55 protein-coding genes and 1 riboswitch (2 of these 56 running past the window's edge) are annotated in these 56643 nt (G+C 73.7%); of the genes, 28 read left to right on the forward strand and 27 right to left on the reverse strand.

Annotation, left to right across the window (positions count from 1 at the left end):
* The 5 genes from ribA to O7604_RS21780 form a co-directional block, all read left to right on the forward strand.
* Positions 1-313 carry the 3' portion of a GTP cyclohydrolase II gene (gene ribA / locus O7604_RS21760; RefSeq protein ID WP_269705600.1) on the forward strand. 317 nt of this gene lie to the left of the window's left edge, so only the last 313 of its 630 coding nucleotides appear in the window; the start codon falls outside the window, past its left edge; its stop codon occupies positions 311-313.
* On the forward strand, positions 310-999 hold the full coding sequence (locus O7604_RS21765; RefSeq protein WP_269705601.1) for a RibD family protein: 690 nt from the start codon (positions 310-312) through the stop codon (positions 997-999). The genes ribA and O7604_RS21765 overlap by 4 nt, the downstream gene beginning before the upstream one ends.
* A gap of 104 nt (positions 1000-1103) precedes the next feature.
* Positions 1104-2783, forward strand: coding sequence for an extracellular solute-binding protein (locus O7604_RS21770; RefSeq protein WP_269705602.1), 1680 nt, complete (start codon positions 1104-1106; stop codon positions 2781-2783).
* Complete coding sequence (locus tag O7604_RS21775; RefSeq protein WP_269705603.1) at positions 2780-3805, forward strand: ABC transporter permease subunit; 1026 nt, start codon at positions 2780-2782, stop codon at positions 3803-3805. Before O7604_RS21770 ends, O7604_RS21775 begins: the two co-directional genes overlap by 4 nt.
* On the forward strand, positions 3802-4722 hold the full coding sequence (locus O7604_RS21780; RefSeq protein WP_281577581.1) for a carbohydrate ABC transporter permease: 921 nt from the start codon (positions 3802-3804) through the stop codon (positions 4720-4722). The genes O7604_RS21775 and O7604_RS21780 overlap by 4 nt, the downstream gene beginning before the upstream one ends.
* Positions 4723-4735: 13 nt before the next feature.
* On the opposite strand, the gene O7604_RS21785 is transcribed toward O7604_RS21780, so the two are convergent.
* The 4 genes from O7604_RS21785 to O7604_RS21800 all read right to left on the reverse strand — a co-directional run bounded on the left by O7604_RS21785 (position 4736) and on the right by O7604_RS21800 (position 7376).
* Entirely contained in the window at positions 4736-5476 is a 741-nt protein-coding gene (locus O7604_RS21785; RefSeq protein WP_281577582.1) for an amino acid ABC transporter ATP-binding protein, read from the reverse strand.
* The gene (locus tag O7604_RS21790) at positions 5473-6249 is read right to left on the reverse strand and encodes an amino acid ABC transporter permease (protein ID WP_281577583.1); all 777 of its coding nucleotides are present in this window, start codon (positions 6247-6249) and stop codon (positions 5473-5475) included. Before O7604_RS21790 ends, O7604_RS21785 begins: the two co-directional genes overlap by 4 nt.
* Positions 6250-6287: 38 nt before the next feature.
* A complete protein-coding gene (locus tag O7604_RS21795) occupies positions 6288-7142 on the reverse strand; it encodes an ABC transporter substrate-binding protein (RefSeq protein WP_281577584.1) in 855 nt (284 codons plus the stop codon).
* 108 nt (positions 7143-7250) lie between these two features.
* Positions 7251-7376: a hypothetical protein gene (locus tag O7604_RS21800; RefSeq protein WP_013286752.1), complete on the reverse strand. Its 126-nt coding sequence runs from the start codon at positions 7374-7376 to the stop codon at positions 7251-7253.
* A gap of 33 nt (positions 7377-7409) precedes the next feature.
* A riboswitch (SAM riboswitch) is annotated at positions 7410-7520 on the reverse strand.
* Between the two features lie 128 nt (positions 7521-7648).
* Between O7604_RS21800 and O7604_RS21805 the strand changes: the two genes are divergently transcribed.
* Positions 7649-8101: a hypothetical protein gene (locus O7604_RS21805; protein WP_281577585.1), complete on the forward strand. Its 453-nt coding sequence runs from the start codon at positions 7649-7651 to the stop codon at positions 8099-8101.
* A 1-nt stretch (position 8102) separates the two neighbouring features.
* Here O7604_RS21805 and O7604_RS21810 read toward each other — a convergent pair whose 3' ends face one another.
* On the reverse strand, positions 8103-10628 hold the full coding sequence (locus O7604_RS21810) for a DUF6493 family protein (RefSeq protein ID WP_281577586.1): 2526 nt from the start codon (positions 10626-10628) through the stop codon (positions 8103-8105).
* On the reverse strand, positions 10625-11959 hold the full coding sequence (locus O7604_RS21815) for an SWIM zinc finger family protein (RefSeq protein WP_281577587.1): 1335 nt from the start codon (positions 11957-11959) through the stop codon (positions 10625-10627). The genes O7604_RS21810 and O7604_RS21815 overlap by 4 nt, the downstream gene beginning before the upstream one ends.
* Positions 11960-12018: 59 nt before the next feature.
* On the opposite strand from O7604_RS21815, the gene O7604_RS21820 reads away from it, so the two are divergent.
* Entirely contained in the window at positions 12019-12561 is a 543-nt protein-coding gene (locus O7604_RS21820) for a GNAT family protein (RefSeq protein ID WP_269705615.1), read from the forward strand.
* Positions 12562-12599: 38 nt separating this feature from the next.
* Complete coding sequence (locus tag O7604_RS21825) at positions 12600-13010, forward strand: type II toxin-antitoxin system Phd/YefM family antitoxin (RefSeq protein ID WP_269705616.1); 411 nt, start codon at positions 12600-12602, stop codon at positions 13008-13010.
* A gap of 45 nt (positions 13011-13055) precedes the next feature.
* On the opposite strand, the gene pgi is transcribed toward O7604_RS21825, so the two are convergent.
* Positions 13056-14690, reverse strand: a complete 1635-nt coding sequence (gene pgi, locus O7604_RS21830) for a glucose-6-phosphate isomerase (protein ID WP_281577588.1) — start codon at positions 14688-14690, stop codon at positions 13056-13058.
* A 244-nt stretch (positions 14691-14934) separates the two neighbouring features.
* Between pgi and O7604_RS21835 the strand changes: the two genes are divergently transcribed.
* The 3 genes from O7604_RS21835 (at position 14935) to O7604_RS21845 (ending at position 18814) form a co-directional block, all read left to right on the forward strand.
* Positions 14935-16902, forward strand: a complete 1968-nt coding sequence (locus O7604_RS21835) for an ABC transporter ATP-binding protein (protein ID WP_281577589.1) — start codon at positions 14935-14937, stop codon at positions 16900-16902.
* Between the two features lie 77 nt (positions 16903-16979).
* Positions 16980-18029, forward strand: a complete 1050-nt coding sequence (locus O7604_RS21840; protein WP_281577590.1) for an aldo/keto reductase — start codon at positions 16980-16982, stop codon at positions 18027-18029.
* Positions 18030-18271: 242 nt separating this feature from the next.
* Complete coding sequence (locus O7604_RS21845; RefSeq protein WP_281577591.1) at positions 18272-18814, forward strand: RNA 2'-phosphotransferase; 543 nt, start codon at positions 18272-18274, stop codon at positions 18812-18814.
* A 7-nt stretch (positions 18815-18821) separates the two neighbouring features.
* On the opposite strand, the gene O7604_RS21850 is transcribed toward O7604_RS21845, so the two are convergent.
* The 6 genes from O7604_RS21850 to O7604_RS21875 all read right to left on the reverse strand — a co-directional run bounded on the left by O7604_RS21850 (position 18822) and on the right by O7604_RS21875 (position 24747).
* The gene (locus O7604_RS21850; RefSeq protein ID WP_269705621.1) at positions 18822-20105 is read right to left on the reverse strand and encodes a sulfite oxidase; all 1284 of its coding nucleotides are present in this window, start codon (positions 20103-20105) and stop codon (positions 18822-18824) included.
* Positions 20106-20189: 84 nt separating this feature from the next.
* Positions 20190-20828, reverse strand: coding sequence for a hypothetical protein (locus O7604_RS21855; RefSeq protein WP_269705622.1), 639 nt, complete (start codon positions 20826-20828; stop codon positions 20190-20192).
* The gene (locus O7604_RS21860; protein WP_281577592.1) at positions 20825-22231 is read right to left on the reverse strand and encodes a selenium-binding protein SBP56-related protein; all 1407 of its coding nucleotides are present in this window, start codon (positions 22229-22231) and stop codon (positions 20825-20827) included. Before O7604_RS21860 ends, O7604_RS21855 begins: the two co-directional genes overlap by 4 nt.
* Before the next feature lie 16 nt (positions 22232-22247).
* Positions 22248-22973, reverse strand: coding sequence for an ABC transporter ATP-binding protein (locus O7604_RS21865; protein ID WP_281577593.1), 726 nt, complete (start codon positions 22971-22973; stop codon positions 22248-22250).
* A complete protein-coding gene (locus tag O7604_RS21870) occupies positions 22946-23782 on the reverse strand; it encodes an ABC transporter permease (RefSeq protein ID WP_281577594.1) in 837 nt (278 codons plus the stop codon). Before O7604_RS21870 ends, O7604_RS21865 begins: the two co-directional genes overlap by 28 nt.
* Entirely contained in the window at positions 23779-24747 is a 969-nt protein-coding gene (locus tag O7604_RS21875) for a sulfonate ABC transporter substrate-binding protein (protein WP_281577595.1), read from the reverse strand. Before O7604_RS21875 ends, O7604_RS21870 begins: the two co-directional genes overlap by 4 nt.
* Positions 24748-24890: 143 nt before the next feature.
* Here O7604_RS21875 and O7604_RS21880 point away from each other — a divergent pair, with 143 nt between their 5' ends.
* The gene (locus O7604_RS21880; protein WP_281577596.1) at positions 24891-26057 is read left to right on the forward strand and encodes an LLM class flavin-dependent oxidoreductase; all 1167 of its coding nucleotides are present in this window, start codon (positions 24891-24893) and stop codon (positions 26055-26057) included.
* Positions 26058-26183: 126 nt separating this feature from the next.
* On the opposite strand, the gene O7604_RS21885 is transcribed toward O7604_RS21880, so the two are convergent.
* The 7 genes from O7604_RS21885 to O7604_RS21915 all read right to left on the reverse strand — a co-directional run bounded on the left by O7604_RS21885 (position 26184) and on the right by O7604_RS21915 (position 31776).
* The gene (locus tag O7604_RS21885) at positions 26184-26693 is read right to left on the reverse strand and encodes an NUDIX domain-containing protein (RefSeq protein ID WP_269705629.1); all 510 of its coding nucleotides are present in this window, start codon (positions 26691-26693) and stop codon (positions 26184-26186) included.
* Positions 26694-26733: 40 nt separating this feature from the next.
* Positions 26734-27294: an NADAR family protein gene (locus tag O7604_RS21890; RefSeq protein ID WP_281577597.1), complete on the reverse strand. Its 561-nt coding sequence runs from the start codon at positions 27292-27294 to the stop codon at positions 26734-26736.
* A 409-nt stretch (positions 27295-27703) separates the two neighbouring features.
* Positions 27704-28345: an SRPBCC family protein gene (locus tag O7604_RS21895; RefSeq protein ID WP_281577598.1), complete on the reverse strand. Its 642-nt coding sequence runs from the start codon at positions 28343-28345 to the stop codon at positions 27704-27706.
* Positions 28342-28707, reverse strand: coding sequence for a metalloregulator ArsR/SmtB family transcription factor (locus tag O7604_RS21900; RefSeq protein ID WP_269705632.1), 366 nt, complete (start codon positions 28705-28707; stop codon positions 28342-28344). The genes O7604_RS21895 and O7604_RS21900 overlap by 4 nt, the downstream gene beginning before the upstream one ends.
* A gap of 91 nt (positions 28708-28798) precedes the next feature.
* Positions 28799-29446 (reverse strand): peptidoglycan recognition family protein, encoded by a 648-nt coding sequence (locus tag O7604_RS21905; RefSeq protein WP_281577599.1) that lies wholly within the window; start codon positions 29444-29446, stop codon positions 28799-28801.
* A 98-nt stretch (positions 29447-29544) separates the two neighbouring features.
* The gene (locus O7604_RS21910) at positions 29545-30291 is read right to left on the reverse strand and encodes a lysozyme (RefSeq protein ID WP_269705634.1); all 747 of its coding nucleotides are present in this window, start codon (positions 30289-30291) and stop codon (positions 29545-29547) included.
* A gap of 126 nt (positions 30292-30417) precedes the next feature.
* Entirely contained in the window at positions 30418-31776 is a 1359-nt protein-coding gene (locus tag O7604_RS21915) for an NAD(P)/FAD-dependent oxidoreductase (protein ID WP_281577600.1), read from the reverse strand.
* A gap of 90 nt (positions 31777-31866) precedes the next feature.
* Between O7604_RS21915 and O7604_RS21920 the strand changes: the two genes are divergently transcribed.
* From O7604_RS21920 to O7604_RS21955, 8 genes are all read left to right on the forward strand, one after another.
* A complete protein-coding gene (locus O7604_RS21920) occupies positions 31867-32217 on the forward strand; it encodes a YciI family protein (protein ID WP_013286726.1) in 351 nt (116 codons plus the stop codon).
* Positions 32214-33419: an RNA polymerase sigma factor gene (locus tag O7604_RS21925; protein ID WP_281577601.1), complete on the forward strand. Its 1206-nt coding sequence runs from the start codon at positions 32214-32216 to the stop codon at positions 33417-33419. The genes O7604_RS21920 and O7604_RS21925 overlap by 4 nt, the downstream gene beginning before the upstream one ends.
* Positions 33420-33560: 141 nt before the next feature.
* The gene (locus tag O7604_RS21930) at positions 33561-34388 is read left to right on the forward strand and encodes an ABC transporter ATP-binding protein (protein WP_269705637.1); all 828 of its coding nucleotides are present in this window, start codon (positions 33561-33563) and stop codon (positions 34386-34388) included.
* Positions 34385-35101, forward strand: a complete 717-nt coding sequence (locus O7604_RS21935; RefSeq protein ID WP_281577602.1) for an ABC transporter ATP-binding protein — start codon at positions 34385-34387, stop codon at positions 35099-35101. The genes O7604_RS21930 and O7604_RS21935 overlap by 4 nt, the downstream gene beginning before the upstream one ends.
* A gap of 13 nt (positions 35102-35114) precedes the next feature.
* The gene (locus O7604_RS21940) at positions 35115-35993 is read left to right on the forward strand and encodes a branched-chain amino acid ABC transporter permease (RefSeq protein WP_269705639.1); all 879 of its coding nucleotides are present in this window, start codon (positions 35115-35117) and stop codon (positions 35991-35993) included.
* Positions 35990-37135 carry a branched-chain amino acid ABC transporter permease gene (locus O7604_RS21945; protein WP_281577603.1) on the forward strand — a complete coding sequence of 382 codons (1146 nt, stop codon included), beginning with the start codon at positions 35990-35992 and terminating at the stop codon, positions 37133-37135. The genes O7604_RS21940 and O7604_RS21945 overlap by 4 nt, the downstream gene beginning before the upstream one ends.
* A gap of 52 nt (positions 37136-37187) precedes the next feature.
* Entirely contained in the window at positions 37188-38459 is a 1272-nt protein-coding gene (locus O7604_RS21950; protein ID WP_281577604.1) for an ABC transporter substrate-binding protein, read from the forward strand.
* 95 nt (positions 38460-38554) lie between these two features.
* A complete protein-coding gene (locus tag O7604_RS21955) occupies positions 38555-39181 on the forward strand; it encodes a TetR/AcrR family transcriptional regulator (protein ID WP_281577605.1) in 627 nt (208 codons plus the stop codon).
* Between the two features lie 38 nt (positions 39182-39219).
* On the opposite strand, the gene O7604_RS21960 is transcribed toward O7604_RS21955, so the two are convergent.
* The 4 genes from O7604_RS21960 to O7604_RS21975 form a co-directional block, all read right to left on the reverse strand.
* Positions 39220-39807 carry a cysteine hydrolase gene (locus O7604_RS21960; protein ID WP_281577606.1) on the reverse strand — a complete coding sequence of 196 codons (588 nt, stop codon included), beginning with the start codon at positions 39805-39807 and terminating at the stop codon, positions 39220-39222.
* 10 nt (positions 39808-39817) lie between these two features.
* Positions 39818-41905 carry a glycogen debranching N-terminal domain-containing protein gene (locus O7604_RS21965; RefSeq protein ID WP_281577607.1) on the reverse strand — a complete coding sequence of 696 codons (2088 nt, stop codon included), beginning with the start codon at positions 41903-41905 and terminating at the stop codon, positions 39818-39820.
* Positions 41898-42266 carry an SCP2 sterol-binding domain-containing protein gene (locus O7604_RS21970; protein WP_269705645.1) on the reverse strand — a complete coding sequence of 123 codons (369 nt, stop codon included), beginning with the start codon at positions 42264-42266 and terminating at the stop codon, positions 41898-41900. Before O7604_RS21970 ends, O7604_RS21965 begins: the two co-directional genes overlap by 8 nt.
* A gap of 89 nt (positions 42267-42355) precedes the next feature.
* Positions 42356-42772 carry a MarR family transcriptional regulator gene (locus tag O7604_RS21975; protein WP_269705646.1) on the reverse strand — a complete coding sequence of 139 codons (417 nt, stop codon included), beginning with the start codon at positions 42770-42772 and terminating at the stop codon, positions 42356-42358.
* An 87-nt stretch (positions 42773-42859) separates the two neighbouring features.
* Here O7604_RS21975 and O7604_RS21980 point away from each other — a divergent pair, with 87 nt between their 5' ends.
* Entirely contained in the window at positions 42860-44650 is a 1791-nt protein-coding gene (locus tag O7604_RS21980; RefSeq protein WP_281577608.1) for an ABC transporter ATP-binding protein, read from the forward strand.
* Here the strand turns inward: O7604_RS21980 and O7604_RS21985 are convergent.
* Complete coding sequence (locus O7604_RS21985; protein WP_281577609.1) at positions 44629-47478, reverse strand: AAA domain-containing protein; 2850 nt, start codon at positions 47476-47478, stop codon at positions 44629-44631. The two genes, O7604_RS21980 and O7604_RS21985, sit on opposite strands and share 22 nt — an antisense overlap.
* 170 nt (positions 47479-47648) lie before the next feature.
* Between O7604_RS21985 and O7604_RS21990 the strand changes: the two genes are divergently transcribed.
* Together O7604_RS21990 and O7604_RS21995 are read left to right on the forward strand one after the other, a co-directional pair.
* Entirely contained in the window at positions 47649-48206 is a 558-nt protein-coding gene (locus O7604_RS21990; protein ID WP_281577610.1) for a M23 family metallopeptidase, read from the forward strand.
* A gap of 78 nt (positions 48207-48284) precedes the next feature.
* Entirely contained in the window at positions 48285-48914 is a 630-nt protein-coding gene (locus O7604_RS21995) for a VOC family protein (RefSeq protein WP_281577611.1), read from the forward strand.
* Positions 48915-48924: 10 nt separating this feature from the next.
* Here the strand turns inward: O7604_RS21995 and O7604_RS22000 are convergent, their stop codons facing one another.
* On the reverse strand, positions 48925-49803 hold the full coding sequence (locus O7604_RS22000) for a hypothetical protein (protein WP_281577612.1): 879 nt from the start codon (positions 49801-49803) through the stop codon (positions 48925-48927).
* A 332-nt stretch (positions 49804-50135) separates the two neighbouring features.
* Between O7604_RS22000 and O7604_RS22005 the strand changes: the two genes are divergently transcribed.
* From O7604_RS22005 to O7604_RS22025, 5 genes are all read left to right on the forward strand, one after another.
* A complete protein-coding gene (locus tag O7604_RS22005) occupies positions 50136-50681 on the forward strand; it encodes a hypothetical protein (protein ID WP_281577613.1) in 546 nt (181 codons plus the stop codon).
* A gap of 216 nt (positions 50682-50897) precedes the next feature.
* Positions 50898-51515, forward strand: coding sequence for a hypothetical protein (locus O7604_RS22010; RefSeq protein WP_281577614.1), 618 nt, complete (start codon positions 50898-50900; stop codon positions 51513-51515).
* 226 nt (positions 51516-51741) lie between these two features.
* Positions 51742-54651, forward strand: coding sequence for a M36 family metallopeptidase (locus O7604_RS22015; protein ID WP_281577615.1), 2910 nt, complete (start codon positions 51742-51744; stop codon positions 54649-54651).
* A gap of 183 nt (positions 54652-54834) precedes the next feature.
* On the forward strand, positions 54835-55275 hold the full coding sequence (locus O7604_RS22020) for a ribonuclease domain-containing protein (RefSeq protein ID WP_269705656.1): 441 nt from the start codon (positions 54835-54837) through the stop codon (positions 55273-55275).
* Between the two features lie 58 nt (positions 55276-55333).
* Positions 55334-55822: a barstar family protein gene (locus O7604_RS22025; RefSeq protein ID WP_281577616.1), complete on the forward strand. Its 489-nt coding sequence runs from the start codon at positions 55334-55336 to the stop codon at positions 55820-55822.
* A gap of 247 nt (positions 55823-56069) precedes the next feature.
* Here the strand turns inward: O7604_RS22025 and O7604_RS22030 are convergent, their stop codons facing one another.
* On the reverse strand, positions 56070-56643 hold the 3' portion of the coding sequence (locus tag O7604_RS22030) for an HD domain-containing protein (RefSeq protein WP_269705658.1). The gene runs 152 nt beyond the window's last position; only the last 574 of its 726 coding nucleotides appear in the window; the start codon falls outside the window, past its right edge — the gene reads right to left on this strand; the stop codon is at positions 56070-56072.

The raw sequence follows: 56643 nt of genomic DNA on the forward strand, positions 1-56643 counted from the left end.
CCTGTACGCCAAGCTCGACGCGTACGCCCTGCAGGACGGCGGCCTCGACACGTACGAGGCGAACCTGGCGCTCGGGCGCGGCGCGGACGAGCGCGACTACACGGTGGCCGCGCAGATGCTCGGCGCGCTGGGCGTGGACGAGGTGGCCCTGCTCAGCAACAACCCGGACAAGGCGGCCCAGCTCGAACGGCTGGGCGTGACGGTGGCCGACCGGGTGTCCACCGGCGTGCACCTGTCGCCGGCGAACGCCGGCTACCTGGCGGCCAAGGTGACCCGCGCCGACCACGCCCTCGACCTGCCGTTCGTGCCGTGACCACCCGTCCGTACGTGCTGCTCAGCTGCGCGATGTCGATCGACGGCTACATCGACGACGCGACCACCGATCGGCTGCTGCTGTCGAACGACGACGACCTGGACCGGGTGGACGCGATCCGGGCCGGGTGCGACGCGATCATGGTGGGCGCGGCCACTGTGCGCCGCGACGACCCCCGCCTGCTGGTGCGCAGCGAGCGCCGCCGCGCCGAGCGGGTGGCGCGCGGCCTGCCCCCGTCGCCGGTGAAGGTGACTGTCACCGGCAGCGGCGACCTCGATCCGGAGGCCCGGTTCTTCACCATGGGTGACGGGCTCAAGCTGGTGTACTGCCCGAGCGGGGTGGTGGACAAGGCCCGTGAGCAGGTCGGCGCCGTGTCGACTGTGGTCGACGCGGGGGATCCGGCCACCCCGGAGGCGGTGGTGGCCGACCTGGCCGGGCGCGGGGTGACGCGCCTGATGGTGGAGGGCGGCGGCTCGATGCACCGCCAGTTCCTCACGGCCGGCCTGGCCGACGAGTTGCACCTGGTGGTCGCGCCGTTCTTCGTGGGGGACGGGCGGGCGCCGCGCTTCGTCGGGGACGGCCGCTTCCCGTGGCACCCGGGCCGTCGGGCCCGGGTGGTCGAGGTACGCCAGATCGGCGACGTGGTCCTCACCCGCTACGCGCTGTCCGACCGCTGCCCGGCCTGACCCGTCCCGCCCGGTCCGCTCTTGTGCAAGCTCACGCTCGTGATTAGTTTGTTGACCATCCATACGAACTAATCCACTGCGCTTCCCTTCCCGAAGGGGGACCGATGACCGCGCACCACCCCGACCCGGGCTCCTCCCGCCGCCGCTTCCTCGGGCTGGTCGGCCTCGGCGTGGCCGCCACCACCACCGGCCCGCTGCTCGCCGGCTGCTCGGAAAAACCGGCCGGCTCCGGCGCCGCCCAGAACCTCGACGCCGTCTCCGGCCTGCTGCCCACCCGCAAGGACCTGCCCGGCGGCATCACGCCCGACATCACGGGTACGCGCCCGGTGCCCGACGGCTACACCCGCTACCCGGCGAATCTGATCGACGCCGTCACCGACAAGCCCGGCACCAGTGGTAAGCAGGTCACCGCCATGACCCCCGCCTGGGGCCCGGCGCCGCCCGGCGCCGCGCAGAGCGCCTACCTCCAGGCCGTGAACGCCGAGCTGGGCACGCCCGTCAACTTCACCATCCAGGACGGCAACACCTACGCCGACAAGCTCAACGCGATGCTCGGCGCGCGGGACGTACCGGACCTGCTGTGCGTACCGGGGTGGGAGGTGGAGAAGATCCCGCGCTTCGCCGAGGCGATCAAGGTGCTCTTCGAGGACCTGACCGACCACCTGAAGGGCGACGCCGCAGCCGCGTACCCGATGCTGGCGAGCTTCCCCACCGGGGCCTGGCGGCGGGCGGTGTGGAACGAGCGGATCATGTCCGTGCCCAACCCCACGGACGGGCCGTTCCCGTGGGCGCTGTTCACCCGCAAGGACGTGCTCGACGCCCGCGGCCTGGGCGTGCCGGCGAACCTGGACGACCTGCTCGCCGCGGCCAAGCAGGTCACCGACCCGGCGCGCAAGGTGTGGGCGTTCAACGACGTGTTCGCCATGATCCAGATGTTCCACAAGGTGCCGGGCCACAAGGGCGGATGGCGGGTCACGTCCGACGGCACGCCCGAGTTCAAGTACGAGACCCCGGAGTTCCGCCGCGCGCTTGAGGTCATGGCCAAGATCTACGCGGACGGCCTGGTCCACCCGGACATCGTGGCCAGCAAGGGCGCGGACGCCAAGCAGCTGTTCGCCAAGAACGGCGCGATCGTGTTCCTCCAGGACGGCGTCGGTTTCTGGCAGGGCGCCCAGGCCGAGCACCAGAAGACCAACCCCAAGCTGAACATCCAGCCGGTGCCGGTCTTCTCCGCCACCGGCGGCGACCCGCTGGTCTGGGGCGACGACGAGCCGATCTCCTACACGTTCGTCAAGAAGGGCCTCGGCAAGGACCGGGTCCAGGAGCTGCTGCGGATCATCAACTGGTGCTCCGCGCCGCTGGGCAGCCAGGAGGCGCAGCTGCGGGACTTCGGCGTCGCGGGCAAGCACCACACCCCGTCGCCGAACGGGCCGGTCAAGACCGACCTGGCGTTCAAGGAGATCGCCAACCAGTACTTCTTCATCAGCGGCCGCAACCCCACCATCGGGCCGTTCCCCGACACCCCGCGCTTCGTGCCGGACGTGCTCGCGTACTCCAACGAGATGGTCAAGCACATGGAGCCCAACCCGTGGGCCGGGGTGAAGCTGGAGATGCCCGCCGCCTACAAGGCCAACCAGGTGCCCACCGAGGACAAGTTCACCGACGTGCTGCGCGGCCGCCGACCGCTGAGCGACGTGGACGCCATCGTCAAGGAGTGGAAGGCCGCCGGCGGCGAGGAGGCCCGGAAGCTGCTCGCCGACGCGCTGCCCAAGGCGGGCCGATGAGCGAGCCGGCCGTCCTGGCCGGGCCCGAACAGGCCCGGCCGGACGCGCCGGCCCCACCGGGCCGCCCGCCCCGCCGTCGCCCGTCCCGCCGCCGGGTGCCGCTGCGCACCCGGCTGTGCCGGGACTGGCAACTGCTCGCCATGGTGGCGCCCGGCTTCGGAATCCTGCTGATCTTCAGCTACCTGCCGATCGCCGGCAACGTGATCGCGTTCCAGGACTACAACCCCTACCTCGGCGACAACCCCTGGCAGGCGTTCCTGCACAGCGACTGGATCGGCTTCGGGCAGTTCCAGCTGCTGTTCTCCGACCCGGCGTTCTGGGACGCGTTCCGCAACACGCTGGCGATCACCGCGTTCCAGCTCGTGTTCTTCTTCCCGCTGCCGATCCTGCTGGCCATCGCGCTGCACAACCTGCTGTCCAGCCGGCTGCGCGGACTGATCCAGACGATCGTCTACCTGCCGCACTTCTTCAGCTGGGTGCTGGTGGTGACGTTCTTCGTCGCGATGCTCGGCGGCGCCGGGCTGCTCGCCCAGAGCATGCGCGAGGCCGGGATGCAGCCGTGGAACGTGATGACCAACCCGGACACGTTCATCGTCCTGGTCACCGTCGAGGCGGTGTGGAAGGACGTCGGCTGGGGCACCATCGTCTTCCTGGCCGCGCTGTCCACCATCGACCAGAACCTCTACGAGGCCGCCGCCGCCGACGGCGCCGGCCGATGGCGGCGACTGTGGCACATCACGCTGCCCGGCCTGCGCCCGGTGATCGTGCTGCTGCTCATCCTGCGGCTGGGCGACGCGCTCTCGGTCGGCTTCGAGCAGTTCCTGCTGCAACGCGACGCCGTCGGCCGGCAGGCCGCCGAGGTGCTCGACACCTTCGTCTACCACTTCTCCATCGCCACCGGGAACTACGGCTACGGCGCGGCGGCCGGACTGTTCAAGGCCGTCATCGGGCTGGTTCTCATCCTGGCCGCCAACCGGGTGGCGCACATGCTCGGCGAACGAGGGATCTACTCGAAGTCATGACCACGCTCATCCGCCGGGCCGCCGGCGACCGATCCCGCCGGCCGGTGTGGCAGGAACCGCCCACCCCGCTCGGGCAGGGGCTCAAGGCCGTGATGCTCACCGTGCTGGTCGCGGGCGTGCTGTTCCCGCTCTGGGTGATCCTGGTGACCAGCCTCTCCTCCCGGGAGACCATCGCCCGGGCCGGCGGGCTGGTGGTCGTGCCCCGGGGCATCGACACGTCCGCCTACGAGACGATCTTCGCCGGTGGCGCTGTCACCCGGGCGCTGTGGATCAGCACGCTGGTCACCGTCTTCGGCACCGCCATCGCGCTCACGGTCACCGTGCTCGCCGCGTACGGGCTGTCCCGCCCCGGTTCGCTGGGACACCGCTGGCTGCTCGCGTACTTCCTGATCCCGTTCCTGGTCTACCCGCCGCTGGTGCCGCGCTACCTGGTGGTCACCGGGCTGGGGCTGAAGGACACCATCTGGGCGCTGGTCCTGCCACCGGCGATCAGCGTGTTCAACCTGGTCGTGGTGCGCGGGTTCTTCCAGGGCATCCCGTCGGAACTGCTGGACAGCGCCCGCATCGACGGCGCGAGCGACTTCCGTACGCTCGCGCGCATCGTGCTGCCGCTGTCCCGCGCGGTCATCGCCGTGGTCGGCCTGTTCTACGCGGTCAGCTACTGGAACGTCTGGTTCGACGCGTTGCTGTTCATCGACCGCAACGACATGTACCCGATCCAGCGGGTGCTGCAGAGCTACCTGCTGGCCGGGCAGGCCCCGCACACCTCCGGCGGCAGCAGCGGGGTGACCATGCCGCCGACCGAGGCGGTCAAGATGGCGGTGGTGGTGCTGACCGTCGCGCCGATCGTCGCCATCTATCCCTTCATCCAGCGGCACTTCGTCAAGGGCGTGCTGATCGGTGCGGTGAAGGGCTGAGGCCGCGGGTCTGTCAGAGCACCTGGGACAGGAAGCGCCGCAGCCGTGGGTGCTCGGGCGCCTCGAACACCGCCTCCGGTGGCCCGGCCTCCAGCACCACGCCCGCGTCCATGAACGCCACCGTGTCGGCGACGCTGCGCGCGAACCCCATCTCGTGGGTCACCACGACCATCGTCATGCCGGCGGCGGCCAGGTCCGCCATCACCGCGAGCACGCCCTTGACCAGTTCCGGGTCCAGCGCGCTGGTCGCCTCGTCGAACAGCATCACCTGCGGGCGCAGCGCGAGCGCCCGCGCGATGGCGACGCGCTGCTGCTGGCCGCCGGAGAGCTGCGCCGGCCGCGCGTCCGCCTTGCCGGCCAGGCCCACCAGGTCGAGCTGGGCGCGGGCCAGCGCCACCGCCTCGTCCTCGCTCAGCTTCTTGAGCTTGCGCAGCGCCAGCGTGATGTTGCGCAGCACGCTCAGGTGCGGGAACAGGTTGAACTGCTGGAACACCATGCCGATGCGCTGACGCAGGGCGTCCGGGTCGTCGCGCAGCACGCTGCGCCCGTCCAGCAGCACGTCACCCCGGTCCGGCTCGATCAGCCGGTTGATGGTGCGCAGCAGCGTCGACTTGCCGGAGCCGGACGGGCCGATGACGCAGGCCGCCCGGCCCCGGGCCACGTCCAGGTCCGCGCCGCGCAGCACCCGGTGCGCGCCGAAGGCCAGGTGCACGTCGCGGACGGCCAGGCTGACCGAGGTCGTGGTGGTGGTCATCGCGGGTCCTTTCCGGACGGCGTGAGGTCGATCGGCTCGGCATCCGGCTCCGGCTCGGGCGGCGCGGCCGGGCGGCCCTGCCGCAGGCGCCGGTCCAGCCAGTTCACCGCGTGGGTCAGCGGCACGGTCAGCACCAGGTAGAACAACCCGGCCAGCAGCAGCGCGGACTGGTTACCGGTGTTGGCCGCGTAGTCCTGCCCGATCCGGAACAGCTCCCGCTGGCTGGCCAGCAGGCCGAGGAAGTAGACCAGGCTGGAGTCCTTGATCAGCGCGATGAGCTGGTTGACCCACGCGGGCAGCACCCGGCGTACGCCCTGCGGGATGATCACAAGGCGCATCGCCTCGCCCCAGGAGAAGCCGAGCGCCCGCGCGCCCTCCAGCTGGGCGGCCTCCACGCTCAGGATGCCGGCCCGGAAGATCTCACCGAGGTAGGCGGCGGCGATCAGCGACAGCGCCAGCACGCCCAGCGGGTACGGGTTCGGGCCCCACACCTGCATGCCGAGCGGTGCCAGGCCCACGCCGATCAGGAGGATGGTCGCCGCGGCCGGCAGGCCGCGGAACACGTCGGTGTAGACCCGCGCCGGCCACCGCAACCATCGGGTACGCGAGATGCCGGCGACGGCCAGCAGCATGCCCAGCACCGAGCCGAGCAGGGCGGCGGAGACCGCCAGGGTGAGCGTGTTGGGCAGCCCGACGGTGAGCATCTCGGGCAGCGCCTCGCGCATCGAGTCCCAGTCGAAGAACGTCTCCCACAGCGTGCTCAGTGGATCCATGTCCGCTCCGTCCGCCCCGCTCGTGCTCGGTTACCGGTTCAGGAAGCCGCCGACGGCGACGGCACGGCCACCGAGCCGCTGCCCGGCTTGAAGTCGGCCGGGATCGGCCGCCCCGGGTAGTACTCGGCCTGCAGACGGCTCCACGTGCCGTCGGCGATCACCTCGTCCAGGCCCTTGTTCAGCGCCTCGCGCAGCTTGTCGTCGCCCTTCGCCACCGCGTACGCGGTCGGGGTGGGGCTGAGCTGCTTCGCCGCGACCTTGATCTTGCCGTTGCTGTCGGCGGCGGACTTGTCGCCGATCTCGGCCGGGGCGATCCAGGCGTCGGCGGTGCCGGCCTTGAGCTGGTTGATCGCGCTGTTGTAGTCCGGCACCCGCACCGGGTCGAGGTTCTGCTTGGTGGCGTAGTCGTCCTGCACGGTGCCCTGGACGACCACCACCCGCTTGCCGGCGAGCTGGTCGAAACCGGTGAGCGTGGAGCCGGCGGGCACGTCCAGGCCGAAGTAGCCGAAGTCGTAGCCGTTGCCGAAGTCGACAGTCTTCTTCCGCGCCTCGGTGATCGTGATCGAGGAGCTGCCCACGTCGAACTTGCCGCTGTTGACCTGGGCGAGCAGGCCGGAGAAGTCGGTGCCGACGAACTCCACCTTCAGGCCGATCTTGTCGGCCACGGCACGCAGCAGCTCGTTGTCGAAGCCGGTGAACTTGCCGTCCTTCAGGAAGACGTTCGGCGGCGCGTCGGTGAGCGTGCCGGCGCGGATCACGCCGGGCTGGAGCAGGCCGTACGGGTTGTCGGCCGCGTCGGTGTCGTCGCTGCCGCAGGCGGTGAGCGCGGTGGCGGCGAGCAGGGCGGCCGCGCCGACGGCGGCGGCACGGGTCAGAACGGTACGGAAACGCACGATGTCTCTCCAGAGTGGATGGACGCGCGGAGGTGCGCGTCGACGCCGGCCCGCCGGGCAGACGGCCGGGCCGGAGAAGGGTGGATCGGAAAAGGAGGTGGCGTTCGCTCAGCGCGCGAGGCGACAGGCGTCGCTGCACACCCGCATCAGGTCGACGTGGCGGCGCTTGACCAGCGCGAAGCGGGCCGGGTACGCGGCGACGTCGCCGGAGGGGGTGGAGGGTGGTGCGGACATCGGTCTCCCTGGTCTGTTGCTGACCTGGGTGCCAGGCCACGCTTGCACCGGCGGCTGCCGGTGCCTGGTCTTCACCCGGGGCACCCCACCGCGGAGGAGGGTTGCCGGCCAGCGAGCCGGGGCTTCGCGCTGGCGCTCATGACCTGCCCAGAAGGCTAGCAGCACCGCCGTGGCGGCCGTCCAGTCGTTATGACCACCCTCACGTGGCACCCGCACCGGCGGGCCGGGACGCCTGCCGCGCGGGTGCGGCCGGTGAGCCGCAGAATGGGCGGATGACCGACCGGCGGGTGACAGTCGACGACCTCGGCGCCTGGTTGATCAAGGGCAACGCGGACGCGGTGGACCTGGCGGCCCGTTTCGCCGCCGACCCGCGCGTCACCGGCTGGTGCGTCCGCCCCGGCTACCGGGTACGCCTGATGCGCACCGGTCAGCCGGTCGTGTTCTGGGCCAGCGGCAGCAGGGGCCGGGCGCCGTACGGCGTCTGGGGCGTCGGCCGGATCGCCGCTGCTCCCGAGCCCGGGGCACCGGGGGAGGCGTGGACCGCACCGCTGGACCTGACGATCCTGGACGAGCCGCTGCGGGTACGCCGCGAGGTGCTGCGCGCCGACCCGCGGCTGGCCGGCGCGGAGGTGCTCCGGCAGCCGCAGGCGGCGAACCCGTCCTACCTGACCGTGGCGCAGTTCGAGGCGCTGCGCGGCTACCTGCCCCGCGACGGCGGCGGCTGACTCAGGTGGCCAGGACGGCGGCGAGCCGCCGGGCCTCGGCGACGAGTCGGCTGCCCCCGCCCCGCGCCACCACGTCGGCCAGTCCGGGCACGTCGATCCGGACGCCGGTCGCGGTCGCCGCCTCCGCCGCCACCGCCAGCAGGTCCGGCGTGCCCCGGGACGGCGTCGGCGCGGTCAGCAACGGCGGCAACGCCGCGGCGAGCAGCCGCCACACGCTCAGCCGGGCACCCGCCGCCAGCGCGTCGCGCAGCGGCGTGACGGCCCGGGTGAGGATCACCTGTCCCTGCGCCCCCATGTCGCCCAGATGCCCGCCGACCCCTGGTGCGTCCAGGTCACCGGCGGACGCCAGGAGCAGCAGCGCGTCGAGCGCGGCGACCCGGTCCGCCTCGTGCCGGGCGCACAGCCCGTACGCCACGGCCAGGTCCAGCGCGGGCCCGCCCGCACCTGTGCACTCGGCGAGCGCCAGCAGGACCGGCCCACGCCCGGCGTAATCCTCCTGTGCGGCCATCGCCAGCTCGGGGAGGACATGGGCGGCGACCACGCCCCGGTGCCCGGGCAGGACGGCCGGCCACAGGTCGTCGGTGCCGAAGGTGCGGGTGCCGATCGCCGGGGGCGTCAGGGTGATCAGGCCGAACCGGTCGTCCACGTCGGCCGACGGGGTGAGCGCGACCAGCCGGCGCCGTTCCGGCAGCGAGTCGTAGCTCCAGTCGTACGCGCGGGACCGTTCCCGCCGGCCCACCGTCACCACCTCCTGCGCCGGCACCGGCACGATCTCGCCGCGCAGCCAGGCCGCCAGCTCGATCCCGACGGTCGTGCCGAGCGCCTCCGCGCGCGCCGCCAGCGGCTCGTCGACGTCCGCCGGCAGCCGCAGGAACGCCTGTGCGCAGTCCCACTGCCAGTACGGCCGGTCGCCGAGCGCGGCCAGCCGCTCGTAGAGCACCACCGGTTCGATCGCTCCGGTGGCCGAGGTGGGCGCGGACAACAGCCCGGGATCGTCGTGACCGTCCAGCCGTTGCCCGGCCTCGGCCAGGCGCAACCGGTAGAGCCATCTCGGCGCGGGACGCCCCGACGCCGCCTGGGCGGACCGGGACGTCGCCAGCACCGAGGCCCAGTGGTCCCGGCGGCGGGTGGCGTCACCGACCCCGGCGGCGGCCAGCAGCAGCCCGTTCATCTGCGCCGCCGGGAGGAACCGGGTCCAGGTTTCGTGGTACTCGGTCACCTGCCCCCGGCGCAGCACCGGCCCCAGCGCTGCCGCGACCCGGTCGCGCTCGCGGGTGCCCAGCCGCACCAGGCCGTCCATGACCCGTTCGAGAACGGCTGGTGGCCACTGCCCGCGCAGGGCCGCGGCGACCTCCTCCACCAGCTCGTCCACGTCGTCGATCGGCGGCGGCGCGGCCGCGGCCGGCAGGGGCGGTGGCAGGTCGTCGCGGGCCTCGACCACAGTGGCCACGGCCGCCGGCCGGTGACCGTGCCGCGCGGCCAGCGTCAGCGCGCGCTCGCGCAGGGCGGCGTCCGGGTGGTCGGCCGCCACGGCGAGCACGGCGCCGATCTCCGGGGCCAGGTCCGGGTGCTGCCGGGCCAGCCGGTCGAGCCAGGACACCTGCGCCCGGACCAGCGCCTTCTCCGGCCGGGCCAGGACCGTCCGGGCGGCCTCGCACAGCGCCTCCGGCTCGGCGGCGTCGCCTGCCTCCTGCAGCGCCCGCTGGGCGGTGCGGGCCACCGGCCCGGGACCGTCGGTGAGCAGCCGCAGATAGGCGTTCGACCGCACCGCCACCTCGTCCGGGGTCGGCGCGAGCAGATCGTGCAGGGCCAGGAACGGCCGCAGTGCGCCCGGCCGGTCGCCGCGAAGCAGCCGGCCGAGCACGCCGTTGAGCAGGGCCGCGCGGTCGAGCCGGCCCTCCGCCGCCAACGCCACCAGCGCCCGGGGCACCGCATTCGAGTCCGTGCCCGCGCCGTCGCCGCGGGCAAGTTCGGTGCCCACACCGTCCACCTCGAACAGGCGCGGCAGCAGCGCGTCGAGGAACGGGTCCGCGCGGAGCCGGTCCACGGTCGGCAGGCGCGTCCCGCGCGGGACCGGCCAGCCCTGCGCGGCGGCCCAGCCGCGTACGAAGTCGTCACCGGTCGGCGGCGGCGCCTTCTCCGCCAGCAGGAGACCGGCGACGAACCGCCAGCCCGCGAGCATCCGGTCCCGGGGAAGCCGGTCGGCCAGCTGGTACGCCACGTCCGCCAGCCAGGTCACCCCGCGTTCCCGGGCGACGTCGACCACCGGCGCGGCGTCGACGCCGCTCAGCCAGACCGAGCGGCGGCCGAGCAGCGCGGCCACCTTCGTCTGCGTGCTCAGCGTCCCCACCGCTGCGACCGCCAGCGTCGCCGCCTCGCCCTGCCACCACCAGGCGTCCCGCCGGCGGCGCACCTCGGCGACCAACTCGTCGCCGAGCACCCGCCGGGCCGGCTCGTCCAACCCGGCCAGAGCCGACCGGACCTCCGACATCCTGCCGCTCACCACCGCTTCGACGAAGCCGCTCACGACAGCGCCTCCACCGGCGCCGCGACCATAGACACGGCCAGCGCGTGCCGGCACGGCCCCCGCTGCCCGCGGTGCCGGGCCCACCAGCGGCACGTGCAGGAGTACGCGCCGTCCGGGTGGCGGCGTACCCGGTAGACCTCGGCGTCGGTGCGTACCGTCGCGTCCTCGCCGTCCCGCTCGACCGCGCCGCGCTCGACCAGCGCCCGCGCGCCGACCAGCCGCGGGTTGTCCCGCTCCGCGCGGCCCGCGTCGTAGGGCATCACCCGGTGGAAGTACGCCCCGTCCGCCACGTCGTACCCGACCCGCCCGGCGGTCCCCAACTGGGCGAGCGCGGCACGGACCCGCTCGTCGGGCAGCGCCGCGGCGTCGGCCAGCGCGGCCACGTCGATCGTCGGATCCCAGTTGAGCAGCGCGCCGACCAGCTCCGCGTCGTCGACCACGTCGTCGCCCGCGAGCGCCGCCAGGGCCGCGCCTTCGCCCGAGAACCCCCGGTACGGCTCGGGGGAGAGCGTCAGCGACACCCGCAGCGCCCCGGTTTCCAGCTCCCACGTGCTCGGCACGGCGGGCGAACCGGCGCGCACCGCCGGGCCGTACACCCGCAGGGAGCGCGCGTGGCGCAGCACGCCGCGCAGCGCCGCGAGCCGGCCCGCGCCGGCCAGGCAGACCGCGCCCGGCACCGGGCGGGAGGTCAGCCGCAGCGTACGCCCGGCGGGCACCGCCCACAGCACGCTCCGGTCGTTCGCGGCGGGCAGCCGGCGCAGGAACGCCGCCGCCTCCGCCGCCGTGATCTCGGCGCGCGGCTCGAAGCCGGCGGTGAGCACGTGCACCTCGGCGAAGCCGCGCAGCCAGCGGCCGGGCAGCGGCACCTTCCGCTCGACCACCGAGCCGTCCATGGTGGAGACCGTCAGGTCGTCCGGGCCGACCGCCACGTGCAGCGGCTCGATGCCGCCCACCCGGGCCAGCGCCTCCCGCAGCGGCGGGTTCACGTCCACGTTCGTGGTGCCGTGGCCGCTGATCTCCCCGTCCAGCCCGGCGGGCAGGACGTCCATCCGCGCGTACACCCCGCAGCAGCCGGAGAACGACTCGAACCGCAGGCGGCCGCGACTGCCGGTCACCACCGGGTCCAGGCTGGCCGGGTTGACCGGCTGGTGGTAGCGGGTGCGGGCCACCTCGGCGACGGCGAGCAGCCCGGCCGCCGCGGCGGCCGGGGCGGTGAGGAACCCGGCGAAGAAGCGCGGGTTGGCCGCCGGGCCGCCGCAGGTCTGCAGATCGAGACCGGTGGCGCGCAGCGCGGACGGCTGAAGGTATCGGTACGTCTGGACGGCGTTCACGGCGCAGACCGTAGAGCGACCGACCGACAAAACCGCGACGGCCCTGCTAGCGTCCTCGGATGTTCGCCCACGCCCTCACCGACGACGCGGAGCTGCGTCCACTGTCGCCCTGGCACGCCGACGAGTTCCTGGCCAACCTCGACCGCTGCCGCGACCACATCGCACCCTGGGTCGGCGCGTCCTTCGTCGCCACCGACGCCGCGTCGGCCCGCAAGGTCCTCCAGGCGTACGCCGACAGGTGGGCCCGCGACGACGGCGGCATCTGGGGCATCTGGCAGCGCGGCACGCTCGTCGGCGGCGTGCTGTTCGTGTCGCTGAGCACCGATCGCGGCGTGTGCGAGGCCGGTTGCTGGCTGGAACCGGGTGCCGAGGGGCAGGGGCTGGTCACCCGCGCGGCCCGTTACGTCATCGACTGGGCGGTGCGGGAGCGCGGCATCCACCGCGTCGAGTGGATCACGAAGGCGGGTAACGAGCGCAGTGTCGCCGTCGCACGGCGGCTCGGCATGCGCCGCGACGGCGTCATGCGCGGGGCCGCGCCGACGCCCGACGGCCGCGCCGACCTGGAGGTCTGGTCCGTTCTGGCGCCGGAGTGGACGGCCTGACCGCCGAAATTGTCGTACCCGGACGTGAACATGTGTCCATGGCTGTCCCCGCACTGGCCGACCGGTCCCCCCAGCCGCGCGCCCTGCCGCTGCGCGAGGTCCGCACCCGGCTCACCCAGCTCGTCTCCCTGGCCGAGCTGACCGACACCGTCACGCTCGTCACCCGCGACGGCGATCCGCGGCCGGTCGCCGCGATCGTGCCCGCGTCCGCCGCCCGCACCGGCGCCCAGGCCCGCGCCGACGCCGAACGCGTCGCCGCGATCAGCGCCGGATGGGCCCGCCGCCTGGAGGAGTTGCACCGCCAGTCCAGCCGGCGGCACGCCGCCGAGCTGCGGGCGCTGGCCGACGCGCTCGCCGAGGCGTGGGCCGAACTGGACCGCCGCGCCCCGGCCGGCGACGCCTCGCTGACCCGGCTGCGCGCGGCGCACGCCGATCTGCTGCGCCGCTGACCCGTGGCGTCCCGCCGGTCCGCGCGGGACGCCACGGGCAGGCGGTCAGCCGCGGCCGCGCTCGGCCCGGTAGCGGCGGATCAGCTCGGCGGTCGACGTGTCCACGTCGGCCAGGTCCGGGTCCGGCCCGGTGAGTTTCGGCGCGAGCTGGTTCGCCATGACCTTGCCCAGCTCCACGCCCCACTGGTCGAAGGCGTTGATGTCCCAGATCGCCGCCTCGGTGAACGTGATGTGCTCGTAGAGCGCGATCAGCTGGCCCAGCGTCGCCGGGGTGAGCTTCGGCGCCAGGATCGACGTGGTCGGGTGGTTGCCCGCCATCACCCGGTGCGGCACCACCTCGGGCGCGGTGCCCTCGGCCTCCACCTGCTCCCGGGTCCGCCCGAACGCCAGCGCGGCGGTCTGGGCGAAGAAGTTCGACATGAACAGGTCGTGCATGTCGCCCAGGTCGTGGTTGGGCCGGCTGAACGCGATGAAGTCCGCCGGGATCAGCCGGGTGCCCTGGTGGATGAGCTGGTAGAAGGCGTGCTGGCCGTTGGTGCCCGGCTCACCCCAGAAGATCTCCCCGGTCGGGTACGTCACGGGCGAGCCGTCGACGCGTACCGACTTGCCGTTGCTCTCCATGGTGAGCTGCTGCAGGTAGGCGGGGAACCGGTGCAGGTACTGCGAGTAGGGCAGCACCGCGTGGGTCTCCGCGCCGAGGAAGTCGGTGTACCAGATGTTGAGCAGGCCGAGCAGCGCCGGCACGTTGCGCTCGACCGGGGCGGACCGGAAGTACTCGTCGACCGCGTGGTAGCCGGCCAGCATCTCGCGGAACCGGTCCGGCCCGATCGCCAGCATGACCGACAGGCCGACCGCCGACGGCAGCGAGTAGCGTCCGCCCACCCAGTCCCAGAAGCCGAACATGTTCTCCGGGTCGATGCCGAAGTCCCGGACCCGCTGCTCATTGGTGCTGACCGCGACGAAGTGCCGCGCCACCGCGTCGTCGTCCGCGTCCAGCCCGGCGAGCAGCCAGCGCCGCGCCTGGTCGGCGTTGGCGAGCGTCTCCTGCGTGGAGAACGTCTTGGACACCACGACGAACAGGGTGCTCGCCGGATCCAGGTCGGCGGTCTTGTCGTGGATGTCGGTCGGGTCGATGTTCGACACGAACCGGCAGCTGATTCCCGCGTCCCGGTACGCCTTCAGCGCCTCGTACGCCATCACCGGCCCGAGGTCGGAGCCGCCGATGCCGATGTTCACCACTGTGGTGATCCGCTCGCCGGTGTGGCCGCGCCACGAGCCGGAGCGCACCCGCTGCGCGAACGCCGACATGCGGTCCAGCACGGCGTGCACGTCGGCGACCACGTCCTGGCCGTCCACGGTGAGCGACGCGTCCGCCGGCAGGCGCAGCGCGGTGTGCAGCACGGCCCGGTCCTCGGTGACGTTGATGTGCCGGCCGGCGAACATGGCCGCGATCCGGTCGGTCAGCCCGACCCGCTCGGCCAGCGCGCCGAGCAGCGCGATCGTCTCGTCGGTGACCAGGTGCTTGCTGTAGTCCACGTGCAGGTCGGCGACCTCACCGGTGAGCCGCTCACCCCGCTGCCCGTCGGCGGCGAACAGGTCGCGCAGGTGCGTGCCGCGCATCGCCTCGGCGTGCTTGCGCAGCGCCTGCCATTCGTCGGTGGTGGTGACGTCCACAGCCATCGGGTCGATCTTCTCCTTCACGACGGGCGGTCGGCCGGCCTGCGCCGGCGAACCCCACAAGCCTGCCACCCGGACCGGTCGCGCGCGACGCGACCCGGCGGTGAGCACCGTGCGGGCCGGACTTTCCGGCCGCCGCGGCGGGACACGCCCTTGGGACATCTGTACGACACGCCGGTCACTGAGTGACATGTATCGATTGCGGAACGTAAGCTCCGGAATCGTCGGCTTACCGGAGGAGGCACGGATGGCAGCGGTTTTCGGTCCTCGGCGCCCCTCGGACGAGCACCCGCCGGACGAGCCCGCCACGGCCGGGAGCGCGGCGGGCGACGAGTCACCGCTGCCGGAGTTGGCGGACGGGCACTGGATGAACCGTGCCACCGAGTTCGCCCACACCAGCTTCTGGTCGGTGGCGCGCCGGCTGCCCGCCCTCGTGCGCGAGGCCATCGGCCTGGCCTGGGCGACCAGCCGCCGGGACACGCTCGCCTCGATCGGGCTCAACGTGGTCGCCGGCCTGCTCACCACCTTCGGCCTGCTCGCCACCACCGGCGTGCTCCAGCAGCTCTTCGCCGCCGGGCCGACACCGGACCGGATCCGGGCGGCCCTGCCCGCGTTGCTGCTCGCGGCCGCCGCCGTGACGGCCCGGGGAGCGCTGACCGTCGCCGCCGGCTGGGCGCAGGCGCGGCTCATCCCGCAAATCAACTACCAGGTGGAACTCCGGCTGTTCGAGGCGACCACCGCTGTGGAACTCGCCGCGTTCGACGACGCCGGTTTCGCCGAGGAGATGGATCGTGCCCGGGACCGGGGCATGGCCGAGGCCGCGTCGATCGTGGACCACACCGTGAACCTGGTGACCGGTGTCGTGGGTGTGCTGGCCACCGCCGCTGCGGTCACCGTCATCCAGCCCGTCCTGCTGCCGTGCCTGCTGCTCGCCGCGGTGCCCGAGGCCGTCACCGCGGTCAAGCTGGCGCGGCGGCAGTACCTGGCGTTGCTGGCCTGGATCACCCGTCGCCGCCGGATGTTCATGCTGGCCCGGTTGATGGCCGACCGGCACACGGCCGCCGAGATCCGTGCCTACCAGATGCGGGACTTCCTGCTCGCCGAGTACCACCGGATGATGACCGTGGAGACACAGGCCCAGCTCCGGCTGGCCCGTTCGCAGACCGTCACCCGAGGACTCGGCCTGTCGGTGACCGGGGTGGCCGCGTTCGCGGTCTACGCCGTACTGGGCGGGCTGCTGATGGGCGGCGTGGTGGCGCTGGCGGCGGCGGCCACCGCGCTGCTCGCGCTCCAGTCCGCGCGGACGAGCCTGCGCACGGCGGTCTTCGCCACCAACTCGCTCTACGAGGACGCCCTCTACTACCAGGACTACCGCGACTTCCTCGACCGGGCGGCGCGGCGGATCCCGGCCGGCGGGCACCTGCGCGTCGACGGGTTCGAGCGCATCGATGTCGACCGGGTCAGCCTGCGCTACCCGGACACCGAGAGCGCGGCGGTCGACGAGGTCAGCCTGACGGTACGGCGGGGTGAGGTGATCGCGCTGGTGGGGGAGAACGGCTCCGGCAAGACCACGCTCGCCAAGCTGATCGCCGGCCTCTACCGGCCCACCGGCGGCACGATCCGCTGGGACGGCGTGGACGCCGCCGACCTGGACCCACGGCAGACCGCCGCCCAGGTCGCGGTGATGAGCCAGGACTGGTGGAAGTTCCCGTTCACCGCCCGGCAGAACATCCGCGTCGGCCGCCACGACCGCGCCGGCGGGGCCGGCCCCAGCGTGGAGACCGCCGCCCGGGACGCCGCCGCGCACGACATGATCAGCGAGTTGCCGTTCGGGTACGACACGCTGCTGGACCGGCAGTTCAAGAACGGGCAGGACCTGTCCGGCGGGCAGTGGCAGCGGCTGGTGGCCGCCCGCGGTCTCTACCGCGACGCCCGGCTGCTGATCTGCGACGAGCCGTCCGCCGCCCTGGACGCGCGTGCCGAGCACGCCCTCTTCCAGCACCTGCGGCGGCACCCCGACCGGGCCGTGGTGCTGATCACCCACCGGCTCGCGAACGTCCGGCACGCCGACCGGATCTTCGTCATGGACCACGGCCGGCTCGTGCAGTCGGGCGACCACGACACGTTGATGGCCCAGGGCGGGCTCTACCGGGAACTGTTCGAGTTGCAGGCCGCCGGCTACCTCGCGGGCAGCGCGGAGCCTGCCGACGGTTGACCTCCAGCGCACTCGAACTCCTACCGTGACCGGACCGCGCGCCACCCGGCCGGCGCGGTGCACACCAGGGAGTTCACATGCGCTATCGCGTCCTCGGCGGCACCGGCATCGAGGTCAGCGTCCACTGCCTCGGCACCATGATGTTCGGCGCGGTCGGCAACCCCGACCACGACGACTGCGCCCGGATCCTCCACGCCGCACTCGACCGTGGAGTCAACTTTGTGGACACCGCCGACATGTACTCGGCCGGCGAGTCGGAGGAGATCGTCGGCAAGGCCCTGCGCGGCCGGCGCGACGACGTGGTGCTCGCCACGAAGGTGCACTTCCCCATGGGGGAGGGGCCCAACCGGGGCGGTAACTCGCGACGCTGGATCGTCCGGGCGGTCGAGGACAGCCTGCGCCGGCTGGGCACCGACTGGATCGATCTCTACCAGGTGCACCGTCCCGACCACACCACCGACGTCGAGGAGACGCTCGGCGCGCTCACCGACCTGGTCCGGGCCGGGAAGATCCGCGCGTTCGGCTGCTCGACCTTCCCGGCCGAGGAGATCGTCGAGGCGCACCACGTCGCCGAGCGGCGTGCGCTGGGCCGCTTCCGCACCGAGCAGCCGCCGTACTCGATCCTGGCGCGCGGCATCGAGGCGTCGGTGCTGCCGGTGTGCCGCCGCTACCGGATGGGTGTGCTGGTGTGGAGCCCGCTGGCCTCCGGGTTCCTGTCCGGCCGGTACCGGCAGGGCCGGCCCGTCGACCTCGGCGCCGGCCGCCCGGCGCTGACCCCGGCCCGGTTCGACCCGGCGCTGCCGGGCAACACCGCGAAGTACGCCGCCGTCGAGGAACTGGTCGCGCTCGCCGACGAGGTGGGCTGCACGCTGCCGCAGCTCGCCGTGGCGTTCACCGCCGTGCACCCGGCGGTCACGTCGACCATCATCGGACCGCGCACGATGGACCAGTTGGACGCGCTGCTCGCCGGGGCGGAGCTGACGCTCGACGACGCGGTGCTGGACCGCATCGACGAGATCGTCCCGCCCGGCACCAACCTCTACCAGCCCGACGGCGCCTGGTCCCCGCCCACCCTGACCGACCCGTCCCACCGCCGCCGTCCCCTCCCAGCCCGAGCCGCCGCCTGACCCGTCCCGCCCACCCGCCCCCGTCGCGCTCCCTCCCCGCCCTCCGCTCCCCACCCGCACCCCTCGCCGTCGATCATGGACTTCCGGCCCCGGCAAACAGCGCAATCCGGACACCCGAGGGGCAGAAACCGCAAGATCGACGGGGGCGGGGGGCAGGCGGGGCAGGGCAGGCGGGGCGGGCTGGGGGAGGGGCGGGTGGGAACTGCGTCGACACAAGAAGGGTGCGGCTCCACACTGGGCGGGTGGAACATCGCGATCTTGTCCGGGTGAGCAAGCGGCTGTCGCTGGCGTTGCGGCACCGGCCCGACGCGTTCGGGTTGCGGCTCGACCGGGCGGGCTGGGTGCCCGTGGCCGATGTGCTCGCCGGGCTGGGGATCAGCCGCGCCCAGTTGGACGCCGTGGTCGCCGGCAACGACAAGCAGCGCTTCGCGGTCGAGACCGGCCCGGACGGGGCCGACCGGATCCGCGCCAACCAGGGGCATTCCGTCCCGGTCGACCTGGGCCTCACCCCGGCCGCGCCGCCGCCCCGGCTGTTCCACGGCACCGGCGAGGCCGTGCTGGACGCGATCCGGGCGCAGGGGCTGCGCCGGGGCGGGCGGCACCACGTACACCTGTCGCCTAATGTGGCGACGGCCCGGCGCGTCGGCGCGCGCCGCGGCGACGCGGTGGTGGTGCTGACGGTGGACGCGGCGGCGATGGCCGAGGCCGGGTACCTGTTCTACCGCTCGGCGAACGGGGTGTGGCTCACCGACACGGTGCCGCCGCCCTACCTCGGCACCACCTGAGCGGCGGTCAGCAGGCGGTCACCGGGTGGGCGACCACGGCGTCGAACAGGTACGCGAGGTCGTTCGGCGCGGCCCGGTCGGGCTGGACGGCGCCGGTGCTGTCGGTGGCGCGGGCGCGCAGGACGTGCCGCCCGGCGGTCGCCGGGCACCAGCGGACGGTCCAGCGCTGCCAGGCGCCGCCCCGGTCGGCGGCGACCAGGTCGGCCGGGCGCCATCCGTCGCCGGTGTCCACCTCGACGTGCGCGATCGGGCCGTTGCCGGACCAGGAACGACCGGTCAGCAGCACCTCCTCGCCGGCCGGCACCCGCGCGTCCCAGGGCAGCTCGAACGCGCTGCGCACCGGCTGGGCGGTGAGCACGGTGCCGTCGGCCGGGTGGCCGGGGCCGAACATCCGGTAGAACTGGGTGTTCCACGGCGAGAACAGCGGCGTGGTGGAGACCTCGATCGCGCCCACCCACTTGATCGAGGAGATGCCGACCCAGCCGGGCACCACGACCCGCACCGGGAAGCCGTGGTCGGCTGGGAGCGGCTCGCCGTTCATCTCGTACGCCAGCAGCACGTCGTCGAGCGCCTTGGCGACCGGCATCGGACGGCGTACCCGGCCGAGGTTGACCCCGCCGGAGACGTAGTCCGGGTCGAGGCCCTCGGGCATCACGTCGACCGCCTCGTCGCGCAGCCCGGCCAGGCGCAGCACCGTGCCGAGCCGCACGCCCCGCCACCGGGCGACGCCGACGCTGCCGAGTCCCCACGCTACGCCCGGGGTGGGCTCGTCCTGCTGCTCGGCGAAGTAGCGGCGCCCGTTGCCGGCGCACTCCAGCAGCGCCGCGTGCTCCTCGGCGGGCAGCCGGCGCAGCTCGTCGAGGTCGAACTCGACCGGATTGTCGCGGGTCGGCGCGCCGCGCAGGCCGTCGCCGAACAGGCGCAGCCGCCAGGTGGCCGCGTCCAGGTGCGGGGTGACCGTGTGGTTGCGGACGAAGAAGCGGTCGGTCGGGACCACGTACCCCTGGCCGGCCATCGACGGCCAGCGCATCTCGGCGTTGGTGTCCAGCGGGCGCAGCAGCTCCGGCGGCAGCGGCTTGACGATCGGCGCGCCGGGGTCGACGCCGACCGGCGCGGGTGCCACCGCGACCGGCTCGCGCTCCGCGGCGGCGGCGGTCACCGCGGCCATCGCCGCGCCCACCTCCAGCAGCCGCTCGCGGTCGACGCCCGGCCCGTGCGCCTGCCCGGCGAGCCACTGCCGGCTCCGGTCGGCGTCGTGGACGGCTTCGGCGGGGGACGGGGACTGAGTCACGGCTGACCTCCGGGGTGGGCGACGCTGCCTTTCCTATTCAACCAGTAGGACTTCTCATCGATCCATCCCAGGTGGGCGGCAACGTCACGCCGCACCGATCAGCGTCACCACACCGGCCGCCACGAGCACCCCGGCCCAGAGCCGGTCGACGTTGAACCAGGCGCGGCGCAGCACACCGACGCCGAGCACCTCGTACACAGCCACGGCCACGGCCAGCGCGACGCCGAGCATGGCGGCGGTGTGCACGGCCGCGGCGAGCAGGCCGGTCAGCGCCCCGGCCGGCGCGGCGGCGAGGTGCCCGGCGTGCGGGCCTCCGCCGGCCGCCGGTTCGGCGAGCAGCACCGGCAGCAGCATCAGGCCCGCGCCGTGCGCCGCCGACATCAGGAACGACCAGGCGGTGAGCTGCGCCGCCGACAGCCGCATCCCGGCCCACCGGAAGTGCCGCTCGGACAGCAGCCGCCACAGCCCGAACCCGACCAGCAGCACCCCGCCGGTCACCGCGACCAGGGTGCTCGCGGTGACCGACCGGGTGGCGCTCACCAGCGCGGCGACCACCGCCACCGACGCCAGGTGACCGGCGGCGATCGGCGGCAGGGCCGCCAGCAGCGCCGCCCGGCGGCGCTCCTGCAGGCCCCGGGCCACCGCGAACAGCCACCCCATCGCCGGGTTCAGGCCGTGGAACGCGCCGAGGCCGGCCAGCGCCGCCCAGGTCGCGCCGGTCACGGGAAGCAGTACGAGTCGGACGAGGCGTCGCCGCCCTGCAACCGGGTCTGGTGCACGCGCAGGCCGCGGAACTCCTCGCCGCGCGGGAAGAACCGCGGGTCCGGTACGAGGCCGCCGCTGTCCGGGTCGACGTCCAGCTTCGCCACCCAGGCGCCCACGCCGTCGGGGTAGAACTGGTCGTCCCAGGCGCCGTAGAGGGAGTTGCTGACGTAGACGCGCCGGCCGTCGCGGCTGATCTCGACCATCTGCGGGCCGCCGGCCAGTGGCTCGTCCGGGTACGCCGGGTGCGGGGTGCGGTTGACGATGCCGCCCAGGCGCACCGAGCCGGCGCGTACCGGGTGGAACGGGTCGCTGACGTCGTAGCGGATCAGTTCGCCGGTGCCCCAGCAGGAGACGTGCAGGAACCTGTCGTCCACCGACAGGTCGATGTCGGTGACCAGCGGCGGTACCGCCCCGAACGGTTTGAGCAGGTCCGGCAGGTCGTCCGGGTCGGCCGGTTCGGCCGGGATGTCGATCACCTTGGTGACAGCCCAGGTGCCGCCGTCGCGGTGCCACAGCCAGATCGAGGCGGACAGGTCCTCGACGCTGATCACCACGCCGACGAAGCCGTACGACTTCGTCGGGTCGTGCGCGGGGCGCAGCTCCAGCGGCATCTGGTACTGCTCGCCGAGGTCGACGCGCTGCACGTGCCGGCGCCTCGCCAGGTCCCAGAAGTGGATCGCGTGCCCGTACCGGCGCCCCAGCAGCAGCTCACCGATGATGCCGTCCTCGATCATCGACGGCGTGCCCCACTCGCTGGTGACCAGCACGTCCTGCGTGTAGTGCCACCAGAAGTCGTACGCCAGGAACTGCGGCCCCCGGTCGGCCTCCCACGCGCCGCGTACCTCGAACGTGGTGTGGTCGAGCACGGCGATGCCGCCCGGCCCCTCCTGCCCGTCGGCGCCGCCGAGCGCGGAGACGTAGATGCCGTCCGGCCCGCAGTGCACGGTGTGCGGGCGGGAGTACCCGGCGCGCTCACCCAGCTCCTTCGCCTCGATCACCTTGACCAGGTTCGGCCGGCGCGGGTCGGGCTTGGTGTCCAGCACGTGGATCCGGGACGAGCGCAGGCCCGGCACGATCAGGTAGCGGCGTTCCACGTGCGGGTGCGGCGCGGTCGGGCAGAGCGCGCTGCTGCACGCGTTCCACCCGAAGTGGTGCAGTTCGTCGCCGGTGTTCGGCAGCTCGGTCCAGCCCACCACCCGGCCGTACGAGTCGGAGTCCGGGTCGGTGTCGAGCACCGCGATGGCGTCGGGGCGCTGTCCGGCGCGGTCGAACGCGGCGACGTACGCGAGCTTCTCGGCCGGCGCGGCGGCGGCGAGCGCGGGGGAGGGGTAGAAGGTCGGGTCGGGTGTCCAGCGGGTCATCTGTTCTCCCTCGTTCTCAGCCGGCGGGTACGCCGAGGCGGTCGAGCAGGTGGCGGCGCAACGCGCCGAGGGCCGGGTCGTCGGGGCTCGGGGACGGGCCGAGGCGTACCGGCACCTCCTCGGCGATCACGCCGTCGTCGAGGAGCAGGACGCGGTCGGCGAGCAGCAGCGCCTCCTCCACGTCGTGGGTGACGAGCAGCGCGGCGAAGCCGTGCTGGGCGCGCAGCCGCCGCAGCAGCCCCTGCATGCGCAACCGGGTCAGCGCGTCGAGCGCGCCGAACGGCTCGTCCAGCAGCAGCAGGTCCGGTTCGCGGACCAGCGCGCGGGCCACCGCGACGCGCTGCGCCTGCCCGCCGGACAGCTCGGCCGGCCAGGCCCGGCCCCGGTCGGCGAGCCCGACCTCGGCCAGCGCGCGGCCGACCCGGCCGGTCACGTCCGGCCCGGCCAGGCCGAGCGCCACGTTGTCCGCCACCCGCTTCCACGGCAGCAGCCGGTGCTCCTGGAAGACCACGGCCGCCGTGCCGTGCACCGCGTACTCGCCACCGGCGTCGCCGTCGAGCCCGGCGAGCACCCGTAGCAGCGTGCTCTTGCCGGAGCCGCTGCCGCCGAGCAGCGCCACCGTCTCCCCGGCGGCGATGGTCAGGTCTACCCCGGCGAGCACCACCGCCGGGCCGAAGGAGCGGGTCACCGCGCGTGCGGTGAGCACCGGCCCGGTCAGGTCGCCCGCAGTCCGCGTCGCCACGCCAGCGTCCTCCTCTCCGCGTATCGGATGAGCAGGTCGGAGGCCAGCCCCAGCAACGCGTAGATGAGCAGGCCGAGCACCACCACGTCGGTCTGGCTGAACTCGCGCGCCTCCATCATCAGGAAGCCGACGCCGGTCTGCGCGTTCACCTGCTCGCCGACGACCAGGCTGAGCCAGGCCGCGCCGATGGCCAGCCGCAGCCCGAGGAACAGCGCGGGCAGCGCGCCGGGCAGCACCACGTGCCGCAGCCGGGCCGCCGCGCCGAGACCACAGGTGCGCGCCGCCTCCACCAGGCGTTCGTCGATGTCGCGGATGCCGGCGTACGTGTTGAAGTAGATCGGGAAGAACGCGCCGAGCGCGACCAGCGTGACCTTCAGCGACTCGCCGATGCCGACCCAGATGATCAGCAGCGGGACCAGGCCCAGGTGCGGCAGCATCCGGGCCATCTGCACCGGCGGGTCGACCATGTCGTCACCGAGGCGCAGCAGCCCGGCCGCCGCGCCGAGCACCAGCGCCAGGCCGCCGCCGATGAGCAGGCCGAGCGCGGCGCGGGTGAGGGAGTCGAGCAGGTGCACGCCGAGCGTGCCGTCGCGCGCCAGCCGCCACCCGGTCGCCAGCACCGCGCTGGGCGCGGGCAGCTTCTCCGGGGCGAGCAGCCCGGTCCGCGCGGCGACCTCCCACCCCAGCACCAGCACGACCGGGCTCACCGCGCGCCGCCACCGCCGCGAGGCGCGGGCCCGCGACCGCCGCGGCGTCGCCCGATCGGGTACGACCGCGGGGGCGGCCTCGGCCAGCGCCGGACCGCTCACTGGAACGCCTCGTTGAACCGGCCGTCCACCCGCCCGGCGATGTCGACTGGTCCGGGTACGAGCTTCAGCTCCACGAAACTGTCCGCGATGGCCTGCAGCTCGGCGCCGATCTCCGGGGTGACCGGGGCGAGCGGCTTGGCGCTGCGGTTCAGCGCGCGGGTGGTCACGTCGAGCGGGATCTTCAGCTCTGGTGCGAGGACGGCGGCCCGCTCGGCCGGGTTGGCGATGCCCCAGTCGGTGGTCTGCCGGTACGTGTTCAGGAACGCCCGTACGTCGTCGGTGCGGTTCTTGACCGCGTCCGGGGCGGCCAGCACGTACTCGCGGTTGCCGGCCAGGCCGGTGGCGTCGGCCAGTACCCGTACGCCCGGCTGTTCGGCCAGCGCGAAGTAGGGATCCCAGATGATCCACGCGTCGACCTGCCCGTTGTCGAACGCGGGCCGCCCCTCGGCGGGCTTGAGGTACTTCACGTTGATGTCGGCGAGCGTCATCCTGTTGGCCTCCAGCAGCTTCACCAGCAGCCAGTGCACGTTGGAGCCCTTGTTCAGCGCGACCGTCTTCCCGCGCAGGTCGGCAAATCCACGATACGGGCTGTCCGCCTTGACCAGCACCGCCTCGCCCTGCGGAATCGGCGCCGACGTGCCGATCACGGAGAACGGGATCTTCCCGGCGGCGGCGAACACCGGCGGCGCCTCGCCGACCTGACCGATGTCGATCGAGCCGGCCTTGAGCGCCTCGGTCAGCGCCGGGCCGCTCTCGAACAGCGACCAGGTGACGTTCTTCGCGTCGCCGCGTGCCTTGACCAGGCTGAGCCCGCCGAAGCGCTGGTAGCCGATCCGCAGCGGGCCGTCGCCGCCGCTGGCGTCGGCCGCCTCGCCGCCGCAGGCCGTCAGCGCCGTCGCGGCGAGCAGCGCGAGGGTGGTGAGCAGCGCGGCCAGCGGCCGGCGGCGCGATCTGGGGGTACGCATGGCGACTCCTCGGGGAGGGATGGGCCCGGCCGTCGGCGGGCGACAGCAACCTACCAACCCGATAGGTTTTATGGGTAGGGTGTCGGCGTGGTCGTCCCACCACTCAGGAGGCGACCCGTCCCATCCCGCACCGGAGGTACACGATGTCGCTCACCTTCCACTGGTTCCTGCCGACCTACGGCGACAGCCGGGACATCGTGGGCGGCGGCCACGGCGTACCGGTCGGCACCGCCGGTGGCGCCCGGCCCGCGAGCGTCGCGTACCTGGGACAGATCGCCCGCACCGCCGAGCAGCTCGGCTTCGCCGGTGCGCTCACCCCCACCGGCGCCTGGTGCGAGGACGCCTGGCTGACCACCGCCATGCTCACCGAGGTGACCGAGCGGCTGAAGTTCCTCGTCGCGTTCCGGCCCGGCCTGCTCTCACCCACCCTCGCCGCGCAGATGGCGTCCACGTTCCAGCGCCTGTCCGGCGGGCGGCTGCTGCTCAACGTGGTCACCGGCGGCGAGTCCGCCGAGCAGCGGGCGTACGGCGACTTCCTGGACAAGGACGCCCGCTACGCGCGTACCGACGAGTTCCTGCACGTGGTGCGGGCGCTGTGGCGCGGCGAGACGGTCGACCACGACGGCGCCCACGTGCGGGTCGAGGGCGCCCGGCTCAGCCGGGTGCCCGACCCGGTGCCGCCCGTCTACTTCGGCGGGTCCTCCGGCGCGGCCGGTCCGGTGGCGGTCCGGCACAGCGACGTGTACCTGACCTGGGGCGAGCCGCCCGCGCAGGTGGCCGGCAAGCTGGACTGGATCCGCGGGCTCGCCGCCGAGGCCGGTCGCGAACTGCGCTACGGCATCCGGCTGCACGTGATCAGCCGCGACACCGCCGAGGAGGCGTGGGCCCAGGCCCGCAAGCTGCTCGACGGCATCCCCGAGGCCGACGTACGCGCGGTGCAGGACGGGCTGCGGCGCAGCGAGTCCGAGGGGCAGCGGCGGATGCTCGACCTGCACGGCGGCTCCCGCGACGGGCTGGAGGTCTCACCGAACCTGTGGGCCGGATTCGGGCTGGTACGCGGCGGCGCGGGCACCGCACTCGTGGGCAGCCACACCGAGGTCGCCGACCGGATCGCCGAGTACCACGCGCTCGGCCTGGACGAGTTCATCCTCTCCGGCCACCCGCACCTGGAGGAGGCGTACTGGTTCGGCGAGGGCGTCCTGCCGATCCTGCGGCGGCGCGGGCTGTGGCGGCACCCGGCGGGTGAGCCCGTAGTCGAGGCACCGGCCGCCGTGCCGTTCTCACCCCAGCCCGTCCCGGCCCGCGGCTGACCGCGCCGCGCCCTTTACCGGGCCGGGCGTGCCGGGCCGTCCGGCGCTGCCGGATCGGTCGCGGTCAGGGTCGGTCGCTGCCCGGGTCGGCTCGGTCAGGGTCGAGCGCTGCCCGGGTCGCCTCCGTCAGAGCGGGCGTTGACCGGCGAGGAAGTCGGCGAGCACCCGGGTGTGGGTGGAGAAGGCCAGCTCGACCGGATCGGTGAGCACCAGCCACTCGGTGGCCTCCTCGGTCGGCGCCGACGGCGGCAGGTCACCGACCGGCCGCTCGGGCAGCACGCCGAAGACCATCATGGTGCCGCCCGCCGGGGCGCCGTGCACCGCGAACAGCCGCGCCTCCCCGGCCTCCGCCAGCAGCCCGGTCTCCTCGCGCAGCTCCCGCACGAGCGCCTCGGACCACTCCTCGCCGTACTCGATGAAGCCGCCCGGCAACGCGAGCTGCCCCCGAGCCGGTTCGATGTCGCGGCGCACGACCACCACGCCGACACCCTGGGGCGTACGGACCGGCAGCACCGCCACCGCCACCGGCAACGGATTGCGCCACACCGTCTCGCCGCAGGAGGAGCAGACGCGCGGCCACCCGGCACCCGCCGGGTAGGCCGCGCCGCAGAACGAGCAGTGCGAGTACGCGGTCACGCCGCAGCACGTTACCCGCATCGCCGGCGCGATCCAGGCGTCACCCCCTCGGGCCGGCGAGCCGGGCGCGGGCCTCCATCAGGGCGAACCCGAGCAGGTTGCCGCCCCGCCAGGTCGCCGGGTCGGCGGCGCGCGGGTCGTCGGCGGTCAGGCCGATGCCCCAGACCCGGTCGGTCGGGCTGGCCTCCACCAGCACCCGGTCGCCGGTGCCGAGCAGGAACCGCCGCAACGCCTCGTCCTGCGAGAACTTGGCGACGCTGCTGGCCACCACGACCTCGTAGCGGCGGGCCACCCAGGTCGCCTCGTCGAAGTCGCGGACCTGCCGGCCGAGCGCCTTGGCCCGGTGCGGATGCCCGGCGGCCAGCACCCGCTCGGCGATCGCGTGGTCGCCGAAGAGGGTGGCCTTGTGCCACATCATCCAGTGCTCGGCGGTGGCGAACTCGCGTCCGTCCACCGTGAACGCAGATGGCCACCACTGGCTCAGGCAACTCGCGCCGACGCTGCCGTCACGCCGTGGCCGGTGCCCCCAGAAGTGCAGGTACGTGAACGTCTGACCGGCCTGGAGGGCGGCAGTCAGGTCGGCGACGGTACGGATCGACATGCCCCGCAGTCTGCCCCACCCCACCGACATCCCACCGCCACTTTTCGCCCCGGACAAGGCACCTGCGCCCCCGACAACGCGCCACTCTGCCGCCTCTCGTCACCGACGTTGCCCGAAGCCCGTCTCCTGCCCGCCGCGCAGGGGCGGTATCCCACGTTGAAGGAAGCGCGTTCCGCATCCCGGGACCGAGGGAGATCTTGGTAGCAACAGGCCCCTATGAGGGCCCTTTGCTACCAAGATCTCAAAGAGCCCGGCGGGGAGCCGCCAGGGCGGCCGGTCAAGCGTGTCATGGGACACCCCGCCCCTTGTTGATCTTGCACTTTGGTGCCCCGCAATCCGGGTGAAAACGGCCATCGCAGGGGCCCGAACTGCAAGATCGGCGAGGAGGGGCGGGGGCGGCAGGGCGGGGTCAGGGCGTGGGGGAGCCGGTGTAGAAAGCCTGTACGCGGGCGCCTGCGGCGTGCGCCTCCTCGGCGGGAGTGCCGGCGGCCATGCTTGCCTCGGTCCAGCTCCCGCTGGACTCGGTGACGAAACGACGGCCCTCGTCCGAAGCCATCCAGTCGGCTGCGGCGGCCGGGTCGACGCCCTCGCCGGCGGCGGCGAAGTGGGAGGTCAGCCCGACCAGGGCCAGGTCCCAGCCGATGCCGACAGCGCCCGGGCCGTACTCGGCCCACCGCTGGTCGTCGACGTGCGCGACATGTTCCAGCTCGAAGCGGGTACGCCCCGGACCGGCCTCGCGCAGCCGCACCTCGATCCAGCTCACCTCGTCGCCGAACTCCCAGGTGGCGGCGAAGCCGTGCGGCGGGTCGCAGCGTTCGACGGTGCCGCCGGCGTTGCCCTCCAGTTGGTACCGGCCGCCGAGCCTCAGGTCACCGGAGACCGGCAGGAACCAGCGGGGTATCCGTTCCGGGTTGGTGCAGGCGTCGAAGACGTCGGCGACGGGCGCGTCGTACGTCTGGGCGATGGTGAGCACCCGCGCCTGCCCGGCGGGCAGCGTACGGTCGCCGATGCGGCGCTCGACGGCGCTGATCTGTCCGGTCACGTCGATCACGGTTCGGTCCTCTCGTCGTCTGTGGTGTTCTCGCGCAGCCGTCGTTCGCGGCGGCCCCGGGCCAGTTCGGTGGCGAGCGCCGCCAGGGGCGGGGTCCAGAAGCGGCGGAACCCGTCCAGCCACGCGTCGATGTCGCGCAGCGGGGCGGGGTCCACGGCGTAGAGGCGGCGGGTGCCCTCGGCGCGCACGGTGGTGAAGCCGTGCTCGCGCAGCACCTTGAGGTGCTGGGAGACGGCCGGCTGGCTGATGCCGAACTCGCGGCGCACGGTCTCGCCGAGCACGCCGGCCGGTTGCTCGCCGTCGGCGAGCAGTTCCAGGATCCGGCGGCGGACCGGGTCGCCGAGGACGTCGAAGGCGTGCACCACACCTTTGTATCAGACCGGACTTATATAAGCCAGCACTGACGTACGCGGGGCGCCCGTCGCACCCGGGCGCCCCGCGTACCCCCGTTTGTCAGCCGCCCAGGCGGGCGGCGACGGTACGGCGCAGCTCGGGCAGGCGGTCGTGCAGCAGCCCCGGGCACTGCGTGTTGTTGAAGTCCTTGTGCCCGTAGATCTCGGTGGGCGCGATGCCGTACTGCTGGCAGGTGAACGCGCAGAAGGTCACCAGGCTGTTCCAGAGCGCCTGCGGCGGCTGCACGTCCACGTAGATGCCGTCGTTCTCGATGCCGATGGCCTGGCTGTTCTGCCCGACGCAGTGCGCGCCCTGCACCATGGTCTGGCCGTGCAGCAGCGCGTAGAGGCTGCCGTGCCGGCCCTCGGTCAGGTAGCCGCCCCGGCTGTTGGTGAAGTGCTGCCCGGAGTCGAGCCAGCCGTTGCCGTCCATGTGCAGGTTCTGGATGTCGCGGGAGTTGCGGTACGCCTGGGCGAGGCTGTAGTCGGTCGTGTTCGGGAACGCCGTGTGGTGCACGATGATCTTGTTGGGGCGGCTGGCCACCACGCTCACCGGCGACGAGGGCGGGCGGGCGCCCCAGGTCGCGCAGTTGGCGATGGTCGGCTGATCGACACGGGTGGCGGCGGCCCGCGCGCCGGGGTCGGAGCCGATCTGGGTCAGCGCGCCGACGCCGGCGGCGGCGCCGAGCAGGACCGCGCCGCGCAGCATAGTACGCCGGGGGACAGGAACAGACATCGCAGCTCCTCGGGAAAGAGAGGCGGCCGGGCGTGGCGGGACCGGCACCGCCCGCCACGCCCGGGCCGGGGTCAGCAGGGTCCGTTGCAGGCCAGGACGCGCAGCCGGTCGAGCGAGCCGTTCCACACGTTCTGGTCACCGGGGAAGACGCCGGAGGAGGACCACTGCCAGAACGAGTACGTGCCCCAGCCCGCAGGCAGCGTGCCGACGCTGCTCGAATAGCGGGCGATCCACAGCGGGTTGTTCGCGGCGAACTGTGCGGTGTTGCCGGTGCAGGTGCTCCACCAGTCGGTGGTGGTGTAGATGGTGGCCCACCGGCCGGTGCGAGCGTAGTACTGGTTGACGAACGAGGCGATCCAGCTGCGCATCGACGCCTGGCTCAGCCCGTAGCAGGTCGCGCCGTACGGGTTGTACTCGATGTCCAGCGCGCCGGGCAGCGTCCGCCCGTCCTTGGACCAGCCGCCGCCGTGGTCGACGAAGTAGTTGGCCTGGACGGCGCCGCTGGTCGTGTCGGGGCGGGCGAAGTGGTACGAGCCGCGGATCATCCCGACGTTGTACGAGCCGTTGTACTGCTGGGCGAAGTACGGGTTGGTGTAGTACGTGCCCTCGGTCGCCTTGACGTAGGCGAACCGGGCGCCGTTGGCCCACGCGCCGGACCAGTTCACGTTGCCCTGGTAGCTGGAGACGTCCATGCCGGGCAGTCCGGCCGGGGCGGCGGAGGCGGGAGCCGTCCCGGACAGGGTCGCCGCGGCGACGGTGACGGTGGCGAGCAGCGCGGCTCCGGCCGCGCGCAGCGCCGATCGGATCGACCTGTGCATCTGTCCTCCCTGGGGGTTGCCGCGCTCCGGCGGCGGGAGTATGACGAAAGGAACTGTCGTCATTAGGGCACAGGGCGGAGAAACTTTTCAATAGACTGCATCGAAGAATCTCACTGGATCAGGTGCTCAGCCGAGCTGGGCGAGCACCTCGGCGGCGGCGCGCTCGCCGGCGGTCACCGCGCCCTCCAGGTAGCCGCTCCACCGGGTCGCGGTCTCGGTGCCGGCCCAGTGCAGCCGGCCCACCGGCGTCCGCAGTTCCGGGCCGTACGCGCACCACGCGCCGGGCGGCAGGACGCCGCAGAAGCAGCCGCGCGTCCACTCGTCGGCCGACCAGTCGTACTCGACGAGGTCGTCGGGGTGCGCGGCGGCCGGGCCGAAGATCGCGGCGAGCGCCTCGCGCAGCGCGTCCCGGCGCGCGTCCTCCGGCAGCCGGCGCAACGCCCGGGCCTGCGCGCCGTAGCTGAACGCGGTGAGCACCCCGCCCGGCACGCCCGGCAGCGAGTTGTCCACCGTCTCGGTGAGCGGCCCGGTGTCGGTGCTGGACACCCCGGAGCGGCCGTCGGCGCGCCAGAACGGTTCCGGGTAGAGCGCGTGGACCTTGAGCGCCACGCCCATCGGCGTCCGCTGGGTCAGCCCGTCGCGCAGCGGGGGCAGCGGCGGGTCGTACCGGATGCGCCCGGCCAGCGCCGGTGCCAGCGCGACCACCACGGCGTCGCCGCGGTACGTCTCGCCGCCGGCGCGGAGCCGCACGCCGTCGCGGTCCTGCGCGACGCCGTCCACCGGGGTGCGCAGGCACAGGCTCCCCGACGGCAGCGCGGCGGCCATCCGCTCGGCCAGCGCGGCCGGACCACCGGCGATCCGGTCCTGCTGGGCGCCTCCGGCCATGCGCAGCAGCGACCGGGTGCCGCCGCCGCTGCGCAGGTAGAACAGCATGTGTAGCAGCGACACCTCGTCCGCCGAGGCGGCCAGCAGTCCACCGGCGAGCATGCGTGCGGCGTAGCGGGAGGTGACCGGCTCGGCCCCGCTCGCGTCGAGCCAGCCGCCGAACGTGGTCCGGTCCCACCGGGCCGCCCCGCCCGCCCGCCACGGCGCGGCCGGGTCGAGCCCGGCCGCCATCTCGTCGAGCGTGCCCAGCAGCGCGGACAGCCCCGGCGGCTCGCCGGTGGCCGGACGTCCGCCGAGCAGCAGCGTCGGCGCGCCGTGCGCGGGGGAGGGAAACGTGGTCAGGCCGTACGCGGCGACGAGCGCGTACATCCGGTCCTGGGTCGGGCCGATCCACTGCGCGCCGAGATCCAGCCAGCCGCCGCCGGGTAGCGGGCGGCTGCGCGTCCGGCCGCCCACCCGGTCCCGGGCCTCCAGCACCCGCACCTGCGCGCCGGCGGCGTCCAGCGCGAGCGCGCAGGCCAGACCGGAGAACCCGGCGCCCACGACGACGACCCGGTGGCGGCGCACGCGACGGCGTACCCCGCTCCCGGCCGGATTCACCCGGCCCGGCGTGTCGAAACGGGCGTCAGTCGTTCGTGTGGAGGGTGAGAGGACGGCGCGGGGCCGTCCGGCGGTGACGAGGAGAAGCCGATGAAGCAGTACCTGATCAGCATGTACCAGCCGGCCGGCGAGGGCCGCCCGGACCCGGAGTTCCTGGCCGGGGTGATGCGCGAGGTCGAGGCCATCGGCCGGGACCTGCGGGAGGCGGGCTGCTGGGTGTTCGGCAACGGCCTGCACGACCCGCAGACCGCCACCGTGCTGCGCCCGGCCGGCGACGAGGTGCTGGTCACCGACGGGCCGTTCGCCGAGGGCAAGGAGTACCTGGGCGGCGTCACGATCATCCGGGCGCCCGACCTGGACGCGGCGCTGGACTGGGGCCGCCGCTACGCGCTGGCCACCACGCTGCCGATCGAGGTCCGCCCGTTCCAGGGCGAGGGATGACCGCTGTCGAACGGGTCTTCCGGGCCGAGTACGGCCGCGCGGTAGCCGTCCTGGTCCGTCTCCTCGGCGACATCGACCTCGCCGAGGAGGCGGTTCAGGAGGCGTTCACGATCGCGGTGACGCGCTGGGCCGCCGACGGGCCGCCGCCCAGCCCGGCCGGCTGGATCATCACCACCGCCCGGAACCGGGCGATCGACAGGTTGCGCCGTGAGGCCACCCGGGCCGCCCGGCACGCCGAGGCCGCCCTGCTGCACGCCGCCGACCCGCCCGCCGAGGAGGGGCCCGTGCCCGACGACCGCCTGCGCCTGATCTTCACCTGCTGCCACCCGGCGCTCGCCGCGCCCGCCCGGGTGGCGTTGACGCTGCGCCTGCTCGGCGGCCTGAGCACCGCCGAGATCGCGCGGGCCTTCCTGGTGCCGGAGCCGACCATGGCGCAGCGCCTGGTCCGGGCCAAGGCGAAGATCCGTGACGCCGGCATCCCGTACCGGGTGCCACGCGACGCCGACCTGCCGGACCGGCTGCGCGGGGTCCTCGCCGTGGTGTACCTGATCTTCAACGAGGGGCACACCGCGAGCGCGGGGGAGCGACTGGGCCGCGCCGAGCTGGGTGCCGAGGCGATCCGGCTGGGCCGGCTGCTGGTGAGCCTGATGCCGGACGAGCCGGAGGCGCTCGGCCTGCTCGCGCTGATGCTGCTCACCGAGGCCCGCCGCGCCGCCCGTACCGGCCCGGACGGGGTGCCGGTGTCGCTGTCCGAGCAGGACCGCGGCAGGTGGGACCGGGAGCTGATCGCCGAAGGGCAGGACCTGGTCCGCCGGTGCCTGCGGCGGGGCCGGCCCGGCCCGTACCAGATCCAGGCCGCGATCGGCGCGGTGCACGCGGACGCGCCCACCGCCGCGGCCACCGACTGGGCCCAGATCCTCGCGCTCTACGACCAGCTGGCCGCCGTCGCGCCCGGGCCGGTGGTGGCGCTGAACCGGGCGGTCGCGCTGGCCGAGGTACGTGGACCGGAGGCGGGACTGGTCGAAGTGGACCGACTGGACCTGGGGGGCTACCACGTGTGGCACGCGATCCGAGCCGACCTGCTGCGCCGCCTCGATCGTCCGGCGCAGGCCCGGGCCGCGTACGACGCGGCGATCGCCGGTACCGGCAACGCGGCGGAGCAGACGTTCCTGCGTCACGCCCGCGACCGCATGCCGGGATGATCACACAGACAGTGCACGTTGGAGGCCGGTAACCCCGGTAAGCGAACCGTGATCGTCGGGGCCATTGACGCGGCGGCAGAGAAAAGTACACTCCCGGTGTAATTAGTTTTCCCGTGCTCCCACGACCGGCACGAGGTGACGATGAGCCCACCGGCCGCCCCCGCCGACGAACCGGGCCTGGCGCTGCACCACGTCGGCGTACGCTTCGGCGGCCTGGTCGCCCTCGACGACGTCTCGCTGCGCGTACCGCCCGGCCGGGTGGTCGGCGTGATCGGGCCCAACGGCGCCGGCAAGACCACGCTGTTCAACGTGGTCTGCGGCTTCGTCCGGCCGACCGAGGGCTCCCTCACCCTGGACGGCCGGCCGTTCCGGCCCCGCCCGCACCAGCTCACCGGGCTCGGCATCGCCCGCACGCTCCAGGGCGTCGGCCTGTTCGGCGGGCTCACCGTGCGGGAGAACGTCGTCGCCGGGGCCACCCACACCGCCCGCGCCGGGTTCGCCGCCGCGCTGTTCGGCCTGCCCCGCAGCGACCGGGACGAGCGCCGGCTGCACGCCCGCGCCATGGACCTGCTCGCCGAGCTGGGCATCGAGAAGTACGCCGACGCCGCCCCGGCCACCCTGCCCTATCCGGTCCGCAAGCGGGTCGCACTGGCCCGGGCACTGATCGCCCGCCCCCGGCTGCTGCTGCTCGACGAGCCGGCCGGCGGGCTCGGCGCCGACGACGTGGCCGAGCTGGCCGACCTGGTCCGCGGGCTGCCCGACCGGGAGGACGGCTGCGCCGTGCTGCTCGTCGAGCACCACATGGACCTGGTCATGTCCGTCTGCCACGACCTCGTGGTGCTCGACTTCGGCAAGGTGATCGCCGCCGGGTCCCCGGAGAGCATCCGCGACGACCCCCGGGTCACCGAGGCGTACCTGGGCGCCGACGTGCCCGCCGAGCCGACCGAGCCCGCCGGGAGCGCATCGTGACCGCCGTGCTCGAGGTCGAGGCGCTCAGCTGCGGCTACGGCCCGGTGCCGGTGCTGCGCGACGTCGCGTTCACCGTCCCGGCCGGCACCGTCACCGCCGTGCTCGGTGCCAACGGCGCGGGGAAGACCACGCTGCTGCGTACCCTCTCGGGTTTGCTGCGGCCCACCGGCGGCCGGGTCCGGTACGCGGGGGAGGACCTGCGCGGCGTCCGGGTCGAACACCTGGTCCGGCGCGGCCTGGCGCACGTGCCGGAGGGCCGCGGCGTGGTGACCGAGCTGACCGTGGCGGAGAACCTGCGCCTCGGCGGGCTGTGGCGGCGCGACCGGGCCGACGCCCGGCGCGCGCAGGACGAGGTGTACGAGCTGTTCCCCGCGCTGGCCCGCCGCCGCGACCACGCCGGGCACCAGCTCTCCGGCGGGGAACGGCAGATGCTCGCGATCGGCCGCGCACTGATCGCCCGGCCCCGCCTGCTGCTGCTCGACGAGCCGTCGCTGGGCCTGGCGCCCAAGGTGACCGCGCAGATCATGGCGCTGCTGCGACGGCTGCGCGACGAGCGGGGGCTCACCGTGCTGCTCGTCGAGCAGAACGTGCGCTCGGCGCTGTCCGTCGCCGACCAGGGCATCGTCATGTCGCTCGGCCGGGTGGTGACGGCCGCGCCGGCCGCCCGGCTGCGCGACGACGACCAGCTCCGGCACGCGTACCTCGGATTCTAGGAAGGGGGTCGCGATGGAGCGGTTCTGGTTCCTCACCTTCGACGGGTTCGCCTCCGGGGCGGTGTACGCGGCGTTCGCGCTCGCGCTGGTGCTCATCTGGCGGGCCGCCCGGGTGGTCAACTTCGCCCAGGGCGCGATGGCGGTGGCCACCGCCTACGTCGGGTACGCGGTCGTGTCCGCCACCGGCTCGTACTGGCTCGGCCTGGCCGCCGCGATCCTGTCCGGACTGGCCCTGGGCGCGCTCGTGGAGCGGGTGCTGATGCGCTTCGCCGGTCCCGGCGGCCCGCTCAACCAGGTGATCGTCGCGCTCGGGCTGGTGCTCGTCATCCAGGCCGTGCTCGGCATGGTCTTCGGCAACGACTACCGGCCCGCCCCGGCACCGTTCGACACCGACGCGCTCACCATCGCCGGGGTGGCCGCGCTGTCCCCGTACGACCTGTGGGTGCTCGGCGCGGCGCTGACTGTGGTGGCGCTGCTCGCGGTGCTGTTCACCCGTACCCCAGTGGGGTTGCGGATGCGGGCCGCCGCGTTCGCACCCGAGGTGTCCCGGCTGCTCGGCGTCAGCGTCGGCCGGATGCTCACGCTGGGTTGGGCGCTGGCGGCGGGCGTCGGCGCGCTCGCCGGGATGCTGGTCGTCCCCACCGGACTCGGCCTGCACTCGCACGCCATGGACCTGGTCTTCGTGGTCGCGTTCACCGCCGCCGTGGTCGGTGGCCTGGACAGCCCGGTGGGCGCGGTGGTCGGCGGCCTGCTGGTCGGGCTGATCCTGTCCTACGTCACCGGCTACCTGGGACCGGACACCACACCGCTGGCCGTCCTGGTGCTGCTGCTGGCCGTCCTGCTGGTCCGCCCCGGCGGGCTCTTCTCCGCGGCGAGAGCGAGGCACGTGTGACGAGCACCCCCACCAAGATCGCGGCTGCGGCGCCGTCCCCGCTGCGCCGGCTGCTCCCCGGCGCGCCGGCCGGACGCGAGGCACGCGGCTCAACGCTGCTGCGCCACCTCGCCGTGGCGGTGTTCGCCGGCACGCTCGTCGTGCTGGTGACCAACCAGCTCGCGCCGTACCAGAATCTCCAGGTGGCGCGCGTCTGCGCGTTCCTCTGCGTCACCGCCGGGCACACCGTGCTGGTCGGGCTCAACGGCCAGCTGTCACTCGGGCACGGCGCGCTGATGGCCACCGGCGCGTACACGATGGCCCTGACCCAGCAGGCCCTGGACGAGCGGGCGGTACGCGGCTGGTGGACGCTGCCCGCGTCGCTGCTGGTCGCCGTCGCGGTGACAGCGCTCGGCGGGCTCGTCGTCGGGCTGGCGGCAGCCCGGCTGCGCGGCCCCTACCTGGCCGGCGTGACGCTCGCCGTGGCGACGCTCGTCCCGGCGGTCACCACGATCTTCACCGGCGTGTTCAACGGCGAACAGGGCCTGTCGTTCCCGGCGCAGACGCCACCGGCCGCGCTCGGCGCCTACTTCCAGCCGGAACGCTGGCTGGCCTGGATCGCGCTGGCCGCCGCGCTGCTCACCATGCTGCTGCTGGCCAACCTGGTGCGCAGCCGCTTCGGCCGGTCCCTGCGGGCGGTCCGCGACGACGAGGTCGCGGCCCGGCTCGCCGGCATCCCGGTGGCCCGCACGCAGGTGCTCGCGTTCGTGGTGAGCGCCGCCTGCGCCGGGCTGGGCGGTGCCGTGTACGCCCTGCTCACCGCCACCGTCGCGCCCGGCAAGTTCCCGCTGGACCTGTCGCTGTTCCTGCTGATGGCGATCGTGATCGGCGGGCTGGGCAGCCTGGCCGGCGCGATCTGGGGAGCGGTGCTGCTGGTCGCGCTCCAGGACCTGCCCGGCCTGCTCACCGAGCATCTCAGCCTGTCCGCCGGGCTGGCCCAGCGGCTCGAGGGCAACCTCGCGCTCGCAGTGTTCGGCCTGATCCTCATCGTCGTCATGCTCGCCGCACCGGGCGGCCTCCAGGGCGGGGTGCGTGCCGTCGGCACCCGGCTGCGCGCGGTGCTCCGCCGCCGCCGTACCCCCCGCCGGTCGCCGGACCGCTGACCTCACCGGTTCCACCCACACCGTTCGCACCGTCGCACCGGAATGGAGAACCATGCGCCCCACCACCCGCCGCGTTCTCGCGGCCGCCGCCGGCCTGGCCCTGCTGGCCGCGTTGCCTGCCTGCGCCGACGACGAGAAGCAGGCCGCCGAGAACGTCCCCGGCGTCAGCGACTCCGAGGTCGTCATCGGCACCCACCAACCGCTCACCGGACCGGCCGCCCCCGGCTACTCGAAGATCTCCGCCGCCACCAAGGCGTACTTCGAGCACGTCAACGCCAAGGGCGGCGTGCACGGCCGGAAGATCGTCTACAAGGTCATGGACGACGGCTACAACCCGGCCAACACCGAGAACGTGGTCCGCAAGCTGGTGCTCGACGACAAGGTCTTCGCGCTGCTCGGCGGCCTGGGCACGCCGACGCACACGAACGTGCTGGAGTTCGTCAAGACGCAGAAGGTGCCGGACCTGTTCGTCGCCTCCGGCAGCCGCAACTGGAACCAGCCGGACAAGTACCCGACGACGTTCGGCTGGCAGCCCGACTACACGGTCGAGGGCAAGATCCTGGCCACCTACGTCAAGAAGGAGTTCCCCGGCGCGAAGGTCTGCCACTTCGGGCAGAACGACGACTTCGGGCGGGACTCGCTGGCCGGCGTCGAGCAGGTCCTCGGCCCGGTCGCGGCGAAGCAGACGTACACCACCACCAACCAGCAGGTCGGCCCGGCGATCGGCGCGCTGCGCGCGGCCGGCTGCCAGGTGGTCATCTCGGCGACCATCCCCGGCTTCACCGCGCTCGCCATGGGCCAGGCCGCCGGGCAGGGCTTCAAGGCGCAGTGGGTGGTGTCCAACGTGGGCGCCGACTACACCACGCTGTCCGCGCAGCTCGGCGACAAGAAGGTGATCCTCGAGGGCATGGTCGCCGACAACTACCTGCCCATGGTGGGCGACACCGCGAACCCGTGGATCCAGGAGTTCACCAAGATCCACCAGAAGTACAACGCGGGCAACCCGGTCGACGGCAACGCGATCTACGGCTACTCGATGGCGTACACGTTCGTGCAGGCCATGCTCGCCGCCGGGCCCGACCCCACCCGGGAGAAGCTGGTCGAGGCCGTGCGCAAGGGCGGCTTCCGCGGGCCCGGCCTGGTCCCCTTCCGGTACGCCGACGGCGTGCACGCCGGCTACGGCGGCGTCCGGCTCACCAAGGTGAGCAACGGCGCGCAGGCGTACTTCGGCCCCGCGTACACCACCGACGACGGTGACGGCGCCGTCACCGAGTTCACCGAGCCGCCGACGAACCCGCCGGCGGACGCCGTTCCGACGTCCTGACCACGGTGCTGTCGCCGGGTGGCCGGGTGCCGGCCGCCCGGCGACACGCACGTAGAGTGGCCGCCGGCAGACGAGCAACAGGAGATCCCGTACCCATGATCGAGCTGGAGACCGACCCGCCGGAGCGGGTGGACGGCCGGGCGGCGCGGGCCGAGCGGACCCGGGCCGCGATCGTGGAGGCGCACCTGGCCCTGATCGACTCCGGTGACCTGCGGCCCACCGGGGAACGGATCGCCGAGCGGGCCGGGGTGTCGCTGCGCACGCTCTGGACCAACTTCAAGGACATGGAGACGCTGTTCGCCGCGACCGGGCGGCGGGTCGGCGAACGGCAGGCCGCGCTCTGGCAGCCGGTGCCGCCGGAGCTGCCGCTGACCGCCCGGATCGCCGCGTTCTGCGACCAGCGCGCCCGGCTGCTGGAGGTGCTGGCGCCCTCGGCTCGCGCGTCGGCGCTGCGGGAGCCGTTCTCCCCGCAGTTGCGGCGCAACCGGGAGGCGGCGGTCACCCGGGTCCGGCAGGAGATCGAGGCGGTGTTCGCCCCGGAGCTGGCGCAGGCCGGGCCGGGGCGGGCGCAGTTGCTGGACGCGCTGACGGTGGCCGGCACCTGGTCTTCGTGGTCGATGATGCGCGACTCGATGGGGCTCGACGTGGAGGCCGCCCGCGCCGTGATGGCGCGCATGCTGGGCGCGCTGCTGGTCGACGCGATCGCCGCCGGCCTGCGCTGAGCGCCCCGCCGGCCTGCGCTGAGCGCCCCGGCGGCCGGTCAGGCGATCTCGCCGGTGGTGACCACCTCGCCGAGCTGGCCCAGCGTGCTCAGGTAGGCGTCGTGTAGCTCGTCGGTGGCCGCCGTGCACGCGTCGGAGACGGTGACGACGCGGTACCCGTTGTCGACCGCCTGGTAGGCGGTGGAGGCGACGGCCAGGTTCGTCGCGACGCCGGTGAACACGACGGTCCGCACGCCCCGGCCGCGCAGGATCAGGTCCAGTTCGGTGCCGGAGAATCCGCCGAGCCGGGTGGAGGTGACGACGACGTCGCCGGGCTGTCGCGCGACCTCGTCGACGATCCGGGTCTTCGGGTCGCCCTCCAGGAACGCCCCGCGCTCGGCGATCATGGCGAAGCTCGGGGTGTTGGCGATCAGGTCGGGATAGCCGGGCCGGTAGGCGACGCGGGTGAAGACCACGAGGCCGCCCGCCGCCCGCGCGGCGGCGGCGACCCGGGCCGCGTTCGCCGCCACGCCGTGCCGGGCCACCTGGCCGGCGAAGAACGGGCCGAAGACGCCGTCCGGGCTGACCACCTCGTGTTGCCAGTGGACGCCCACGACCGCGGTGTGTGCCCAGTCGATGCGCTGCATGTCGGTCCCGTCACGGTGCGGAGAGCTGCTGCGGCGCCAGCTCGTAGCGGCTCAGGCCGCCGGCGGCGGTGCTCCTGCCGAAGGCGTCCCGGCGTCCCCAGCGGCCGGGGACATCGAGCAGCGCCACGTAGTCGAGGCTAGCAGGCAGGGCGGGCCGGGCCACGAGATCGTCGCCGACCGGCCGGAGGCCGAGCATCGTCCGCAGGAGCAGCAGTGGCGCCCCGGCCGACCAGGCCTGCGGGCTGCACGCGGTCGGGTACCGGATCGGGTAGCGGGTCTCGGACCGGGCGTGCCCGGCGAACGCCTCCGGCAGCCGGCCGTCGTAGAAGGCCGCCGCGTCCAGGATGCCGGCCGCGATGCGGGCCGCCTCCTCGGCGTAGCCGTAGCGCCGCAGGCCCCAGGCGATGAACGAGTTGTCGAACGGCCAGATGGTCCCGACGTGGTAGCCCACCGGGTTGTAGCGGGCCTCGCCCTCGGCCAGCGTGCGGACACCCCAGCCGCTGAACATCGCCGGTGACATCAGGTGCCGCACCAGGGCCTCGGCCTTCGGCTCCTCGACGATGCCGCTCCACAGCAGGTGGCCGATGTTCGACGACAGGGCGTCCACCCGGCGGCCGTCGCCGTCCAGCGCCAGTGCCATGTACTCGCCGTCGTCGATCCAGAAGTCGTGGTTGAAGCGGCGCTTGAGGTCGGCGGCGTCCCGCTCCAGCCGGTCCGCGTACGCCGGGTCGTGCCAGATCTCGCGGGCCAGCCGGGCGGTGCGCACCTTCGCGTCGTACGCGTACCCCTGGAGTTCGCAGGTGGCACGCGGGAAGCCCGGCAGGCGGCCGTCGCGGTGGGAGATGCTGTCCCACGAGTCCTTCCAGCACTGGTTCTCCAGACCGTTCACCGGGTTGCGCCGCTCGTAGGAGACGTAGCCGTTGCCGGCCCGGTCGGCGTAGTGGTCGATCCAGTCGACGGCCGCCCGCGCCTCCTGCTCCACCGCGCGTACGAGGGCGGCGTCGCCGGTCCACCGCTCGTACTCGTCGAGCAGCACGAGGAACAGGGGAGTGGCGTCCGCGCTGCCGAAGTAGGGGCTGTGCGGTGTCTCGTCGAAGACGGTCAGCTCGCCGTAGCGCATCTCGTGCAGGATCCGACCCGGCTCCTCCTCCCGGAAGTCGTCGATCCGGCTGCCCTGTCGGAAGGCGAGCACGGTGAGCGTGGTGGCGGCGAGTTCGGGTGCGAACGGCAGCGCCTGGAGGCTGGTGAGGATGCTGTCGCGGCCGAACAGGCACATGAACCAGGGCAGCCCGGCGGCCAGCACACACCCGGTCCCGGCGAGGAACGGGCTGAACCGCAGCGCGGCCAGGTCGATCAGGCTCTGCCGGTAGGTGTTCTGCAACGGTCCCCAGCTGGTCTCCAGTCGCGGCGCCCGGTCCAGCCACTCCCGTAGTTCGCCTGCCTTGTTCCGCTCGGCGTCGGCGGCCCGTCCCGGCAGGCGCAGCCGCTCCAGACCGCGGGGCAGGGGGAGGTCCGGCTCGGCGGTCAGCCGGGTCTGCCACCGGCCGTGCGGTTCGATGTGCACGCGCAGCGTCAGGCCGTTCTCGTCCACCTCCGCCGGTGCCGTCGCGGACACGATCGTCTCGCGGCGGTAGCGTTCGCGCTGGTAACCCAGGACGAGTCGCGGGCCGTCGACCCGTCGGTAGTGCCGCCCCTCGCGGTTCGTCGTGCCCTCCTTGACCGCGAAGAGGTCCGCGAAGTCCGCGTCCACCTCGATCCGTACGGTCAGGTCGACGGGCAGCCGGTCGTTGTTGACCAGGAGCAGGTCCTCCTGGAGCCCGGTGTCGAGCCTGTGGGTCCGGCGCACCTCCAGCGTGCTGTTGACGTAGACGTCCTGACTGCCCGGAACCAGGTAGAACCGGTTCTCGAAGTACTGGATGTCGTCGATGGACAGCGTGCTGAGCGGCTCGCCGTCGATGGTGAGCTGCCACCGGGACAGCAGGCGGGTGTCGTGGGCGAACAGGCCGTGGGTGGCGTCGGCGGCCGGGACGATGTCACCCGCCCGGTCAGAGACCAGGAAGATCGTCCCGTCGAAGATGCCGACGTGGTCGTCACCCATCGTCGTCTCCCCGGTGTCGTTCCGGGCGCGAGCCGGGCGGGGAGGGGAACAGCCGGCGCACGGTCGCGAACAGCCGCGGGCTGCCCTCCACCTCGGCCTCGCCGCGCAGGACCGTGGTCAGGAAGTACGACTCGCCCCGCGCGATCCGGTCGAAGACGGCCCGGTCCGCCCGGACGACCGCGTCCCCACCGGTGGCCTGCCGCGCCGCGGTGACCTCGCCCCGGGCGATGGAGACCAGCCAGTGGTCGACCGACCCGTCATCGGCGAGGTCGAACCGGACGGTGCCCTCGTGGAGCGCTGTCAGCCCGCGCTGCCGGCGCTGCCCCAGGCCCCGGAAGAACTCTTCGGTGGCGTCGACCATCGGCCCTCCTTCCGATGGCGCTATTCCCCGCAGCGGGGCCTGTCGTCTCACCCGGAACGGGTGAAACCGGGGAGGCCGGGGATCTGGTCCTAGTCCTCGCGCAGGCGGCGCAGGATCCGGGCCAGCTCGGCCCGGTCGTCGGGCGTGAGCACGCCGAAGAACCGTTCCGCCTCGGTGGCCCGCGCCTGCCGGATCGCCGTGCCCACCCGCTCGCCCTCGGCGGTCGGGGCGACCAGCGTGGCCCGCCGGTCGGCCGGGTCGGGCCGGCGCTCGACCAGGCCGCGCTCCTGCAACCCGTCGACCACCTCGGTGGCCGAGCGCGGGGCGATGCGCAGGTGCTCGGCGAGCGCGCCGGGCCGCAGCGCGCCGTGACGCATCAGCACGCCGAGCGCCCGCGCCTGCCCGGGGCTGATCTCCCACGGTTCGAGCGCGCCCTTGGTCTGGTGCCGCAGCCGGCGGGTCACCGCCCAGAACGTCTCGGCCAGGCTCTCGTCGCTGCCGCTCACGGGGAATACGGTAACAGGCTTTCGTGTTGTTCCCTCATGTTGAGGTAACCTCAGCATCGTCCCCCGCCCCCCGCATGAGGAGCACCCTTGGATCGCATCCCCGACGGCCGCCGTGACGGCCGGACCGTTTCCCCCGCCGAGAAGGCCCAGGCCCGCTCGGTGTCCCTGCGCCGCATCGGCGGTCTGTTCACCGCCCACCGCGGCCCGCTCGCCACCGTGGTGGCGATCATCGTGGCGTCCTCGATCATCGCGATGGCGACGCCGTTCCTGCTGCGTACCGTGATCGACAAGGCCCTGCCCGAGCGTGACCTGACGCTGCTGGCCTGGCTGGTCGCGGGCATGGTCGCGGTCGCCGCGGTCACCGCCGTGCTCGGCGTCGCGCAGACCTGGATCTCCACCCGCGTCGGTCAGCAGGTCATGCATCGGCTACGCACCGACGTCTTCGCCCACCTCCAGCGGCAGTCGATCGGCTTCTTCGTGCGTACCCGCACCGGCGAGGTCCAGTCGCGCATCACCAACGACATCGGCGGCATGCAGGCGGTGGTCACCTCCACCGCCACCTCGATCGCCGCCAACCTCACCACAGTGGTCGCCACCACGATCGCCATGCTGGCGCTGAGCTGGCGGCTCACGCTCGTCTCGGCGGTCGTGCTGCCGCCCGCGCTCTGGCTCACCCGCCGGGTCGCCCGGCTGCGCCGGGAGATCACCGCCCAGCGTCAGCGCGAACTCGCCGACCTCACCGTGACGATCGAGGAAGGGCTGTCCGTGAGCGGCGTCCGGCTGGCCAAGACGCTCGGCACCGGCCCGGCCCTGGTCGACCGGTTCACCGCCTCCTCGGCCCGCCTGGTCGACCTGGAACTGCGCTCCGAGCTGGCCGGACGCTGGCGGATGGCCGCCATGAGCATCGTCTTCGCCGCCATCCCCGCGGTGATCTACCTCGGCGCCGGGCTGCCCGGCACCGCCGGCACGCTCACCATCGGCACGCTCGTCGCGTTCACTGCGCTGCAGGGCAACCTGTTCCGGCCGCTGATGGGGCTGCTCAACGTGGGCGTCACGCTCACCGCGTCCCTCGCCCTGTTCGCCCGCATCTTCGAATACCTCGACCTGCCCGTCGAGGTCGCCGAGCCGGACCGCCCGGTCCCGCTGGACCCGGCCACCGCCCGCGGCCACCTGCGGATCGAGGACGTCACCTTCAGCTACCCGGGCAGCGACACCGCCGCCCTGGCCGGCGTCAGCCTGGACGTCCCGGCCGGCACCAGCCTCGCCCTGGTGGGGGAGACCGGGTCCGGCAAGAGCACGCTCGCCGCGCTGATCAGCCGCCTGCACGACCCGGACGCCGGCCGTATCACCATCGACGGGATCGACCTGCGCGACCTGCGCCCGGCCGACCTGGCCGCCGTCGTGGGCGTGGTCAGCCAGGAGACGTACCTGCTGCACGGCACCGTGCGGGACAACCTCCGGTACGCGCGCCCGGACGCCACCGACGCCGACATCGAGGCCGCCGCCCGCGCCGCCCGCATCCACGACCTCGTCAGCGCGCTGCCCGACGGGTACGACACCATGGTCGGCTCACGCGGCCACCGGTTCTCCGGCGGCGAGCAGCAGCGCCTCGCGATCGCCCGGACCCTGCTGCGCGACCCGCGGATCCTGGTGCTGGACGAGGCGACGAGCGCGCTGGACACCGAGACCGAGCGCGCGGTCCAGCGGGCGCTGGACGAGCTGGCCCGGGGCCGGACCGTGGTGACCATCGCGCACCGGCTCTCCACGGTCCGCGACGCCGACCGCATCGCCGTGCTCGACCACGGCCGGATCGTCGAGTCCGGCACCCACGACGCGCTGCTGGACCGGCGCGGCCGCTACGCCGCTCTGGTTGGCTGACCGTAGGCCCGCGCGGCGCCGCCTCTGCCGCCGGACCCGCCGTCGGTGTCGGACGCGCTGCCGCTGCCGGGCCCGCCGTTGCCCGGTCCGTCCGCGCCGATGCGGGACGCCAGGTCCAGGGCGGCTCGGATCGGGTCGCCCGACCAGCGGCTGGCGAACGCCTCGTGCAGCCGCCACCCGGCCCGGATCAACGTGCGCTGCCGCTCCAGATGCGCCGCAACCCCGTCCGGGTGCACCGCGCAGACCACCCCGACCGCGTCGGAGTCCGTGCCCACGCAGAGGTCGACGCGCCACCGGCCCACCGGATAGCCGGGCCGCACCGGCAGCCCGAGCCGGCGCAGCTCCTCCGCCAGCTCCGCCTCCGGTGCGGCAGGCGGCCGGCCCGGGTAGGCCAGGAAGTCACCCACCAGGCCCTCCGGTGAACGCAGCGAGGTGACCACCGCCAGCCGTCTCCGAGCCCGGGTGACCAGCACGTTGAACAGGTTCGGCCCGGCGGCGAACCGGTGTCGCGACGGCGGATCGTCGTCCACCAGCCCGAGCGACGCGATCACCACGTCCGCCTCGCTGCCCTGCAACCCGTGCACGGTGCCCGACCGCAGCCCGAGACGCTCGATCTCGTCGACGTCGTACGCGGCCAGCAACGCCGTCTCGATTGCGTCCGCCTGCGCGCGGAACGGGCTCACCACGGCGATCCCGCCCGCCGGGGGAGCGTCGGCGAACCGCCGTACGAGGTCGAGGACGGCGGTGACCTCGGCCTGGTTGACCCCGTCGACCACGCTCGCCCCGTCCACTGTCACCACGTCGATGACGTCGGCGCGCTCGTTGCGCGGATGCCGGGTGACCAGTTCCAGCCGATCGCCGTAGAACCGGCGCGCGGAGAACCCGATCAGGTGCGGCACGGACCGGTGGTGCTCTCCCAGCCAGGTGACCGGGGCGGCGCCGGCGGCCACGTCGAAGGCGCTGGAGCGGCGGACGTCGAGCCGGTCGCCGAACCGGTCCAGACCGTGCCGGCGCAGGGTGGCGACCACGTCCACGTCGGCCACGAACGACACGAACCGCAACTGGCGGGGGTCGCCGGCCACCAGCGCACGCCGCGCCCGGGCCAGCGCCGGCGCCGCCCGCAACTGGTCGATGTGCGCCGCCTCGTCCAGCACCACCAGGTCGAACATCCCGGGCACCGGGGGCAGCAGGTCCTCGACGTCGGTGACAGTGCCCACCCAGAGCGGCAGCGCCCGTACCAGCGCCTGGGCGTCCAGCCCGGCCAGCAGTTCGCGGCGGCGGTTCCGCCCGGCCCGCAGCGCGGCGGCCAGTCCACCGGTGGCGCGCCGCGCCGCGTCGCTCCACCGATGCGCGCTCGTCGCCCGGTGGCGCATCGCCGTTCCGACGGCCTCCGCGAGCGCGGCTTCCGCCGTCGTCAGGGCACGCCACGCAGCGGCCAGATCGGTCCCGCCGGTGGCGGCCAGCCGCGCCGCCGCCCGTACCGCGCCCGCCGCGTCCAACGCGGTGCGCAGCCGCTCCACGGGTACGTTGTCGCCGCTGAGCCGGCGTAGCCGCCTACCGGCGCGGGCCCGCTGCCAGTGCCGCCACCAGCCGTCACCGGACGCCGTGGCCGCCGACAGCGCGGACCGGACCGCGTCCAGGTCGACCTCCGGGTCGAACAGGCGGGGCACGTCCCGGCTCAGCGCGGGCAGCAACGGCTGCCAGTCGGGCAGCGCGGCGGCGCGGCGCTCCTCGTCGAGGGCGACGCCGATCCCCTCGGACAGGGCGGCCACCCGGTCGCGGGCGGCCGCCACGGCGGCGTCGGCGTCGCGCAGTGTGGCGTCGTCAGTTCCGGCGGCCGCACCGCCGGCCAGGTCGGCGGCGATCGTCTCGCGGCGCTCGGCGTCGCCGAACAGCACCGGCGCCGGGCCGCTGTGCCGGCGCAGCAGGTCACCGAGCACGTCGGCGGCGTGCACCGACTGGGTGGCCACGAGCACCGACCCGCCCCGGTCCACGGCGTCCAGCGCGGCGGCGACCAGGGCGTGGCTCTTGCCGTTGCCCGGCGCGCCCGAGACGACCACGACCGGCTCGGTACGGGTCCGCCGCACCAGTTCACGCTGGGCCGCGTTCAACGGCAGCGGCGACAGCACCTCGGCATCGGTGTCGTCGCCCTGGGCGTCGGTGCCGCTGGGCGTGGAGTCGCCCCGGCCGGTGTAGAGCCGGCTCAGCGCCGTGTCGGCCAGTCCGGGCCGGGCCGCCCAGGCGAGCAGTGTGTCGCGTAGCCGGCCGGCCAGCACGTCGCGGGTGGTGAACAGCGCCGCGGCGGCGACGCCGACCAGTTGGTCGTCGTCGATGCGGCGGGGTGGCCGCGCCTGCACCGTCACCGGTTTCAGACCGGCGGCTTCGGCGGCGGCGGTGATCCACGCCTTGGTGCCGGGCGCGCCGAGCCAGCCCGGCCCGGCCAGCCCTGGGGCGGCCTCCAGCCGGCCGGCGAGATCCCGGTCCTCGACGAGCGAGGTCAGTTCCAGGTCTCCGGCGGGCACGATCCGGTAGCTGCGGCTGGTGCGCTCCAGGCGTACCGGCTGGGCCAGCAACGGCACGCGGACCCGGCGGCGGCCACCGTCGAGGTCGGCCGCGCCGATGACGAAGGCCAGGCCCCGGCGCAGGATCCGCTGGTCGCGGTGCAGCGCGTCCAGCGCCGCCAGGCGGTCCAGCGTGGCGTCGCGCGGCGCGCGGTCGGGCTCGGCCAGCCAGATCAGCGGACGACCGGCGCCGGAGACGTCGAAGATCCGCTCGGCGCCGGCCGGTGCCAGGTCGGCGAGCGCGGTGAGGATCGTGGCCGCCTCCATGGCCCGCGATTCTGCCGTACGCGCGCCCGGCCCGGCCACCGCCGACCCCGCGCCCGCGGATGACCGGATGTAGAAAACTTTTGCTCTGACATTCATGCGTGTAGCTATTTACCCGACCCCGGGGTCGCCCTAGCATCGATCTACATCGTTGTCGATGAAGAGGAGAGGCGATGTCCCTGACGTTCACCGCTGCCCGGATGCGCGTGCCCGCGATACTCACTGTCGCCGTCGTCGCGGGCACGATGCTCGGTGTGCAGCCCGCGCAGGCCGCCCGGCCGGGCTTCCGGATGCCGTTCCTGTGCGGCCAGACCTGGCAGGGCAACAACTGGAACGGGCACAGCCCGGCCCACGCCATCGACTGGAACCACTACGACGCCAACGGCAGCCCGGACGACCTCAACCGCCGGACGGTCGCCAGCGCCGCCGGCACCGTGCTCGAGTCGTACTACTCCACCACCTCCGGCTACGGGAACACCATCGTCATCGGGCACGGCGACGGCTGGCGCACCCGGTACGCCCACCTCAACTCACGCGCGGTGGCCGCCGGTGACACCGTGAAGCGCGGCGACGTCATCGGCCGGGTCGGCGCGACGTCGGCGAAGTACGACCTCAGCCCGCACCTGCACTACGAGCAGATCCACAACGGCAGCGTGGTGGTGGCCGTCGTGCAGGGCGTGACCTGGTCAGACGGGCTGAAGCGCAACCAGAAGAGCACCAACGGCTGCTGAGCCGGGGCGTCAGTCGCCGGGCCGAAAACCCGATCTGCAACACGTGATTCGCGGAGCGTCAATGGGTAGAGTGGCGCGGTGCGCGGTGGGGTGCAGGCTCAGGTGCCGGTGCTGTACGTCGACGACGTCGACGCGGCCGGCCGGTTCTACGCGTTGTTCGGCTACACCGGGCGGCCCGGAGCGGCCGGCCGGACGCCCCTGCGCTGCGGCGACCTGACGCTGCTGCTGGTCGAGGGCACCCCGGTCCCGGCCGCGCTGTACCTCCATGTCGACGACGTCGCCGCCACCGCCGAACGCCTGGCAGCAGCCGGTCACCCCGTCGACCACGTGCCGGGAGGGGAGTGCCGCACCGTCGATCCCGACGGCAACACGATCCTGTTCACCAGGCCGTGCGTCGTGCCCGCCCCGCCCGCCGACCCGGACGGGCGGCCCGCGCCGGTTCGCCGGGCCGCCCAGGTCGCGGCCCGGCGTGACGGCGCCCCCGGGCACTGCCAGATCGGCGGGCCGCGGGGCGAGCCCTGTGTCGAGCCGGCCGAGGTCAAGCTCGCCGACTCGTGGGGCGACACGGCGTGGGGCTGCCTGACCCACGCCGACGAGACCCTGGTCAACGCGCGCGGCGCGTTCCTGGCCACCGAGGACGCCACCGGGCTCGCCGCGTACCTGGCCGCCCGCCGGACCCGCCCCGACGGGGCCGCCGTCGCGGGCTGACCGTCCGGGCTCAGACCCGGGGCGGCTCCGGGCCGTCCGGCCGGGGTGGCCGCTGTCCCGGGGCCGGGCGCGGCGCGGGTGGGGGGAGCAGCGGCTCCAGCGGGGTGAACGACTCCACCGGCCCGTCCGGCCGCGACCCACGCCGCGCCCGTCCCGCCGGCTCACTCCCGTCGGCCGGCGCGGTCGTGGCCGCCGGCCCGCTCGTGCCGGCCCCTCGTGTCGCGGGCGGCCCATCCGGCGGGCGGTCGCGCCGCTCACGTTCCTCGGCGTACTCGGCGCGGCGGCGGGCCAGGTCACGCTCGCACTCCAGCGCGATGCGCTGCTCCCAGTACGGCTGGAGCAGCTTGCGCACCCGCTCGTCCAGGTGCACTGTGACGTCCGGCTCGCAGGCGAACGTCACCTCGCCGCGCGCGTACGTCCAGGGTGGTGGGTCGTCCTCGGCGAGCGCGGCGGTCAACGCGGCGTGCAGGTCGCGCGGACGGTGCGGTGGCACCTCTGCCGCGCACCGCACCGCCAGCCGGTGCAGGCGCTGCGCGGCCTGTTGCTGGAAGTAGTCCACGTACCAGCCGAACAGCTCCGGCCGGGCCGAGTCCGACGACCAGGTGTAGGTGGCGCGGACCAGGAACACGTACACCTGCCCCTGCGCCGGCACCGTGAGCGGCTCCGGGGTGCGCCTGTCGACGGTGGTCACCGGCGTCGGTGGTTCCTCGGTCCACCACAGTTGCCGCAGCGTCGGCTGCGCGCCGTCCCAGAACCGCCGGGTCCGCACCCGCGCCGCCTCGCCGAGCGCCCGCGCCCGTCCGGCCCAGCGCCGCCGCCGGCTGTCCACCGGCGCGCCGGGCTTGGGCCGGCCGTCGCCCGGCCCGGGCTCCTCCGGCACCGCGGTCATCGCACCCCCTCCATGCCGGACGGCAGCACCGCGTCCCGCGGCGTCACCGGGACGCGCGGGCCGTCGGGCGAGGGGTGGCCGGATCGCCGTGGCGGTCCGCGAACAACGCTAACAACCCCGGCCGGTGTACGCGCGCAGCCGCGCGCACGGCGCCTCCGCCCGGCCTGCTGACCGATCGGACGAGCCGCCTCGTAGTCCTATCCGTGGGACTCGACCGGCGTCGGTCCCGTTCACGGGACCGACCATCCAGAGTCGATCGGCACACCTTGATCCGTGTTCGAAGCGCTTCGTAGCGTGAAGCTCCGCGATCCTTCGGGGGAGGGCCAGACCGCATGGGCGTAGACGCTCGCCACACCGCCGGCCGCACCGTGCACTACCTGCGGTCCCTCGCCGAGCGGCAGTACGACCGGGTCTGGACCCCGGACTTCCTGCACCTCACCCCGGACGTGCAGGGCTTCGCCGTGTTCCACCGCGGCGGCCTGGTACTGGTCTACGGCGCGGTGTCGCCGGACGACCCGGCCCGCTGGGTCTTCCGGATGGCGTGCGTGGCCGGCGCCGACGTGCCGGACATCTCCGGGGCGATGGCCTGGGCGAACATCAGAAACCGGCTGGCCGGGGCCGGGCGCTACTACTGCGTCGTGAAGGCCGACCAGAGCGCCTGCCACGTGGTGTTCGCGCTCGACCTGCGCAGTCCACTGCTCGACGACGTCACGGCCCCGGACGCGCAGGCGGCGCGGGAACTGCTGCACTTCTCGCTCGCGGTGTGCGTGCACAACGCCGTGGCCGACTTCCGCGACCTGGCGTCGTATCTGCCGGCGCGGCCCCTCGCCCCGACCGAGATCGACGCCTGGACCCTGTTCGCCGGCACCCAAGACTGATGGTCTACGTGCGGTTGGAAGCGCTTGGCGTGATCCGGCGGCACCGAGGCAAGGGCATCTTCATCGCCGATCCGAGAGTTTGGGCCGCAGCCATTGGGGGTCGATTCCGTCCGACCGGCATCCACACTGCGCAGTCGCCGGTCGTGTCGAGCTCAATACGAGCCGCCAACCCGCGATAGCGTGGTGATCCACAGAATTCAGGCGGGATGGCGGTTCATGAACGTGCTGGAGATCCTGGCGACGCAGTTACCCGCTCTGCTCGGTGTCCTGGTCGGTACTGTGGGCACGATGCTCGCCACGGGCCTGAACGAGCGAACCCGGTGGCGCCGGACGCAGACGGTCAGGTGGGACGAGCGGCGTCTAGACGCATATGTGGAATTGACGAAAGCGGTCAAAGAGATCCACGCCGTGGCCACCCGAATGCTCGGAGAGCATCGGCCTAACGCGAGGCGACCGGCGATGGACCGGAACGAAGGACTGGCTCGGCTGGCGGAGGCGGACGTCCGGCATACCCTGGCCTGGGAGGCGGTGCTGCTCCTTGGTGATGAGATCACCGTCCGCGCTGCTGCTGAGTGGCGGCACGCCGTGCGCGACATCGAGTCGGCGGCGCGTGCGCTTCCCCTTCCCCCAACGGACGTATCGGGGATGATTCATCGGGCCGACGTCGGTCGTGACGGCTTCTACCGGGCAGCGCGGCAGAGCCTCGGTGTCCGCGGGGGGGCGGTGGAGCAGGTGAGGCGCCTACTCCCGAAGGCCGGTAGAGCGACCCCTGCGGTGTTGTTGCAGCGCCAGTCCTCGGCCCTGGATTCAAGCGACGTTCGGCCATCCAGTTAAGGAGGACCTTCGACAACGGGCCGACGAGGACTCGGTGCGGAGCGCTGGTGGCTCTGCCTGACGTGCCGTGTGGTGGCGCATCTCTGTTGCCGGGCGAAGAAATCGACGCAGCAACATTTATGGATGTTCGGATGGTGTCGGCGCGTCGATCGTCCTGGTCGGATGGCGGAACGGACATCGCTGTTCGACGATGACAGGAGGGACCGTGCGCACACCATCCCGTGCGTTGACGGGGACCACCGCGCTGCTGCTGGCAGCCGGTCTGGTCCTGACCGCCGCCGGCGGCGGCCAGGCGGCACCCCGGGAACAGACCCGAACCCAGGCGCCACCCGACCACCTGCCGGGCGACCGGCACGACACCAAGGCCCAGGACAACCGCAAGGGCCGCGTCGCCGCCAGCGACCGGCAGCGGGACCGGGCCGCCGCGCTCGGCGCGCGCGTGCGCTGGTCCGACTTCGGTACGCCCGCCACGCTCACCTCGACCGGCAAGCCGCTCGCCACCGGTCTGCCCGCCGACCCGGCCGCCGCCGCGCGCGCGTACGTGGCCGCCAACCGGGACGTGCTGGGGCTGACCGCCGAGGGCGCCGCCGCGCTGGAGCTGCTGACGGTGGCGCCGATGGGGCAGGGCGCGACGGTGCTGTTCCGGCAGCGCTTCGGCGACCTGCCGGCCGCCGTCGACGGCATGCTCTCGGTCGGCGTACGCGACGGAGCGGTGTGGCACGTCAGCTCCTCGCTGGCCCGCGACGCCGGTACGCCGGCCCCGGCGACGATCAGCGCCGAGCAGGCCCGCAAGGCTGCCATCGCGGACGCCGGCCGCGCCGACGCGCAGGTCGTGCGTACCTCGTTGGTCGCGGTGCCCACCGCGGACCGTGGGCCGCGCGCGGCGTGGGAGGTGGTCCTCGGCGCGGACACCACCGGCGCGGACCCGGCCGCCTACTCCACCTACGTGGACGCCCGCGACGGCGCCGTGCTGGTACGCGAGGACCTGATCGACCACGCCGCGGACCACCCGTCCTGGGAGGTCTTCCCGAACTCGCCCCGGGTCGACAGGTCCTCGGTCGACACCCGCAAGCGGTGGTGCGCCGTCCCGGCGCGCGGCTGCGCCGAGGTGGTGGGCGTGCCCGGGCACCCGGCCTGGGACGTGGACCCGGCGACCGGTGAGTCCACAAACACGACCAAGGGCAACAACGCGATCGCCGTGCAGAACTGGTTCAGCAACGACCCGTTCAGCGTCGGCACCGAGACCGCCACGCCCCGCCCGGACCGCAGGTACGACTACCCGTGGACGAACCAGTGGCAGGAGCAGCGCTGCAACCCGGAGGTGTTCACCTCGCCGCGCGCCAACGACATCGACGCGGCGCGGGCGAACCTGTTCGCGATGCACAACCGGATGCACGACTGGACGTACCACCTCGGGTTCACCGAGGAGACCTGGAACATGCAGCAGGACAACCTCGGCCGCGGCGGGCTCGGTAACGATCCCGAGCAGGGCAACGCCCAGGCCGGTGGCGTCAGCGGCGGCCCGCCGACGTTCCCGGCCCGCAACAACGCCAACCAGATCACCCCGCCGGACGGCGTCGCGCCGACCACCAACATGTACCTGTGGCAGCCCACCGCCGGCTCGTTCTACGCGCCCTGCGTCGACGGCGACTTCGACATGTCGGTGATCGCCCACGAGTACGGCCACGCGGTCACCAACCGCATGATCGCCGGCCCGAGCGCCGGGGTCAGCACGCCGCAGGGCATGAGCGAGAGCTGGTCGGACCAGCTCGCGGTGGAGTACCTGTTCGAGCACGGGTACGCCGCGCCCGGCCGGCGCGGCTTCACCATCGGCGAGTACACCACGCAGGACCCGAACGCCGGCATCCGCAACTACAACATGAGCGACAGTCCGCTGAACTACAGCTCGCTCGACTACGACTTCGTCGGCCTCCAGGTGCACGCCTCCGGCGAGGTGTGGAGCGCCACCAACGCCGACATCCGCGCGGCCATGATGCGCCGCTGGGGCAGCGGCACCCCAGCGATCCAGAAGGCGTGCGCGACCGGTGCCCGCGACGTGACCGCCTGCCCCGGCAACCGGCGCTGGATCCAGCTGGTCTTCGACTCGTTCCTGCTGATGTCGGTCAGCCAGGTCAGCATGGTCGACGCCCGGGACGCGATGCTCGCCGCCGACCGGATCCGCTTCGGCGGCGCCAACCAGGAGCTGCTCTGGAACGCGTTCGCCAAGCGCGGCCTGGGGGAGGGCGCGGCCAGCGTAGGCCACACCGACCCGGACCCCACCCCGGGCTTCACCTCCCCGTACGCCCGGGAGGGCTCGCTGCGGCTCCTGCCGATCGGTGAGCGCGGGCCGGTGGCCGGTGCGCAGCTGTTCGTCGGGCGCTACCAGGCGCGGGCCGTGCCGGTCGCGGACACCGACGCGGCGACCCCGCTGACCGACCGGGTCGACCTGGTGCCCGGCACGTACGAGTTCGTGGTGCGGGCCCCCGGCTACGGGCACACCCGGATCGGCCCGGTGACGGTCAAGGCGGGCCAGAACCGGACGCTGCCGGTGACGTTGCGACCCAACCTGGCCTCGGCGACCACCGGCGCGACGGTCGCCGGTGACGGGATCAACCTGCCGCAGATCGCCGACGACGACGAGGCCACCAACTGGGCCTCACTCGGCGCGCCGGTCGCCGGCCGGCAGGTCACCGTCGACCTGGCCGGCGGCGTGCAGCAGGTACGCCGGGTGCAGGTCAGCGCGATGCTGCGCCCGGCCGTCACCGGTGACGCGGACGCCGGCACCCAGAGCCGGTACTCCGCGCTGCGGCAGTTCCGGGTCCTGGCCTGCACCGCGCAGGGACCGGTGACGTGCGCCGACGCGGCGGACTTCCGGCCGGTCTACACCAGCAAGCCGGACGCCTTCCCGTCGGTGGCGCCGCGTCCCCGGGCACCCGAGCTGATCATGCGGTCGTTCGACATCCCGCGCACCACCGCCACGCACCTGCGTGTCGAGGTGCTGACCAACCAGTGCACCGGCGCGCCGGACTACGCCGGTGAGCAGGACGACGACCCGCGGGCGGCGACGGACTGCGCCACCGCCAGCCCGCAGGCGCAGAACGTGCGGATCGCCGAGTTCCAGGCGTACACGCGCTAGCTCCCACGCGGCGGGTGCGGACGGGCGGGTCGTCCGTCCGCACCCGCCGTCGTGTGTTCACGCGGGATTCGGGATGCCGTCGCCGGATCGGGGCTGTACCGCGGGCAGGATCCTCGACAGACTGAGCATCGATCGACCATCAATGTCGATCGATGCGCTGTCGTCCCGTTCAAGGAGGATCCCTTGACCCCGTTCCGCGCCGCCGTCACCCGCGTACGCCGCGCCCTCGCCGCGTCCGCCCTGGTCACCGCCGTGGCCGCCGCCGCGCTCGTCGCCCCGTCCACCGTGTCCACCCGGCTCGCCGAACCCGCGGCGGCAGCCGTGTACGGCTCCTGCACGCAGTCCCGCTGCGCGGACGCGCGCACCGCCCGGTCCGGCTGGTCGGCCAAGAGCTTCCCGACCAGCCGCGGCTGGTACTCGTGGAGCGGCGGCACCTGCAACTTCGCTGGCGGCCGGTTCTACAACTACGAGGGGCAACTCCCCACCGGCGCGACCTACTACGAGTACGACGTCTACCCGCGCGCCTGCAACGCCTCCCGGGACGCGTACCGGATCGTGGTCAACAAGAGCACCGGGGCGACCTGGTTCTCACCCGACCACTACGCCAACTTCTACCGGCTCTGAGCAGCCTCGACGCCGGCCGGGGTCACCCCGGCCGGCGCCGTCGGGAAAGGACGGAAACATGGGCGCGGCGTCCCCGCATGCACCGGCCTGGCTCGTGTACGACGGCGCGTCGCCCGAGCCGGACGGCGGCGCGGCCGTACCCGGCTCGGGCGGTGACCCGCAGTCGGGTGGCGGGGCGCTGCCGGGCGGCGTGCTGATGTCCGGCGAGCAGGCCCGCACCCGCGCCGGGTTGCACGAGGCGCTGGCCGGGGCGCTGGCGCTGCCCGGCTGGTACGGCCGCAACTGGGACGCCCTCGCCGACGCGCTCGCCGACCGCCTCGACGCCGGTCCGCTGACGGTGGTCGTGTCCGATGCGGCGGACCTGCTCGCCGACGAGCCGCCCGCCCATCTCGGCACGCTGCTCGACGTGCTCGGCGCGGTCGCCGCCGGTGGTCACGAGACGCTCCGGGTGGTGCTGCGCGACGACACGGAACGGCTGTCCGCCCTGCGCGACCGCGTCGCCGCGGTGCTGGGCGGACGGGTAGGCGGCCCACCCGCCACCGGCTGACCCGGCGACCCCCGCGCCGACCTCGAACGTGCCGCCCAGACGCCTGAAATCAGCGAGCGATCAAGGAGTTTGCGTCCGGATCCGGCCCCCACAGTGACCCAAACTCCTTGATCAACGCCGAGCGGGCCGGGCGGTGATCATGAAGTTGGCCGGGGTGGGGAGCGCTCTCCGGGCGGTCAACTTCATGATCAGCGGGGTGGGGCCGGGCGGGGCGGGGCGGGGCGAGGGCGGGGAGGGTGCGGGGGCGTCAGCCCGGGGGGTCGAGGATGGCGCTGAAGCGCTCCTCGGCCAGGTCGAGCTGGGCGAGGATGTGTTGCTTGACCGACGCCGACAACGGCGTGTCCGGCCGGGCGACCAGGTCGCGGAAGACCGGCACCAGCGGACGGTACTTCGTGGCGGCGCGGGCCACCTTCGGCCCGACCGTGTGGATCACGCCCACGCCGTTGTCGGTGAAGTCGGACACCTTGATCACCCGGGCCCAGGGCTCCCGTTCGAGACTGGCCGCCACGTGTTCCCGGTACTGCTCGTCGCGGTCGCGGTCCGGGTCGTACGCCGGGTTGGTGACCGCCGCGACCAGCCGGGCGACCCGTGCCCCGAACCGGTCGGACAGCGCGGCGAGCGCCGCCGGGGTCGCGTCCGCGCCGGAATCGGGGTCGAGCCCGGCGAGTTCGGCGGGGTGGTCCTCGACCGCGTCGTGCAGCAACCCGGCGACGATCACGTCCACGTCCCGCACCTGGTAGTGGTGCATCAGCCGGATCGACACCCGCAGCAGGTGGTTGAGGTACGGCTCGCGTACCCGCCGGTCGTCGCGGTGCAGGTCG

The sequence above is a fragment of the Micromonospora sp. WMMA1947 genome, assembly GCF_027497355.1.
Classification (GTDB): domain Bacteria; phylum Actinomycetota; class Actinomycetes; order Mycobacteriales; family Micromonosporaceae; genus Micromonospora.

Coding starts and splice junctions, on each gene's coding strand:
- O7604_RS21770 (WP_269705602.1), top strand. CDS start 1,104: ATGACCGCGCACCACCCCGACCCGGGCTCCTCCCGCCGCCGCTTCCTC.
- O7604_RS21775 (WP_269705603.1), top strand. CDS start 2,780: ATGAGCGAGCCGGCCGTCCTGGCCGGGCCCGAACAGGCCCGGCCGGAC.
- O7604_RS21780 (WP_281577581.1), top strand. CDS start 3,802: ATGACCACGCTCATCCGCCGGGCCGCCGGCGACCGATCCCGCCGGCCG.
- O7604_RS21785 (WP_281577582.1), bottom strand. CDS start 5,476: ATGACCACCACCACGACCTCGGTCAGCCTGGCCGTCCGCGACGTGCAC.
- O7604_RS21790 (WP_281577583.1), bottom strand. CDS start 6,249: ATGGATCCACTGAGCACGCTGTGGGAGACGTTCTTCGACTGGGACTCG.
- O7604_RS21800 (WP_013286752.1), bottom strand. CDS start 7,376: ATGTCCGCACCACCCTCCACCCCCTCCGGCGACGTCGCCGCGTACCCG.
- O7604_RS21805 (WP_281577585.1), top strand. CDS start 7,649: ATGACCGACCGGCGGGTGACAGTCGACGACCTCGGCGCCTGGTTGATC.
- O7604_RS21820 (WP_269705615.1), top strand. CDS start 12,019: ATGTTCGCCCACGCCCTCACCGACGACGCGGAGCTGCGTCCACTGTCG.
- O7604_RS21825 (WP_269705616.1), top strand. CDS start 12,600: ATGGCTGTCCCCGCACTGGCCGACCGGTCCCCCCAGCCGCGCGCCCTG.
- pgi (WP_281577588.1), bottom strand. CDS start 14,690: ATGGCTGTGGACGTCACCACCACCGACGAATGGCAGGCGCTGCGCAAG.
- O7604_RS21835 (WP_281577589.1), top strand. CDS start 14,935: ATGGCAGCGGTTTTCGGTCCTCGGCGCCCCTCGGACGAGCACCCGCCG.
- O7604_RS21840 (WP_281577590.1), top strand. CDS start 16,980: ATGCGCTATCGCGTCCTCGGCGGCACCGGCATCGAGGTCAGCGTCCAC.
- O7604_RS21860 (WP_281577592.1), bottom strand. CDS start 22,231: ATGACCCGCTGGACACCCGACCCGACCTTCTACCCCTCCCCCGCGCTC.
- O7604_RS21875 (WP_281577595.1), bottom strand. CDS start 24,747: ATGCGTACCCCCAGATCGCGCCGCCGGCCGCTGGCCGCGCTGCTCACC.
- O7604_RS21880 (WP_281577596.1), top strand. CDS start 24,891: ATGTCGCTCACCTTCCACTGGTTCCTGCCGACCTACGGCGACAGCCGG.
- O7604_RS21890 (WP_281577597.1), bottom strand. CDS start 27,294: ATGTCGATCCGTACCGTCGCCGACCTGACTGCCGCCCTCCAGGCCGGT.
- O7604_RS21905 (WP_281577599.1), bottom strand. CDS start 29,446: ATGCTGCGCGGCGCGGTCCTGCTCGGCGCCGCCGCCGGCGTCGGCGCG.
- O7604_RS21910 (WP_269705634.1), bottom strand. CDS start 30,291: ATGCACAGGTCGATCCGATCGGCGCTGCGCGCGGCCGGAGCCGCGCTG.
- O7604_RS21920 (WP_013286726.1), top strand. CDS start 31,867: ATGAAGCAGTACCTGATCAGCATGTACCAGCCGGCCGGCGAGGGCCGC.
- O7604_RS21925 (WP_281577601.1), top strand. CDS start 32,214: ATGACCGCTGTCGAACGGGTCTTCCGGGCCGAGTACGGCCGCGCGGTA.
- O7604_RS21930 (WP_269705637.1), top strand. CDS start 33,561: ATGAGCCCACCGGCCGCCCCCGCCGACGAACCGGGCCTGGCGCTGCAC.
- O7604_RS21940 (WP_269705639.1), top strand. CDS start 35,115: ATGGAGCGGTTCTGGTTCCTCACCTTCGACGGGTTCGCCTCCGGGGCG.
- O7604_RS21950 (WP_281577604.1), top strand. CDS start 37,188: ATGCGCCCCACCACCCGCCGCGTTCTCGCGGCCGCCGCCGGCCTGGCC.
- O7604_RS21955 (WP_281577605.1), top strand. CDS start 38,555: ATGATCGAGCTGGAGACCGACCCGCCGGAGCGGGTGGACGGCCGGGCG.
- O7604_RS21960 (WP_281577606.1), bottom strand. CDS start 39,807: ATGCAGCGCATCGACTGGGCACACACCGCGGTCGTGGGCGTCCACTGG.
- O7604_RS21965 (WP_281577607.1), bottom strand. CDS start 41,905: ATGGGTGACGACCACGTCGGCATCTTCGACGGGACGATCTTCCTGGTC.
- O7604_RS21970 (WP_269705645.1), bottom strand. CDS start 42,266: ATGGTCGACGCCACCGAAGAGTTCTTCCGGGGCCTGGGGCAGCGCCGG.
- O7604_RS21985 (WP_281577609.1), bottom strand. CDS start 47,478: ATGGAGGCGGCCACGATCCTCACCGCGCTCGCCGACCTGGCACCGGCC.
- O7604_RS21990 (WP_281577610.1), top strand. CDS start 47,649: ATGTCCCTGACGTTCACCGCTGCCCGGATGCGCGTGCCCGCGATACTC.
- O7604_RS22000 (WP_281577612.1), bottom strand. CDS start 49,803: ATGACCGCGGTGCCGGAGGAGCCCGGGCCGGGCGACGGCCGGCCCAAG.
- O7604_RS22005 (WP_281577613.1), top strand. CDS start 50,136: ATGGGCGTAGACGCTCGCCACACCGCCGGCCGCACCGTGCACTACCTG.
- O7604_RS22010 (WP_281577614.1), top strand. CDS start 50,898: ATGAACGTGCTGGAGATCCTGGCGACGCAGTTACCCGCTCTGCTCGGT.
- O7604_RS22025 (WP_281577616.1), top strand. CDS start 55,334: ATGGGCGCGGCGTCCCCGCATGCACCGGCCTGGCTCGTGTACGACGGC.